Origin of the sequence: Streptomyces sp. NBC_01622, from assembly GCF_045209635.1 — a bacterium.
Taxonomy (GTDB): domain Bacteria; phylum Actinomycetota; class Actinomycetes; order Streptomycetales; family Streptomycetaceae; genus Streptomyces.
Window position 1 is genome coordinate 4,925,845 of the sequence record NZ_CP109293.1, and the last position, 57,671, is coordinate 4,983,515.

The 57,671-nt window shown below is 70.0% G+C and carries 44 protein-coding genes and 3 pseudogenes (2 of these 47 only partly in view); 18 read left to right on the top strand and 29 right to left on the bottom strand.

Going from position 1 to position 57,671, the window contains the following annotated elements; all coding sequences use genetic code 11:
* A protein-coding gene (locus OH768_RS22120) for a serine/threonine protein kinase (RefSeq protein ID WP_406456152.1) crosses the window boundary here: on the bottom strand, positions 1–1,263 show its 5' portion. 621 nt of this gene lie to the left of the window's left edge; 1,263 of the gene's 1,884 nt are visible here — the first part of the coding sequence; it begins with the start codon at positions 1,261–1,263; the stop codon falls past the left edge of the window.
* Positions 1,264–1,879: 616 nt separating this feature from the next.
* Here OH768_RS22120 and OH768_RS22125 point away from each other — a divergent pair.
* Together OH768_RS22125 and OH768_RS22130 are read left to right on the top strand one after the other, a co-directional pair.
* A complete protein-coding gene (locus OH768_RS22125) occupies positions 1,880–2,494 on the top strand; it encodes a hypothetical protein (protein WP_406456154.1) in 615 nt (204 codons plus the stop codon).
* A 20-nt stretch (positions 2,495–2,514) separates the two neighbouring features.
* Positions 2,515–3,378, top strand: coding sequence for a choice-of-anchor K domain-containing protein (locus OH768_RS22130; protein WP_406456156.1), 864 nt, complete (start codon positions 2,515–2,517; stop codon positions 3,376–3,378).
* Positions 3,379–3,761: 383 nt separating this feature from the next.
* Here the strand turns inward: OH768_RS22130 and OH768_RS22135 are convergent.
* Both OH768_RS22135 and OH768_RS22140 read right to left on the bottom strand, forming a co-directional pair.
* Positions 3,762–4,043, bottom strand: a pseudogene (locus OH768_RS22135) (transposase); the annotation flags it as partial.
* A 785-nt stretch (positions 4,044–4,828) separates the two neighbouring features.
* Positions 4,829–5,512 (bottom strand): alpha/beta fold hydrolase, encoded by a 684-nt coding sequence (locus tag OH768_RS22140; RefSeq protein ID WP_406456158.1) that lies wholly within the window; start codon positions 5,510–5,512, stop codon positions 4,829–4,831.
* A 143-nt stretch (positions 5,513–5,655) separates the two neighbouring features.
* On the opposite strand from OH768_RS22140, the gene OH768_RS22145 reads away from it, so the two are divergent.
* The gene (locus OH768_RS22145) at positions 5,656–8,388 is read left to right on the top strand and encodes an AAA family ATPase (RefSeq protein ID WP_406456160.1); all 2,733 of its coding nucleotides are present in this window, start codon (positions 5,656–5,658) and stop codon (positions 8,386–8,388) included.
* Between the two features lie 425 nt (positions 8,389–8,813).
* On the opposite strand, the gene OH768_RS22150 is transcribed toward OH768_RS22145, so the two are convergent.
* The 3 genes from OH768_RS22150 to OH768_RS22160 all read right to left on the bottom strand — a co-directional run bounded on the left by OH768_RS22150 (position 8,814) and on the right by OH768_RS22160 (position 12,800).
* On the bottom strand, positions 8,814–9,665 hold the full coding sequence (locus OH768_RS22150; RefSeq protein ID WP_406456162.1) for an alpha/beta fold hydrolase: 852 nt from the start codon (positions 9,663–9,665) through the stop codon (positions 8,814–8,816).
* Between the two features lie 553 nt (positions 9,666–10,218).
* A complete protein-coding gene (locus tag OH768_RS22155; protein ID WP_406456164.1) occupies positions 10,219–11,856 on the bottom strand; it encodes an ABC transporter permease in 1,638 nt (545 codons plus the stop codon).
* Positions 11,853–12,800, bottom strand: a complete 948-nt coding sequence (locus OH768_RS22160) for an ATP-binding cassette domain-containing protein (RefSeq protein WP_406456166.1) — start codon at positions 12,798–12,800, stop codon at positions 11,853–11,855. The genes OH768_RS22155 and OH768_RS22160 overlap by 4 nt, the downstream gene beginning before the upstream one ends.
* Positions 12,801–13,104: 304 nt before the next feature.
* Between OH768_RS22160 and OH768_RS22165 the strand changes: the two genes are divergently transcribed.
* On the top strand, positions 13,105–13,866 hold the full coding sequence (locus OH768_RS22165) for a DUF6544 family protein (RefSeq protein WP_406456168.1): 762 nt from the start codon (positions 13,105–13,107) through the stop codon (positions 13,864–13,866).
* Between the two features lie 300 nt (positions 13,867–14,166).
* On the opposite strand, the gene OH768_RS22170 is transcribed toward OH768_RS22165, so the two are convergent.
* From OH768_RS22170 to OH768_RS22200, 7 genes and pseudogenes are all read right to left on the bottom strand, one after another.
* Entirely contained in the window at positions 14,167–15,036 is an 870-nt protein-coding gene (locus OH768_RS22170) for a hypothetical protein (RefSeq protein ID WP_406456170.1), read from the bottom strand.
* A gap of 768 nt (positions 15,037–15,804) precedes the next feature.
* Positions 15,805–16,185: pseudogene (locus tag OH768_RS22175) on the bottom strand (hypothetical protein); the annotation flags it as partial.
* 546 nt (positions 16,186–16,731) lie between these two features.
* A pseudogene (locus tag OH768_RS22180) lies at positions 16,732–17,217 on the bottom strand (RNA polymerase sigma factor); the annotation flags it as partial.
* Positions 17,210–17,353 carry a hypothetical protein gene (locus OH768_RS22185; protein WP_406456172.1) on the bottom strand — a complete coding sequence of 48 codons (144 nt, stop codon included), beginning with the start codon at positions 17,351–17,353 and terminating at the stop codon, positions 17,210–17,212. The pseudogene OH768_RS22180 and the gene OH768_RS22185, both read right to left, overlap by 8 nt.
* Before the next feature lie 116 nt (positions 17,354–17,469).
* On the bottom strand, positions 17,470–18,585 hold the full coding sequence (locus tag OH768_RS22190) for a DUF475 domain-containing protein (RefSeq protein WP_406456174.1): 1,116 nt from the start codon (positions 18,583–18,585) through the stop codon (positions 17,470–17,472).
* 187 nt (positions 18,586–18,772) lie between these two features.
* Positions 18,773–19,903, bottom strand: coding sequence for a GNAT family N-acetyltransferase (locus OH768_RS22195; protein ID WP_406456176.1), 1,131 nt, complete (start codon positions 19,901–19,903; stop codon positions 18,773–18,775).
* 176 nt (positions 19,904–20,079) lie between these two features.
* Positions 20,080–21,267: an MFS transporter gene (locus OH768_RS22200; protein WP_406456178.1), complete on the bottom strand. Its 1,188-nt coding sequence runs from the start codon at positions 21,265–21,267 to the stop codon at positions 20,080–20,082.
* 71 nt (positions 21,268–21,338) lie between these two features.
* Here OH768_RS22200 and OH768_RS22205 point away from each other — a divergent pair, with 71 nt between their 5' ends.
* The 3 genes from OH768_RS22205 to OH768_RS22215 all read left to right on the top strand — a co-directional run bounded on the left by OH768_RS22205 (position 21,339) and on the right by OH768_RS22215 (position 23,826).
* Entirely contained in the window at positions 21,339–22,313 is a 975-nt protein-coding gene (locus OH768_RS22205; RefSeq protein WP_406456180.1) for an ArsR/SmtB family transcription factor, read from the top strand.
* Between the two features lie 58 nt (positions 22,314–22,371).
* The gene (locus OH768_RS22210; RefSeq protein ID WP_406456182.1) at positions 22,372–22,875 is read left to right on the top strand and encodes a glutathione peroxidase; all 504 of its coding nucleotides are present in this window, start codon (positions 22,372–22,374) and stop codon (positions 22,873–22,875) included.
* A 78-nt stretch (positions 22,876–22,953) separates the two neighbouring features.
* The gene (locus tag OH768_RS22215) at positions 22,954–23,826 is read left to right on the top strand and encodes a MerR family transcriptional regulator (RefSeq protein WP_406456184.1); all 873 of its coding nucleotides are present in this window, start codon (positions 22,954–22,956) and stop codon (positions 23,824–23,826) included.
* A 160-nt stretch (positions 23,827–23,986) separates the two neighbouring features.
* Here the strand turns inward: OH768_RS22215 and OH768_RS22220 are convergent, their stop codons facing one another.
* The 3 genes from OH768_RS22220 to OH768_RS22230 all read right to left on the bottom strand — a co-directional run bounded on the left by OH768_RS22220 (position 23,987) and on the right by OH768_RS22230 (position 26,403).
* The gene (locus OH768_RS22220) at positions 23,987–24,196 is read right to left on the bottom strand and encodes a DUF397 domain-containing protein (RefSeq protein ID WP_093628465.1); all 210 of its coding nucleotides are present in this window, start codon (positions 24,194–24,196) and stop codon (positions 23,987–23,989) included.
* Between the two features lie 241 nt (positions 24,197–24,437).
* The gene (locus OH768_RS22225) at positions 24,438–25,295 is read right to left on the bottom strand and encodes a helix-turn-helix transcriptional regulator (RefSeq protein WP_262062656.1); all 858 of its coding nucleotides are present in this window, start codon (positions 25,293–25,295) and stop codon (positions 24,438–24,440) included.
* A 355-nt stretch (positions 25,296–25,650) separates the two neighbouring features.
* Complete coding sequence (locus OH768_RS22230) at positions 25,651–26,403, bottom strand: GPP34 family phosphoprotein (RefSeq protein ID WP_026150485.1); 753 nt, start codon at positions 26,401–26,403, stop codon at positions 25,651–25,653.
* A 276-nt stretch (positions 26,404–26,679) separates the two neighbouring features.
* On the opposite strand from OH768_RS22230, the gene OH768_RS22235 reads away from it, so the two are divergent.
* Both OH768_RS22235 and OH768_RS22240 read left to right on the top strand, forming a co-directional pair.
* On the top strand, positions 26,680–29,739 hold the full coding sequence (locus tag OH768_RS22235) for a D-alanyl-D-alanine carboxypeptidase (protein WP_406456187.1): 3,060 nt from the start codon (positions 26,680–26,682) through the stop codon (positions 29,737–29,739).
* Between the two features lie 188 nt (positions 29,740–29,927).
* Positions 29,928–31,811, top strand: coding sequence for an MFS transporter (locus OH768_RS22240; RefSeq protein WP_406456189.1), 1,884 nt, complete (start codon positions 29,928–29,930; stop codon positions 31,809–31,811).
* A gap of 73 nt (positions 31,812–31,884) precedes the next feature.
* Here the strand turns inward: OH768_RS22240 and OH768_RS22245 are convergent, their stop codons facing one another.
* Positions 31,885–32,724 carry a hypothetical protein gene (locus OH768_RS22245; protein WP_406456191.1) on the bottom strand — a complete coding sequence of 280 codons (840 nt, stop codon included), beginning with the start codon at positions 32,722–32,724 and terminating at the stop codon, positions 31,885–31,887.
* Between the two features lie 81 nt (positions 32,725–32,805).
* On the opposite strand from OH768_RS22245, the gene OH768_RS22250 reads away from it, so the two are divergent.
* Both OH768_RS22250 and OH768_RS22255 read left to right on the top strand, forming a co-directional pair.
* Positions 32,806–33,594: an SDR family oxidoreductase gene (locus OH768_RS22250; protein WP_406456192.1), complete on the top strand. Its 789-nt coding sequence runs from the start codon at positions 32,806–32,808 to the stop codon at positions 33,592–33,594.
* Positions 33,595–33,729: 135 nt separating this feature from the next.
* Positions 33,730–35,310, top strand: a complete 1,581-nt coding sequence (locus OH768_RS22255) for a sodium:solute symporter family protein (protein WP_406456194.1) — start codon at positions 33,730–33,732, stop codon at positions 35,308–35,310.
* 3 nt (positions 35,311–35,313) lie between these two features.
* Here OH768_RS22255 and OH768_RS22260 read toward each other — a convergent pair whose 3' ends face one another.
* On the bottom strand, positions 35,314–36,450 hold the full coding sequence (locus tag OH768_RS22260; RefSeq protein WP_362971570.1) for an ADP-ribosylglycohydrolase family protein: 1,137 nt from the start codon (positions 36,448–36,450) through the stop codon (positions 35,314–35,316).
* A 932-nt stretch (positions 36,451–37,382) separates the two neighbouring features.
* Here OH768_RS22260 and OH768_RS22265 point away from each other — a divergent pair.
* Positions 37,383–37,454 carry a DUF2165 family protein gene (locus tag OH768_RS22265; protein WP_406465398.1) on the top strand — a complete coding sequence of 24 codons (72 nt, stop codon included), beginning with the start codon at positions 37,383–37,385 and terminating at the stop codon, positions 37,452–37,454.
* Between the two features lie 10 nt (positions 37,455–37,464).
* Here OH768_RS22265 and OH768_RS22270 read toward each other — a convergent pair whose 3' ends face one another.
* Together OH768_RS22270 and OH768_RS22275 are read right to left on the bottom strand one after the other, a co-directional pair.
* Positions 37,465–38,016, bottom strand: coding sequence for a hypothetical protein (locus tag OH768_RS22270; protein WP_406456196.1), 552 nt, complete (start codon positions 38,014–38,016; stop codon positions 37,465–37,467).
* A gap of 93 nt (positions 38,017–38,109) precedes the next feature.
* Positions 38,110–40,695, bottom strand: a complete 2,586-nt coding sequence (locus tag OH768_RS22275) for a bifunctional FO biosynthesis protein CofGH (protein WP_406456198.1) — start codon at positions 40,693–40,695, stop codon at positions 38,110–38,112.
* 240 nt (positions 40,696–40,935) lie between these two features.
* Here OH768_RS22275 and OH768_RS22280 point away from each other — a divergent pair, with 240 nt between their 5' ends.
* Positions 40,936–42,465, top strand: coding sequence for a CehA/McbA family metallohydrolase (locus tag OH768_RS22280; RefSeq protein WP_406456200.1), 1,530 nt, complete (start codon positions 40,936–40,938; stop codon positions 42,463–42,465).
* A gap of 196 nt (positions 42,466–42,661) precedes the next feature.
* On the opposite strand, the gene OH768_RS22285 is transcribed toward OH768_RS22280, so the two are convergent.
* Together OH768_RS22285 and OH768_RS22290 are read right to left on the bottom strand one after the other, a co-directional pair.
* Complete coding sequence (locus OH768_RS22285; protein WP_406456202.1) at positions 42,662–43,486, bottom strand: endonuclease/exonuclease/phosphatase family protein; 825 nt, start codon at positions 43,484–43,486, stop codon at positions 42,662–42,664.
* Positions 43,487–43,575: 89 nt separating this feature from the next.
* Positions 43,576–43,731 (bottom strand): zinc ribbon domain-containing protein, encoded by a 156-nt coding sequence (locus tag OH768_RS22290; protein ID WP_406465399.1) that lies wholly within the window; start codon positions 43,729–43,731, stop codon positions 43,576–43,578.
* 857 nt (positions 43,732–44,588) lie between these two features.
* Between OH768_RS22290 and tnpA the strand changes: the two genes are divergently transcribed.
* Together tnpA and OH768_RS22300 are read left to right on the top strand one after the other, a co-directional pair.
* Positions 44,589–45,017: an IS200/IS605 family transposase gene (gene tnpA / locus OH768_RS22295; RefSeq protein ID WP_406456204.1), complete on the top strand. Its 429-nt coding sequence runs from the start codon at positions 44,589–44,591 to the stop codon at positions 45,015–45,017.
* Positions 45,018–45,162: 145 nt separating this feature from the next.
* Positions 45,163–45,555 (top strand): nitroreductase/quinone reductase family protein, encoded by a 393-nt coding sequence (locus OH768_RS22300; RefSeq protein ID WP_406456206.1) that lies wholly within the window; start codon positions 45,163–45,165, stop codon positions 45,553–45,555.
* A gap of 42 nt (positions 45,556–45,597) precedes the next feature.
* Here the strand turns inward: OH768_RS22300 and OH768_RS22305 are convergent, their stop codons facing one another.
* The 4 genes from OH768_RS22305 to OH768_RS22320 form a co-directional block, all read right to left on the bottom strand.
* A complete protein-coding gene (locus OH768_RS22305) occupies positions 45,598–47,073 on the bottom strand; it encodes an aldehyde dehydrogenase family protein (protein WP_406456208.1) in 1,476 nt (491 codons plus the stop codon).
* The gene (locus tag OH768_RS22310) at positions 47,070–48,791 is read right to left on the bottom strand and encodes an amidohydrolase family protein (protein ID WP_406456210.1); all 1,722 of its coding nucleotides are present in this window, start codon (positions 48,789–48,791) and stop codon (positions 47,070–47,072) included. Before OH768_RS22310 ends, OH768_RS22305 begins: the two co-directional genes overlap by 4 nt.
* Positions 48,792–48,893: 102 nt before the next feature.
* The gene (locus OH768_RS22315; RefSeq protein ID WP_406456212.1) at positions 48,894–50,012 is read right to left on the bottom strand and encodes an LLM class flavin-dependent oxidoreductase; all 1,119 of its coding nucleotides are present in this window, start codon (positions 50,010–50,012) and stop codon (positions 48,894–48,896) included.
* A gap of 110 nt (positions 50,013–50,122) precedes the next feature.
* Positions 50,123–50,893 carry an SDR family NAD(P)-dependent oxidoreductase gene (locus tag OH768_RS22320; protein WP_406465400.1) on the bottom strand — a complete coding sequence of 257 codons (771 nt, stop codon included), beginning with the start codon at positions 50,891–50,893 and terminating at the stop codon, positions 50,123–50,125.
* A gap of 179 nt (positions 50,894–51,072) precedes the next feature.
* Here OH768_RS22320 and OH768_RS22325 point away from each other — a divergent pair, with 179 nt between their 5' ends.
* Together OH768_RS22325 and OH768_RS22330 are read left to right on the top strand one after the other, a co-directional pair.
* Positions 51,073–51,807, top strand: a complete 735-nt coding sequence (locus OH768_RS22325) for a hypothetical protein (protein ID WP_388102103.1) — start codon at positions 51,073–51,075, stop codon at positions 51,805–51,807.
* A 61-nt stretch (positions 51,808–51,868) separates the two neighbouring features.
* Positions 51,869–52,663, top strand: a complete 795-nt coding sequence (locus OH768_RS22330) for a hypothetical protein (RefSeq protein ID WP_406456214.1) — start codon at positions 51,869–51,871, stop codon at positions 52,661–52,663.
* A 21-nt stretch (positions 52,664–52,684) separates the two neighbouring features.
* On the opposite strand, the gene OH768_RS22335 is transcribed toward OH768_RS22330, so the two are convergent.
* The 3 genes from OH768_RS22335 to OH768_RS22345 form a co-directional block, all read right to left on the bottom strand.
* On the bottom strand, positions 52,685–53,335 hold the full coding sequence (locus OH768_RS22335; protein ID WP_406456216.1) for a response regulator transcription factor: 651 nt from the start codon (positions 53,333–53,335) through the stop codon (positions 52,685–52,687).
* A gap of 103 nt (positions 53,336–53,438) precedes the next feature.
* Positions 53,439–54,362, bottom strand: a complete 924-nt coding sequence (locus tag OH768_RS22340; protein ID WP_406456218.1) for an LLM class F420-dependent oxidoreductase — start codon at positions 54,360–54,362, stop codon at positions 53,439–53,441.
* The gene (locus OH768_RS22345) at positions 54,359–55,603 is read right to left on the bottom strand and encodes an amidohydrolase family protein (RefSeq protein WP_406456220.1); all 1,245 of its coding nucleotides are present in this window, start codon (positions 55,601–55,603) and stop codon (positions 54,359–54,361) included. The genes OH768_RS22340 and OH768_RS22345 overlap by 4 nt, the downstream gene beginning before the upstream one ends.
* A gap of 209 nt (positions 55,604–55,812) precedes the next feature.
* Between OH768_RS22345 and OH768_RS22350 the strand changes: the two genes are divergently transcribed.
* Positions 55,813–57,671: the 5' portion of a BTAD domain-containing putative transcriptional regulator gene (locus tag OH768_RS22350; protein WP_406456222.1), read on the top strand. It continues 1,093 nt past the right edge of the window; the window shows 1,859 of its 2,952 coding nt (coding positions 1–1,859); the start codon lies at positions 55,813–55,815; the stop codon falls past the right edge of the window.

A 57,671-nucleotide genomic window follows, 5' to 3' on the forward strand; every position in this document is an offset into this window, starting at 1 on the left:
CGGCTTCCGGTCCGGTTCCGGCTTCTCGTCCGGCTCCGGCTCCGGCTTCTCGTCCGGCTCCGACTCCGGCTTCCGGTCCGGCTCCGGCTCCGGCTCCAACTCCGGCTTCCGGTCCAGCTCCGACTCCGACTCCGACTCCGGCTCCGGCTCCGGCTCCGGCTCCGGCTCCGGCTTCTCGTCCGGTTCCGGCTCGGTGGCCTGGGCGGGGGCGGCGGTGAGGGGCAGAGCCGCGATGCGGTGGTGGAAGTTGTCCGCGACGAGCAGCCGCCCGGCCGGGTCCACGGCGAGACCGCACGGATAGGCCAGCGAGGCGCCGACGACGGTATCCGCCGTATCACCGATCTCGGCCGCCTCACCGGCCGCTGGATCCGGCCCCGCGACGACGCGAGCCGCTCCGTCGGCCAGCCTCCACACGCAGTGTCCGTTCATATCGGCGACGTAGACGGCTCCCTGGGCGTCGACCGCCACCGCGCACGGGGCACTCCAGTCGACCGCCGTGGCGCCGGCGCTCGCGTCCGGCGGTCCCGCCAACACCCGAAGAATCCCGTCCGAGCCCAGCAGCAGCAATCGACGGCCCACCGGGTCGGCGATGTACAACTGCCCCGCCGCGTCGGCCGCGAGACCGGCGGGCAGGAACGCCTCGCCGGCGTCGGCCGCACCGGAGCCCCCGGACCCTCTGGATGCCGCAACGACCGTGCTGATGACTCCGTCGCCGCCAATCCTGCGCACCCTGGGGCTGCCCGCTTCGCCGACGTACAGCGATCCGGCGCCGTCCACGGCCAGGGCGCACGGGGCGTCCAGCCGGGCGCGGTCGGCGGGGCCGCCATCGCCGTCGCCGCCGCGGGAGCCGTCTCCCGCGACGGTGTCGATGACGCCCGAGGGGTCGATCCGGCGGATCCGGTGATTCATCTCGTCGGCGATGAGCACAGCCCCGTCCGCGTCGACCGCGAGGGCGGCCGGAAAGCCCAGGCGGGCCCGCACCGCCTCCGTGCCGTCCCCGGCGAAGCCCCGCAGCCCGTCCCCGGCGACCGTCGTCACCACGTCGGAGCCGTCGATCCGGCGGACCCGGTGGTTGGCATGGTCGGCGATGAAGACAGCCCCCTGCCCCACGGCCACATCCGCGGGGAAGGCCAACTGCGCTTGCGGAGCCGGCCGCTCGTCGCCGGAGAATCCGGAGGTGCCGTTTCCCGCCACGGTGACCAGCAGGTCGCGCTCGTCCGGCGAGACCGTATCCCGCCTCCGAGCCGCGGCCTTCGCCGTCACGCCGTCACCATCCGGCATCGTCGCAGTGGGGCATCGGCGGCGTCCGTCACCTTCTGCTTCCACGGCCTCGTCTCCCGCATGTCCGTCTCCTTCCGAGCCGTCGTTGACATCCCCCTGCATACCGGCCGGGTCAGCCCCGCAGGAGCAGCGCACCGAGCGCTCCACCCACACGAGGGAGGACCCGCTGGAGACGGGCGGCGGGTCCGGCCGTGCAAACGGCCGCGGGCACCTACGGCTTCGGCGGGCGCGGGGCTGCTGTGCTCCGCATTCGTGCGCCCCCGCGTGCCTCAGCTCCACTCGAACAAGTGACGCGGAATCGATCCTGCATTCCAAACGGGGGAACGACGGCATACCGCTCGCGGGCCCGGGCTAACGATGAACGCGGATGACGGCCCGGTGCGTGCCGTCATGACTGCGCAGCGCCCCGGCCGAAGCCGCCGACGGCGTCCCGCGTTCTGTCTCTCGGACACCACTCTCATGGCGTCCCGTGCTCCGTGAGCAGCGCGGCGTGCCGTGCCGTGCCAGGCCCTGCCCGTCGCCTGCGGGCCGGGGTGATCCGCGCCAGGACGTCCCTTTTCACCGCATGCTTCGATCACAGCCCCAGGAGGACTCGGAGATGGCCACTGAAGTGCAGTCCGCGAAGAAGGAAGCCTACAAACGGGGAGAGGAACAGGGGCGGGCCGACGCGCTCGCCGGACGCCCGCACTCCGACCCGCCGCGCGACGGCACCCGCGGGGAGAAGGACCATTACGCGAACGGCTATGACTGGGGCTACGAACAGGGCCGTGCGCAGAAGCTGGACCTCGTGGTGTGGCAGGAAGGCGGAGTCGAGGACGCCCCCGGTGGCCTCGGCACCACCATCAACATCTGCGTCCGTACGCCGAACTGGAGCGAAACCGTCGACGCCGGTGAACGGGAGCACGTCTTCACCGCCCCCACCGGATTCCGCTGGAACGGCATGGTGGGCGCCCAGTACAAGCGCATGGACCAGACCACAGGCGGCAGCCTGCCGCCCGTCCAGGCCAAGGTGAGCGAGGACGGGCGCACGCTGACCTTCACCTACCACGTGCACTTGAACACGGCCGACCAGGACAAGGACTGCATCGTCTACACCTGCGGTCTCGAAGCCGTCGACGGCGCCAGGATCGGCCGCTTCACCGACGGCGTCGCCCAGATCGCCACCGCGCCTCCGGCCAAGCTCAAGGCCGAGGTCATCCAGGACGAGGACTGAGAGAGCAGGAGTCAGACACCATGACCACAGTCGTCACCTCCGGCGTCTTCCCGTCCACCACCCCGGCCATCTCCCCGGTCGACGGGCTCGGCACCGCCGACGTCAGGTGGGGCAGCAGCGGCTCCCAGAGCGGGTACCAGTTCCGCGGTTCGGCCGCGGACGTCCAGCTCGACGGCACCGAGTTCGTCGTCGGTACCTTCGTGCACCGCAATCTCCCCACCAACGTCAGCCCGAGCCAGTTCAACGTCATGCTCGCCGTCAACGTCATGTTCGAGGACGGCAGCACGACCGATCTGAACTTCGCCTTCCATCACAACGAGACACCCAACAGCACCGGCAGCAGTCCCGTGGACGACGACCTGGTCGACCTGCAGGAGTTCATCCACCCTCAGCCGGTCACGATCGACGGGAAGCAGTACAGGGCGGTCCTGAGCGGGTTCAAGCGGGGCGGCCAGATCGTCCGGCAGTTCCGCAGCCCCGAGGGCGGAGTCAACTTCGCCGAGGTCGTCTGCATGTTCGCCTTCGACGAGCCGGACGTGATCATCTCCGACTTGCGCTACCTGGGCAACGGCACGGGCCAGCCCGACGAATACATCGAGATCTTCAACAAGGGCGGCGCGCCCCAGGACCTGACCGGCTGGGTCGTGGAGTGCAAGCCCACCGGGCACGCCTACGCCTTCCCCCCGGGGACAATCATCCAGCCCGGTCAGCGCTACCGGGTCTACACCGACGAGGTCCGCCAGGAGTCCGGAGGATTCTCCTTCGGCTCCTCCGAGCAGGTCTGGCGTGATGAGGGCGGCATCGGCCGCCTGGTCCACGACGGCTTCGTCGTGGACCAGTACGCCTACCTCGACAAGGGCTTCAACAAGACCGCGGCGCCGTAGCGGGTCCCCGCCGACCCTGCAGTGACCGGTGAGGCCGAAGCCGGCCTCACCGGTCATCCGGTCGTGTACCGACTTGCCCGGCCGGTGACTTGCACGTGCGCAAGCACCAGCGCCGCGTCAGAGAGGCGCCGGGCAGAACGGATCCGGCACACATGACGCCGGGAAACCCCGTGAACACGTGAGAACTACGGAGGGATGTTTTCCCAGGCCAAGCGCACCACAGTCGGCATTTCCACAGGTCACAGCCCTGCCCTAGGGAAACCCCTAAAGCGGGTGTCGCAGGTTCGAATCCTGCCCGTCCGTCGCCACTGTCTGAGAACAGCCCGACGGTCGCGTCCGCCGAGGTGGTGTATTGACGGCCACTCGGTGATCTCGTTTTGAGGCTATGCGGTGAGTTCGGTCGGGACGACGGTCTCGTCGGTTTGTGACTCGATCGGGTGGAGGCGGGTCTTGGCGAGCAGGTCGAGGCCCATGTAGCGGCGGGCCTCGGTCCACTCGTCGTTCTGCTCGGCCAGCACCGCGCCGACCAGGCAGATCAGGGCGGTGCGGTCGGGGAAGATGCCGACCACGTCGGTGCGGCGGCGGATCTCCTTGTTGAGGCGTTCCTGCGGGTTGTTGGACCAGATCCGCCGCCAGATCTCGCGCGGGAACGCGGACAGACCGAGACCGCCCACGCCATTGGCCTGAGCGACCGGCAGACGATCAGGCCCATCGTGCTGCCCAAGATGATCCGCAACCTGCTGCCCGTCCTGGTGACCCAGCTCATCAGCAACCTGGAAGAGTCGGCCGGCACCGGCGGGCGGTGGGCATTGTCCAGACGCTGGGCAGGCGGAAGTGTCCATGGTCATGCCGGTACTGCGGGCCTCAGGTGAAGTGGAAGAAGCGGACTGCTGCGGTTCCGAGACCAGGTCCGCCCATTGACCGTGGGCTGATCGACCTCCGTCATGTCGACGCAGAGGCCGTCCTCACCATCGGCGACGGGTTTCTTGTAGGCGTCGCCGATGGCGAGAAGTTCGTGCGTCACGGTTGGCATCCTGCGGATGCGCGGCTACTTCGAAGCGTCTTCGACCGTCTCGAAGATGTCGGCGTCGGTCTCCTTCTGCCAGTCGGGCAGGTCGGCGACGTGGCCGGCTTGGGGTCTTCGAAGTGCTTGTACATACAAACCACGCACGTCGAAGGGCCCCACCGTGAACGGTGGGGCCCTTCGACATCGTGCCCGGTGAGGCACTGGCGGAGGATACGAGATTCGTACTCGTGGGGAGGTGCCCCCAATAGGCTTTCCACCTGTTCGTCCGGGAGGCCGGAGGGGTTCAGCACTGTCCTGACCTGCGGCGGAACATATCCAGTCGGCCCAAGTGGACCCGCGCGAACGCAGCCGAGTGCAGCCTGAACTGCAACCCTCCCGCTCCCCGTCCAACCTCTCTCGTCATCAGCCTCACGGCCGATCCGGTCATCCGATCGCTGCAGCGGCCTTCTTGATCAGGTCGGCGACGACGTCCGGCCGCGATACGTAGATCGCGTGGCTGCCGGGTGTCTCGGCGACGGTGGCGCCGATGCGCTGGGCCATCGAGGCCTGCGCGGCAGGCGGGATCATCCGGTCCTCGGTGACGTGCAGGTACCAGCTGGGCTTCGCGTGCCAGGCGGCCTTCGTCACCGTGCCGCCGAGCGCGTCCAGCCCCCAGGGCACCTGCGAGTCGGCCATGAACGCCGCCTCCTGTGCGGAGACGTCGGCGGCGAACGCTTCGGCGAACTTGGCGCGGTCGAGGAAGAGGTAGCCGTTGACCGGCGGCAGGATGGGCGGCTGCGGCCCGTCTGCCGGGAACGTGCCCAGGAGTGTGTTGACCGACTCGCCCTGGTCTGGCGCGAACGCCGTGACATAGACGAGCGCCGCGACCTTGTCGTGGTTGCCCGCCTCGGTGATCACTGCACCGCCGTACGAGTGACCGACGAGCACGACCGGGCCGGCGGCGCGGTCAAGGACGTCGAGGGTGACCGCGACGTCGTCGGCGAGCGACTTCGTCGGGTTCTGCACGATCTGCACGTTGAAGCCGTCGGTGGTCAGTGCGTCGTAGACTCCGCGCCATCCGGCGCCGTCGACAAAGCCGCCGTGCACCAGGACGATGGTTGCACTCATGATGTCTCCTTCCGGGTCTGGTGGACGACTGCGAACCTACGAACGTGAGGGACGCGGCGAATCAGTCAGATGACGGTCCTCGGCGGCCCGGACCGGTTCCCGCTCCGGGCCTTCGCCCGACGTCGGCGCTGTACAGTCTCAACATGCCGGGGTGGAGGTCGAGCAGACGGCTGGTGGGGCGTGCGCGCGAGGTGGGCATGCTGCAGGCCTTCGTCGACGCCGTGGCGACGGATGGCGGCTCGCTGCTCGTCGTCGGCGAGGCCGGCCTGGGCAAGACCTCACTCGTCGATGCCGCGGCTGCCCACGCCGCGGAGCTCGGCACCCGTGTCCTGCGCGCGTCCGGCGTCGAGTTCGAGGCCGAGGTGAGCTTCGCCGGGCTCCATCAGCTGGTCGCTCCGCTTGCCGCCGAACTGGCCGCGCTCCCACCCGGTTCCCGGCGCGCGATCGGCGTCGCCGTGGGCCTCCTGGAGGGGTCCGCGCCCGACCGGCTCACGCTGACGAACGCGCTGCTCACCCTGCTGGCCCGTGCCGCCGACGAGACCGCCTTGCTGATGGTGGTCGACGACCTGCAGTGGCTCGACCGGGCGAGCGCCACCCTGTTCGGCTCCCTCGCACGGCGGCTGGGCGGCACGGGTATCGGCCTGCTCGGCGTCGTACGGACAGGCGAGGGCAGCGTGTTCGAGGATGCCGGACTACCGGAGATCGCCATCGGACCGCTCGACGACGACGCCGCGACGGTCCTTCTCACCGAGGCGTTCCCCGAGCTGCCGCCACGGGCGGCCCGGCAGGTGCTGACCGAGGCCCAGGGCAACCCGCTGGCGCTGATCGAGCTTCCGGCGCACGTGGGCCCGAGCGCCGCCGAACCTCCGCTCGGCCGCACGCCCGTCGGCCGACGGCTGCAGCTCACCTTTGCCCGGCGGATCGACGCTCTCCCCGCCGGGACACGCGACCAACTGCTGCTCGCGGCACTCGACGGGACCGGCGAGCTGTTCCCGGCGATCTCGGTCGCCGAGCTCGAACCGGCCGAGCGCGCCCGGCTGATACGCATTCATCCGGTCACCCGCGGCGTCCGGTTCCGGCATCCGCTCACCCGTTCCGCAGTCGTCGCGCTGTCGACCGGGGAAGAGCGGCGCGAGGCGCATCGGCGGCTGGCGGGACGGCATCCGGTCGGCTCCGAGCGGCGCGCATGGCATCTCGCGGAGGCCGCGTCAGGGCCGGACGAGCAGACCGCGCAGCTGCTCGAAGAGGCGGCGCTGAAGACGAAGGGGCGCGGCGACCCGGTGGGCGCCATCGGTCTGTTGCTGCGCGCGGCCGAGCTGAGCCCGGGGCCCGACGAACATCACCGCCGCGTCATGTTCGCGACCTACCTCGGCGCCGACGTCACCGGGGATCTCACCGACCCGCGGGCCCGCGTCACCGAACGCGGTGGACACGGCCGAACGGTGGCAGCCGCCGTCGCCGCTGCGGCCTACCTGGTGAACAGCGGGGGCGACATCGACACCGTCCACCGGCTGCTGCTCGGTGCGCTGCGCAACGTCGGCCTGCCGATCACGGCGTGGGATGCGCCGCTCGGCGAGATCGTCTACGTCCTGCAGGCGAACTGCTCCTTCGGGTCCCGTGCCGAGTTGGCGGACGACTACTGGGCGGCCCTCGACCGGCTCGGCCCGGAGGCCCCGGAGATCCTGGCCCTGCTCGGCAACACCTTCTTCGAACCCGCGCGAAGGGCAGGGCCGTCGCTCCCGCTGCTCGACGAGGCGATCGCCGGCATCGACGAGCAGGCCGATCACGCCCACGCGGTGCGGCTGGGGATTGCGGCGCTGTACGTGGACCGGATCGCCGGATGCCGCAGCGCACTGTGGCGGGTGGTCGAGCACGGCCGCGGGGGCGGCGCGATCGCATCGGCGATCAAGGCGCTCGTGCTCCTGGGGTTCGACGGCGTGCTGAGCGGCGACTGGGACGGCGCCCTGGAGCTGGCCGACGAGGGGCTCGCCTTCACGACCCGGCATCACTACCGGCTGCTCGGCGGCTTCCTGCAGTACGACCGGGCGATGGTCGCCGCCGCCCGCGGCGATCGGGAGACCGTCCGGCGACTCACCGACGACCTGGTGGCCTGGGGCGCGCCGAACCGCATCGGCTTCGTGCTGCAGCTCGCCGCGCACGCGAGGGCCGTCGACGCGCTGGGCAACGGGGAGTTCGAGACCGCCTACCGTCACGCGGTCGAGATCTGCTCTCCAGAGACAGTGCCTGCCTACAAACCTGCGGCGCTATGGGTGCTGCTCGACCTCGTCGAGGCCGCCGTCCGGGCGGGGCGGACGGCACAGGGACGGGCGCACGTCGCCGACATCCAGCGATCAGGAGTCGCCGACCTCTCGCCCCGGCTCGCCCTGATCGTGGCGGGCGCGACGGGCATGACCGCCCCGGCTTCGTCATTCCGCGAGGCGTTCGACTCCGCCCTCGCGACCCCGGGAGCGAGCCGCTGGCCGTTCGCACAGGCACGGATCCGGCTCGCCTACGCCGAACGGCTCCGCAGGGCGAAGTTCACCACCGAGGCCAGACACCAGCTGACGAACGCACTGGACACGTTCGAGCGACTCGGCGCCGTCCCGTGGGCGGAGCGGGCGCGCGCCGAACTCCGGGCAAGCGGGATGCCCACCGCCCGTCCGGCCGTCAGGCCGAGCGTCCCGCTGACCCCCCAGGAGCGCGAGATCGCCGAGCTCGCCGCCGCCGGCCTCACGAACAAGCAGATCGGCGAACGGCTCTACCTCTCCCCACGGACCGTGAGCTCCCACCTGTACCACCTGTTCCCCAAGCTCGGCATCGGGTCGCGCGCAGCGCTGCGGGACGCGCTCGGACAACTGCCGTCCACGAGCGCCTGAGCAGGCGCCACAGCCCGCAGGGAAATGCCACGTGGCCCGGGCGGCCGGAGCAGCACCTCCGCCGGCGCGCGGGAACGGCGTCGGCCCCGGCGCCCGGATCCGGCGGCGACCTCCGCTGGCATCCTGCCGCAGCAGGTTCGGGTGGCTGCAGCCCTACGCACACACTTTCACAGATGCAAGGCCGCGGACCGGGGCGGTGGCGGCCGACCGGTGGTGTCGATGGCGTCCAGCAGCGGCCTGAAGGCCGTGGTCTCGTTGGTCTTCACGCCAGCCGCCCGTTGCCCGGGCACCGTTCCGGTGTCGTGGACGGGTGGACGTGCGCGTGGACGCCAATGCACATCGTGATCTCGTCAAATCAGTGAGTTCGGCTCGGTGCGGAGAGCGCCCCGGTCCGTGGTGGTGGACCGGGGCACTTGCCGCGAGCGTCAGCCGACCGCCTCGGCGGCATCCCGGATGAGATCGGCGACGATCCCGGGGTGACTGAGCATCACGACGTGGGACGAGTTCGGCACTTCGACGACCTTGCGCGCGTTGGCACGGCTGTACATCCAGCGCTCGCAGGCCGGCGGGATCGCCTTGTCCTGGCCGGCGACCAGCCCCCACACCGGGATCGTCTTCCAGGCCGCGGCCGTGGTCGGGTAGATGAAGGAATCGGCGTCGAACGGCCGCTGCGTGGCCTGCAGCACCCGGAAGTCGGCGGCGGAGATGTCGGCCGCGAAGGCCGTATGGCCGTCCTTGCTCAGATACAGATCGGTCCCGGTCGTGCCGTCGGCCTTCGTGTACGGCACCGGCACGCTCACCGGACCGACCTCGCTGCCCGGGAACTTGGTGATGAGCTCGCCCTGCGTCTCGCCGACGTCGGGCACGAACGCGGCGACGTAGACCAGCGCCTTGACGTTGCTCTTCCCGGCGGCGGCGTTCGTGATGACCGTCCCGCCCATGGAGTGCGCGACCAGCACGACCGGTCCGCTGACGGAGTCCAGCAGGCTCGCGATGTAGGGGGCGTCGGTCGGAATGCCCCGCAGCGGGTTCGACCCGGAGATCGTGGTGTAGCCCTTGTACTGCAGCTCCTTGATGGTGGCGTTCCAGCAGGAGGAATCGGCGTAACCGCCGTGCACCAACACGATCGTCGGCTTCACCTTCGGTCTCTCCTCACCGGTACCGGTTGCGGCCGCCGCCGCGTCGGCCGTTCCTTCTGAGCCGGCTATCAGCGCCGCCGACCCGGCCAGCGCCGCTCCGGCGGCCAGTATCTGACGGCGGGAAACCTCGGTACTCATGGGACTCCTCAAGCATTGGGGTTGGGGGAACGGGTCTGATGGAGACCTCGCCGCTGAGCTGCCACGCGAGGGCGGCGGCCTTATGGATCTTCCGGTCCGTTGGCGCGGGCCTTCGGGATGCTCGGCGCCTGCCGTCCCCCTTTGACCGAGGGCGGCGGGCGCCACCTGAACGGGGGGCCGTCAGGAGTTCGGCCCGGTCGGCTGGCTCAACCGCGCATGGCCGAATTTGATCGGTGCGGCATGCCATGGACCCTATGAACAGCGCTTTTGCCGTGGCATCAGTCATGTGACCTAGATTCCGGGGCCGGCGGCCCGGCAGCCGCCTTCAGCTCTTGACTTGAAGCTTGTGGACGTTCACGTATTACGTAATTCCCCAGCTCCGGGCGCCGGTGGCGTCTACTCGACCGGCGGTTCGGCGGGCTTGTAAGTGGGGTTCTTGGGGCGCTTCGGGCGGTAGCCGGAGCTCGGCAGCGACGAGGCCCGCATCCTCCTTCAGCCGCACCTCACGGAAGATCTGCGGCAGGCCCGCCAGAGTCCCCGACGCGTCGGGAGGTCAGGCCGGGAGGGCCAGGTTGCGGTGGCGGGATGTGACGATGCCGACCACCGCGAGGGCGGTGAAGGCCACGAGGAGGGTGAGGACGGGGGCCATGGTGATCGCGGCGGCCGGTGCCTTGGGGGTATGGGTGAACGGCGAGAGGTCCTGGGCCCACTGGGGCCATTTCAGGCTCGGGCCGAACAGCGGGCCCAGCAGGACGGACGCCATGACCACGGTCCAGGAGACCGGGCCGGCCCACCGGGGCAGCAGCCCGACCACCGCGACCACGACACCGCCCAGCACCAGGATCCCCGGCAGCTGCGCGAGCGCGGCCGTCGTCAGGTCGCCCAGCTGGGCGGCGACACCTCCGCCCAGCGTCCGGCCTGCCGTTACTCCCATGCCGACCGCGAAGAGCAGGAGGAGCCCGGCGGCGCCGAGTACGGCGTTCATGATGTGGCCCGTCACCCACCGTGCCCTGCTCACCGCGGTCGCCAGGACGGGCTCCAGATGGCCCTCGGTCTCCTCGGCATGCATACGCAGCAGGATCTGCACCGTGTAGATCGCGGCGGCCATGCCGGCCATCCCGATGATCGAGGTGCGGTAGGCGTCGACGATCCGGTCCGTGCCGCCCACACGCGTGTACCAGTCGCGGGCAGAGCCGTCCATGTCCGCGACCTCGCCGCCGATGGCGCCGAGGACCAGGCCGAAACCGAGCATGCCGACCGCCCAGGCGAGCAGCGCGCCGCGCTGCAGCCGCCAGACCAGCCCGAACGGGCTGAGCAGCCCGGGCGCGGCTTCGGTGCGGCCGCGCCGCTCGGTGAGCATGCCCCTGCCGACATCACGTCGGCGCACGAGCGCGCCGGCCACGGCGAGCAGGACGGTGAAAAGGACGGCGAACAGCGCGAGCGGCCACCAGTGGTCGCCGCCGAACGGCCGCATCTGCTGGCCCCAGCCGATCGGGGACCCCCAGGACGGCCAGGCACTGACCACCCGCAGCCCGCTCGCGTCGGCCCGGCCGAGCATGTTCCCGACGCCGCTGAGCAGGAAGGCGAGCCCGAGGACCGCCGAGGCGATACCACTCGCCCCGCGCGTGGTGGACAACAGCTGTACAGCGATCGCGGCAACACCGGCGAACACGATGCCCACTGCGCCGACCGACGCGCCGGCCGTGACCGAGCCCGCCATCGGCTGACCGTTCACGATCATCGTCAGGCCCAGCAGTGCCGACAGCGCGATGTTCGCCCCGACCGTGACGACGACTCCCGCGGCGAGCCCCGCGTACCGCCCCACGACTGTCGCGCCGAGCAGATCGGCGCGCCCGGTCTCCTCGTTCTGGCGGGTGTGCCGCACCACGGCGAATGTGCTCATCAGCGCCGTGAGCACCGCCAGCGTGAGATAGCCGCGGACCAGCGTGTAACCGCCGACACTGGCGCCGGAGGCCAGGCCGAGCATGCGCATCGCCGCGTTGCCCGCCATGAGCTCGGTCTGTTCGATCACGTCCTGACGCGTGGGGAGACCGCTGACGCTCATGGCCGTGATACCGGCCATGAAGGCGCTCAGCCCGAGAATCCAGGCAGAGAGGGTGAACCGGTCGCGCCGCAGCGCGAGCCGGGTGAGCGCGACCGTGCCGGTCAGCCCGGCCGCCCGCCCGGTCATCGCGGACTCCCCCGGCCCGCTTCGGAGTCCGAGAGGCCCGCTGCGGCGTCCGGGACGCGGGTGTCGTCCCCGTAGTGGTGCAGGAACAACTCCTCGAGCGTAGGTGGCGAGCTGGTCAGAGTACGGACGTCGAACGTCACCAAACGCCGCAGCACCTCACCCAGTTCACCGGGGTCCACACTGAACCGCGCACGGGTGTGGTCCCTGCTCAGGTCGTGCACCCCGGGCACCTGGCCCAGCGCGTCGATCGGCTCGGCGGTCTCGACGGTCACCGTCGTACGGGTCAGATGGCGCAGCTCGTCGAAGGTGCCCGACTCGGCGGTCCGGCCCGCGCGGATGATGGTGACGCGGTCGCACAGCGCCTCCACCTCGGACAGGATGTGGCTGGACAGCAGCACGCTCCGGCCGGCCCCGCGCAGTTCCCGGACCACCTCCTGGAAGACCGCCTCCATCAGCGGGTCGAGGCCGGAGGTCGGCTCGTCCAGGAGATACAGCTCGACATCGGAGGCGAGGGCCGCCACGAGGGCCACCTTCTGCCGGTTGCCCTTGGAGTAGGCGCGACACCGCTTACCCGGGTCGAGCTGGAACCGCTCCAGCAGGTCGGCCCGGCGCTTGCGGTCGAGGCCCCCGCGCAACGTGCCCAACAGGTCGATCACCTCGCCCCCGGTGAGGTTCGGCCACAGATTCACCTCCCCCGGCACGAACGCCAGCCGGCGGTGGAGCGAGACCGCGTCCCGCCACGGATCCCCGTCCAGCACGGAAACCGCCCCGGCGTCCCTGCGCAGCAGTCCCAGCAGGACCCGGAGCGTGGTGGTCTTGCCGGCGCCGTTCGGCCCCAGGAAGCCGTGCACCTCCCCGGTCCCAACCATCAGGTCGAGACCGTCGAGGGCCCGGGTCGCGCCGAACTCCTTGACCAGTCCGGAAACCGAGATCGTCGCATTCACGGCCGCTCACCTCATGGCGAGCATGCACACACAAAGCGGCCTCGGGGTAGGGCCGAACCGTCCCGGGTCCCGGGCCCATCGTCCTGAGTGGCGGGCAGGCGGCATGTGGGGACAACCGTCCCGAGCGGCAGGACTCACGGTACTTGTCCGCCAAGTCCCCCAAGGCGTCGCATGGAGGTGGTGCCGCGCACGGCGGCACCACGCCAGAGAGCCAGGGCCGATGATCAGTACACGCGCAGGAACAGGCCTCGGGAGTCCGGGCGAGAACCCGCCCCGGCCGAAAGACCGCCTCTACGACCGGCTGATGGCAGACGTCGCCGCCGCCGGCCTGCGGTCCGGTCGCCCCGAAGGTGTGGTGACCGACGCCGACCTGGCCGGGCTGCCGGACGCCGTGCAGCGCTACATGCGGTTCATGGGCGTCGTCGGCAGGCCCCGCGACTGGTCGTTCCTAGCCCGCTTCGTCGGCCGTTTCCGCATGCGGCCTGACGCCGACTGGGCAACGGCGGAGGCATGGCAGTACAACTCCGCCGTCGAGATCGCCCGCGTCTTCGTCCTGCGGATCCGCCTCGCACACCTGGTACCGGTCGTCGGCCGGGACACGTACGTCCACGGACGCGGGCGGATGCTCGTCAAGCTGATGAACCTCGTCCCCGTGGCCGACGGCAAGGGCGAGGAGTTCGACCACAGCGAGCTGATCACCTATCTCAACGACGCCATCCTGCTCGCACCGTCGATGCTCCTCGGCCCTGCCGCATCGTGGACAGCGGTCGACGACCGCGCGTTCGACGTAACACTCGCCGATGCGGCGCAGTCCGTGACAGCACGGGTGTTCCTCGACGAGCGCGGCGCTCCCGTCGACTTCCACGCCGACCGCTACGCCACGCTGCCAAGCGGCCTGACCCTGGCTCGCTGGAGGACCCCGGTCACGACCTGGGACACCGCCCCATCGCCGCGGCCACTGCCCGGCCCGGCCATGGCCATCTACGACCTGCCCGACGGGCCGTTCCCCTACATCGAGGGCCGGTTCGTGCCCGGCACGGTGGCCTACAACGTCGCACCCGGCTGAGGCGGCGGCCGCCCGCCGATAGGCCGACAGGGACCCGACGCTGCACCACGCCGTGCGGCAGCCCCGTGAGACGGAGCCCTACCTCCTCGGCCGGTGGGCCGCTCAGGACGTGAGGTGGTCAGCTGTGGATACGGCTCGCTCGTCGCCGCTCGCCAGGCGCGGCGGACGCGGCGCGGGTGTCGGGCGTCGAGGTCTCGCAGGACGTCGACGACGACGTCCACGAGCGCTTCGTCCTCGGCGGAGAGTGCCGCATGCCAGGCCCGGACCAGGTCCGCGACGGCGGATCCGACCGCCGACTTGTCATCCTCGGCCCGTACGGTCGCCCGCGTCGCGAGTGGGCCCCGGCAGCTCGTACGGCGCTGCCGTCGCCGCCCAGTAGCGCCGTTCGTGGTCGAGGACACGCAGCAGCGGATCGCGCCGGGCGGGCACGGTGTCCGGTGCGGCGTCCACTACGGCGTCCGGCACGGGCTCGTCGAGGAGTGCCGCCAGCGCCGCGGCGTGCACATCCAGCACCCGGTCGTACCGTGCCGAGCCGAGCGCGTCCGGCGCGGCGGTCACCGGTACGGGCCGCCCCAGCCGGGCCGCGAAGGCGTGCAGGGCCCGGCCGTACTCGGCGGGGCGGTCGTCCGGCGCGGCGACGACCGAGGGCAGCGGGTGCTCGGCCAGGTCGGTGAAGAGGAGCGAGACACGGTCGTCGCGGTGGCGGCGCAGCAGATGCGGCCACACCCCGGAGGACCGGGCGAGCAGCAGCAGCCGTGCCGGTCCCTGCTCGACGGGCCGGGCGATCAACTCCGAGGCGGCGGCGGCGATTTGCCCGGTGCGGCCTTCGGCGTAGTCGACGACGAGCAGGGGACCGCGGAACGCGTGAATGCGGTCGAGCACCGGCTCGGGCACCTGTTCGGCGAGCAGACCCGCCGTCCAGCCCTCCGCCCCGGCCTGTTCGACGAGCCGGATCGCCAGTCGGGTCTTGCCCTGGCCGCCCGGACCGGTCAGCAGCCGCGCGGCGAGATGGTCCGGCGCCGCCAACCAGTCGGCCAGGCGCGGCAGTTCGTCGTCGGCCCGCGCAAAGGGGACCACGCCGTAGTCGGCCTGCAGCAACATGCTGGGCAGCGGCTCGGCGGGCAACTCCCGCCGGGGAGGGAACAGATCGGGGAGCAGCAGCTCCGGCACCAGTTCGGTGATCCCGTCCGCCAGCCGCCGTACATCGTGCCCGAGGGCCCCGGTGGGTGATGTGCACCGCCTGGCAGTGCGCCAACCGTGCGATGTCCGGCGGGAGTTCGTCCGCTACGACGAGAGGAGCGCCGTCGAGCGCCACCTGCACCACGGGGATGTCCCATTCGAAGGAGCGGCGGATCTCCCGGCGTACCCAGTCGTCCTCCCGGTACACAAGCCGTAGGCCGCTGTCCGGGTCCTCGGCGAACCAGTCGGGCCCGATGAGCACCAGCACGATCCGGGTCTCCTCCAGGGCCTGCCGAATCGCCTGCGGGTAGAGCTCGCCGGGCCGCATCGACACACAGTCGCGGAAGACCCGCCCGGGACCGAAGGCGCGTGCCAGCGACTCGTAGCACGCCGCCGCTTCGTATCCGGTGTCGGCCGTACGGTAGTTGACGAAGACATCGACGGTGCCATGACTCACCGGGGTGCGACTCCGTTCGCGGAGAGGTCGAGGTCCGCCTGCTCGTGCAGTGTGCCCCATCGGCCGGGCCCGGAAGCGAGTCCGCTCAAGTCCTGCCCGGCAACGGTGTACTTGTTGTTCGGAAGTTGCCGGAGATGGCCCTGGCGGATCAGCAGCGACAGGGCTGATTCGTCGATCGTTCCGAACCTCCCCAGGGAGCGGGCGATCTGGGTCCGGGACACCACCCCGTGCGGTGCGTGTGTGACCACTTCGAGGATCTTCAGGGCTTCCCGGGTCGCGTCCGGGGCATAGGAGACCGGCCGGCCGGTGCCCACCAGGCCGCGCCGGTTGAGCATGAGGTCCATTCCCGTGAATTCGGTGAGGACGGCGGCTGTCCGTTCGGGCGCCCACGGCACTCCGTCGGGATGGTCCGCCGGGCTCCAGGAGCCGGTCCGTCCACGCGCCCTGCCGTGCCGGACCAGACCGAGGTCCTCGACGGTCACGACACGGCCGAGACGCTCGGTGAACAGGTCCGCCAGCACCCGTGGCACCGGATCGCGCGGAATCTCGCCCGAGTCGATCCAGCGCCGTACCCGCGAGGTGTCGGTCGACAGCTGGGGGCGTCCCATGGCCGCCGCCTGCCGGTTGACCAGCCGAGCGAGTTCGCCCTTGGACCAGCCGGCCAGACCGAAGAGGTCTTGCAGGCGGGTGTTCGCGCCGGGAGCGGCGTGCCGCGGGTCGGGCGGCTCCGGGCGCTCGGCCTGACCCCGTTCACGCTCGCCCTGGCCCCCCTTTCGCTCGCCGCGCGGAGAGCCCTGTTCCCTGCCCTTCAAATCCCCGGCCTCCGAAGCGACACCGGAAGTGGTGCCTCGCGTGGTGAACGACCGTACGAAGCGGCTCATCGCACGCGACCAGAACCGCGCCCTCCCGCAAGCGTCCAGCAGCCTCCTGAGACGCGCGCCGGAGCTGCCGTCCGGAGTGGGGCGGCAGACCCACCAGACGACCGCGCACCCGGTCAGGGAGGCCAGGGACGCCAGGAGCACGACCCCTGGCGAACGCTCGTACACCGCAACGAGCACGGCCCGTCCTTGGCGCCACCACCGTCCCGCCGACACCCCCGGCCCCCCACCGGGTTGCCCGGCGGGGTCGGTGCGCCGCAGCCGGCCACCTAGGCCGCCGCCCGCCGCCATGAATCCGATGGCGGCGACCACCGCCGCGGCGAGGGCCGCGCGCAGCAGCACCATGCCACGCGAGACATGCGTGGCGACGGTGCCCGGGGCTCTGTCCATGAGGGTCGCGGCCTCTGCCAGCGTGTGGTCCAGCGCCTTCGTCGTCCATACGGCGGTGCGCTGCGGGAGCGTCAGGCCGGCCAGGGCCTGTTCGACGGCCCGGCGGTTGCCGACCAGTGTGGTGAAGTCCGGGCAGCACGCGGGGTCGAAGCGCAGCGGGTCGGCCGTACGAAGGGTCTCCAGCCGACGGTGTTCGGCACACCGCCGGGCCTGGTTGGCCGCTTCGGTGCGGATCACGACCCGTAGGTAGCCGACCGGATGTTCGATGGCTGCCGGATCGCGCAGCGCCTTGGTGAAGGCGGTCTGCACGATGTCCTCCGGCGAGACGACCGACTCCGGTACGCCACGGGCACGGAGCGCCTGCCGGGCGGTCGCCGTCAGACTGGTCCGGTGGTTCCGGTACAGCGCGCCCAGTTCCTCGGCGGTCACCGGCTTCCGCTCAGTCATCGTCGTCCTCCCGCCGCGGGCGCGCGCCGCACGCGTCGCAGAGACCGCGGTTGCGACGGGCCACGCTGTCGAGCCAGCCCTTGACGGCGGGGGCCAGCGGGGCGAGCACGGACAACAGTGCAGCAGCGAGCTCCACTGCCCAACCTCCCTTGCGATGCGGGCCGTTGGCGCTCAGGGGGCGCGGTGGCCGTTCAGGGAGGAGAGGTGTGGGCCCGCCGTTCTCATGACGTGCCGTGCAAGATTTTTTCCCGGCTACGGCACCCTCGCCGCATCCGCGTCCTCAGCCGCCGCCGTCTCCCCCGCCTCCCCGAGCTCCCGGTTCCGGCGCACCGACGACCAGAACGACCAGCCGATCAGGAGGACGCCGACCAGGCCGGTGATGACCTCGTTGATCTGGTACTGGATGGTGATCATGAGGATCACGGCCAGGGCACCGATCGCGTAGTGGGCGCCGTGCTCCAGGTAGACGTAGTCGTCCAACGTGCCCTGGCGGACCAGGTACACCGTCAGCGAGCGGACGTACATCGCGCCGATACCGAGGCCGAGGGCCATCAGGACGATGTCGTTGGTGATGGCGAAGGCGCCGATCACACCGTCGAACGAGAACGACGCGTCCAGGACTTCGAGGTACAGGAACATGAAGAACGCGGCCTGGCCGGCGAGGACCACCGCCGAGCGGTCGCTCTCCCGCTCGCGTTCCTCCTCCGCCTCCAGGCGGTCTTCGAAGTAGCCCGAGAGGCCGCCGACGATCATGTACGTGATCAGGCCCGCGATGCCGGAGACGAGAACCGTCTGTGCCTTGTCCGCGTGGGCGCCGCCGTGCTGGTGGGCGTGCGTCGCGAAGGTGAAGGACGTGATCAGCAGGACGATCAGGGCGAGGCAGACCGAGAGCATGTCGACCTTGCCGAGCCTGGCGAGGGGGCGTTCCAGCCAGCCCAGCCACTTGATGTCCCGGTCCTCGAAGATGAAGTCCAGGAAGATCATCAGCAGGAACATGCCGCCGAAGGCCGCGATCGCCGGGTGGGCGTCGGTGACCAGCTGTTCGTAGCGGTCCTTGTCGGTCAGGGCGAGGTTGACCGCGTCGATCGGGTTCTTCTTCGCCGTGACGGCGACGATGACCACCGGGAACGCCAGCCGCATGCCGAACACCGCGATCAGGACGCCCACCGTGAGGAAGATCTTCTGCCAGAAGGCGGACATCTTCTTCAGGATCCCGGCGTTGACCACCGCGTTGTCGAAGGACAGCGAGATCTCCAGGACGGCCAGGATCGCGATGACGCCGAACGCCGTCCAGCCGCCGTACCAGACTCCCAGGGCCAGGCCGATCGCGGTGACCGCGAACGACCAGCGGAAGGTCTTCAGAAGCACGGGTTGCCCCCTCCTGTTGTCGCGCGGTCGCCCGCGGGCCGGGCATCCGTCAACAGCCCCGACCATCATCGGCGTTGTCTACCACGGCCGCCTGTCGTACGGGTGACGGGGCGGACCCCGGGCACGAAAAAGGGGCCCTCGACGTCAGCGGTCCAGGGCCCCTCCCGGAGTTGATGTCGCCGCGTCGTCACTTCTTGAGTGCCGCCCGGCCCGACGTGCGCAGCGCGCCCACCGTCTTCAGGAGGCGGTCCGCGGGGTCGCGCAGGGACTGGTGGGCCAGGACCGTGTTGCGCAGGCCGCGGACCGGGCGGCGCCACAGGCGGTGGGCCGTGGCCACCGGGTGGGGGCGGGTGGCGAAACCTTCCCCCACGCGCAGCTCGCGGGTCTTGAGCCAGTCCTTCCACTCCTTGTCGCCGCGCCCCAGGTCCATGAGCCGCACGCCGTGCCGGCCCGCCTCCTCAGCCATCCTGAGGTGCATGATCAACCCGGGCGAGTAGTAACGGAGTTCGGGGTCGTACGCCGTGAACCAGGCCGCGAACAGGGTGCGGGACGTCGGCCCGAAGTGGGCGGCGACCGGGCGGTCCCCGGCGTAGAGGACCGACAGGATGCCGGTGAAGTGCTCCTCGCGGACCCGGAAGAGATGGTCCACCAGGTCCACGATCCAGGGGCGGGCGAAGCGGTCCATACGGCCGGTCCTGCGGTACTGGGCGGACTTCCACCGCATCAGCGTGTGCAGCACCTCGGGGTCCCGGTCGTCGTAGACGAACCGCATCTCGCCGAGGTCGCGGCCGAGCCGGCGTTCCTTCTTCAGCGTCGTCTTGGCGATGCCGGGGTACGCGCCGCGCAGCCACTCGGCGTAGGGGACCTCGCCGTCGCCGTCCTTGAGGTCGATCACCGGGGAGGCGAAGGTGCCGGTGACATGGCGGCCGAACGGCTGCTGTTCCTCGACCAGATGGTCGAACTCGAAGACCGACAGGCCGCAGGCGCGCAGGAGTTGCTGGACGTCCCAGGTGACACCGGGCCGGTGCACCAGGGCCTGGCAGTCGGAGAGCCCGAGGCCGATGGCCCGGCCGACGCCGACGGGGTTGCGCTCGTACGGGAAGAAGCCGACCGGCTCCCCGCCCTCGTGCAGCACCGCCACCTGCGCACCGCCGCGGTGGCGGCCGACGCCGTCCGCGAACTCCGGTGCCAGGAAAGGGTTCGCGTAGTCCGGCGACTCGTCCATCGCCTTGTGCCAGGCCTGGCGGAGCGAGGTGCTCAACTCCTCCGGTCTGTGGATCGTGATGTCCGCCTTGCCATTGGATCGCATGGATCGCATGGGCGACCGTCCCCCCACATTTCCCCCACGACGCGTCGTCCGCGCCCTTGCCTACACGTCCCACGGTACGACGAGACACGAACAGTTCGGCAGGTCTCAAACGTCGCGAAACAGTACGGACGCTGTCAAGGATGCCTGTGGTCACGGAAAAGCACGGATCGCCCGCCCGGGAACGATCAGGACACGCCGGCGGAGGCGGTCACCGGCCGGTCCTGCCGGGCGCATGCCGCCAACCCCCCTGTCACCGCTGCCGATCCGGCCGCCATCAGGGTCATCGCCGTTCCAGGGGAGGTCAGTTGGGCCGCCGTGCCCGCGAGGGCCGCGCCTACGCCCTGCATGGTGAGCAGGCCCGCGGAGCGCAACCCGAGGGCGTGGCCCGCGAGTTCGTCGGGCGTGAGCTCCATCAGACGCTCCTGGAGGACCAGGCTCGCGCCGTAGCCGACGGAGCCGACGCATACGGCGATCGCCGCCCACGGCATGCCCGGCCGCAGCGCGAAGAACAGGTACGGCGCCGCCAGCAGGAGGCGCAGCGGGATGTCGAGGCGGGCGCGCAGGGCGGCCGGTACGAAGCGGCCGAGGGCCAGGTCGCCGGCGAACATGCCCAGCGCCGCGCTCGCGAACAGCGTGCCCGCGGACCCGGGGTCGTAGGGGACGTAGAGGGATTCGCAGCCGACCACCAGGCCGTTGGGGACCCACAGGCCCAGGTAGGTGAGGCGGCGGGGGCGGGAGGACCACAGGAGGGCGTTGGTGCGCCAGGTCGCCGTGACGGACGGGCGGCCCACGGCGCGGGGTGGGCGGGCGGTCAGGCAGAGGCGGGTGATGAGGGCCGTGGTGGCGTAGAGGGCCGCCGCCAGGAGCAGACAGACGCGCGGGGAGAGCAGGGCCAGCAGGGCGCCGCCCGTCGCGAAGCCGGTGACCTGCATCAGACCCGTGGCCATGTTGAACACCGAACGCCCCAGCAGGAAGCCGTTCTTGGGCAGGATCTCGTTCAGCAGGCCTCCGCTCACTCCCCCGCCCAGCGAGGCGATCAGGCCCTGCGCGAACACGATGCCGAAGGCCGCCCCGATCGGCAGGCCGGGCAGTGCCAGCAGTGCCGTGCAGACGGCGAAGGCGGAGTTGATGCCGGCCAGGGTGGCGCGCGGGGGCAGCCGGTCGGAGCCCGAGAGGAAGAAGGTCGCGCCGAGCATCTGGGCGAGCTGCGGCCCGAACATGCTCACCGCCGACAGCAGCGGCGAGTTCGTCGCCCGGTACACCAGCGTGGCGAGCGCCAGCCCGCTGATCGTCTGGGCCGCGTTCTGGACGGCGTAGGAGAGGAAGAACGGCGTGTACTCGGGGGTGCGGAAGAGCTCACGGTAGCTGCGCATGCGAGGAGTCTGCGAGGGTGCGCGCGGGGGTCGTATTCTTTCGCGCGGACGCGAAACACCGGGGGGTGCCGATGGGTTGGTGGCAGGTCAACGCCGACACCCTCGCCCGGAGCCGGTTCGTGCTGTCGTCGTTCACCGAGACCTTCGCCTCGCTGAGACTGCTGCACACCGGTATGGCCGCGCACCCCGGCGAGCAGGTGTGGCTGCGGGACCATCTGCCGGGCTACCGGCGGCTGTTGGCGGCCGAACCGGTCACCGGGCTGCTGGTGCGGGCGGGCCTCGGACGGGTCTGGACCGCCGACTTCCTCGCGCCCACGCCGAGGGACCGGGAGCCGTTCGAGGCGGCCGTCGCACGGGTACGTACGGCGCCTCCCGCCGCCGCACGGGCGAACCTCACGGTCTCCCTCGCCGGCCCGCTCCCCGCCGCCCTGGAGCGCGACGATCTGCCCGAGCGGGCGGCCCGGCTCCTGGAGTACGTCTGGGAGGAGACCGTACGGCCGTCCTGGGAGCGGCGCCGGCGCGTCCTGGAGGCCGATGTGATCGCGCGCACCGCGCAGGTGAGCCAGGGCGGCTGGGCGGCCGTACTGGACGCGCTGCGGCCCGGGCGGACGCGGTGGCTCGGGGAGAACCGGCTCCAGGTCAATCTGCACGAGTATCCGCCGCGCGAGATCTCCGGCGCGGAGCTGGTCTTCGTGCCGGTGACGTCGAACGGGTCGAACGGCGGGTGGGTGTCCTGGGAGGAGCCCGACCGGTACGCCATCGTCTACCCCTGCGCGGGCGCGCTCGCCGACCATCGCGGGCGGCCTGTGCCCGCGGCCCTCGGCGCGCTGCTGGGGACTGCCCGGGCCGGGGTGCTGGTGCTGCTCTCCTCGCCGATGAGCACCAGCCAGCTGACCGCCGTGACCGGCCAGGGGCTCGGCTCGGTGGGCCGGCATCTGAAGGTGCTGCTGGACGCGGGCCTGGTGGAGCGGCGGAGGGCGGGGCGCTCGGTGCTGTATTCGCGGACGGCGGCGGGAGAGGTCGTAGTGGAGGCTGCCGGTGTGTAGGTCCGGAGGCGCACGGGCCGCCGACGAGAACGACATTTACCGGAGTTAGCATCCGGTTATGACGACTACAGACAACACGGGTCCCCTCGCCGTCGAGATCGGGTCGCTCAAGGGCGGCTCGGCGGACCTCTCGCAGTACGCCGGCCAGGCCGTCCTCGTGGTGAACGTGGCCTCCAAGTGCGGGCTGACCCCCCAGTACACGGGCCTCGAACGGCTCCAGGAGCGGTACGCGGCACAGGGCTTCACCGTGCTCGGCGTGCCCTGCAACCAGTTCCTCGGGCAGGAGCCCGGCAGCGCCGAGGAGATCGCCGAGTTCTGCTCGGCGACCTACGGCGTGACCTTCCCGCTGACCGAGAAGGTCGAGGTCAACGGGGACGGCCGGCACGAGCTGTACGAGCGCCTCGTCGGCTTCGCGGACGCGGAGGGTCACACCGGCGACATCCGCTGGAACTTCGAGAAGTTCCTCATCGGCCGCGACGGCACGGTCGTCGCCCGCTTCTCCCCGCAGACCGAGCCGGAGTCGGCGGAGATCGTGGCGGCGGTGGAGGGTTCCCTCGCCTGAGAAGGTGTTGACCTTGCCCCTGGGGCAGGGCTGAGCGTCCTTGTCGCCGGGCGGACGGAAACCGCCCGGTGACGGAGGATGGCTGGGGTGGACGACGAACTGCTCACCATCGGCGCGTTCGCGGCCAAGGCACGGCTTTCGGCCAAAGCGCTGCGGCTGTACGACCGGCTCGGGCTGCTGTCCCCGGCCCGGGTCGACGAGGTCAGCGGCTACCGCTACTACCGCGCCGACCAGGTCGAGCGGGCCCGGCTCGTGGCGCTGCTACGGCAGTTGGACATGCCGCTGGCCCGGATCGCCGTGCTGGTCGAGGCGGACGGAACGGACGCGGCCGAACTCCTCGCCGCGTACTGGACGGATGTCGAGACCCGGATCGCCGGGCAGCGCACGCTCGCCGAGTACCTCCGTGCACGCCTTTCGGGGAGGAGCTCCGAGATGTACGGAAAGTTCGTGGTCGAGACGGTCGAGGTGCCGGAACAGGTGCTGATCACCGAGACCAGGCACACCCTCGCGGACGAGTTGCCGGCCTGGATCGGGGCCTCGCTGGGACGCCTGGAGGCGGCGGCGGAGGAATGCGGGGGCGTGAGTGCCGCGCCCTTCGTCGTCTACCACTCCGAGGTGTCGATGGAGAGCGACGGCCCTGCCGAGTCCTGCGTACCGGTCGCGGACGAGGCGGCGGCCCGGGCGTGGGCCGCGCGACAGGGCCGGACCCGGCAGACGGCGGTCCGGGTGGAACCGGCCCGGCGGCTGGCGTACACCCGCATCACCAAGTCGCAGGTGGCGCACCCGCAGATCATGGCCGCTTTCGAGGCGGTGGAGCAGTGGGTCGCCACGGAGGGGCTGCGGTACGCCGGTCCGTGCCGCGAGGTGTACTTCGCGGACTGGTCGGCTGCGGGGCCCGGGGACGCGGTGTGCGACGTGGCGTTTCCGGTGGAACGCGATCCGTCCCAGTAGCCGTTGCACGGGCTCAGCAGCCGTAGAACCGGCGCCCGTTGGCCGTGGCATGGGCTCGGCAGCCGTCGCCGCGTGGCCATGGCCGAGCCCCCTCGGCCGGGACGGCGGGCCAGTCGAGAGGGCTCTTTCGGTGTACCTATGAAATTGGAGTGATCATCCGTCACGCGAGGCCGACAGCCCCCCTGCCGACCTCGGCCACGAACGCGTTCCACGCGTCGACGGGGAACGCCAGCGTGGGGCCGTCGAGGGTCTTGGAGTCCCGTACGGCCAACGCCGCGAGAGCTGGGGACTTGACCTCGACACACGCGCCGTTTCCGGCCGAGTACGAGGACTTGATCCAGTTGTCGTTGGCGCCTTGCTGAATTGCCATTTTTGCTCCGGTTACGCCAGTTGATGAGTCGCTGTCACCGCGCGTCCCGTCCGGCCACGAACACTCCGGACGTACAACACGGTTTGCGCCAACGCCTGTTGCTCGATGGCGTGATCGACGCTACTCGCCAACATCGGTAGGCGAAGCGGCCATTCACTCGACCGGGTGGCATATTCCCCTGGTGCTTCCATCCTGGCTGGCGGAAGGTGTAAGGTGCGGCACCTTCCGCCGGACGGGCCACTCAGCGGGCGTACTCCTTCGCGATGTCCGCGATGAACTGGTGCGACTGGTCCACGTTCAGGGCCTGGGCGCGCAGATGCTCGTACATGACGCTGTACTTCTGTACGTCGGCCGCCTTCTCCAGGTACAGGTCGCTGGTGACACCCTCGATGTACACGACGCTGGAGTCCGCCGCGTCGGGGAACTCCAGGATGGCGTACTGGCCGTTGAGGCCGGGGTGCGCGCCCACCTCGTACGGCAGCACCTGCACGGTGACGTGCGGGAGTTGGGACATCTCGGCGAGATTCTCCAACTGCTCGCGCATCACCTGGCGGCCCCCGACGACCCGGCGCAGGGCCGCCTCGTCCAGCACCGTCCACAGGCGCAGCGGGGATTCCGCGGCGGAGACACGTTCCTGCCGGCGCAGCCGCACCTCCACCCGCTTCTGGATGTCGCTCGGCGAAGTCTCGGGCAGCGCACCCCGGATCAGCGCCTCGGCGTAGGGCCGGGTCTGCAACAGGCCCGGGATGATCTGGGGTTCGTAGGCCCGCAGTGACGCCGCGTCCGTCTCCAGGCCGATGTAGACGCTGTACGGGATGTCGCCGAAGGAGTGCCACCAGCCCTGCTGGCGCGAGTCCTTGGCCATCTGCATCAGCGAGTCGACGATCCGGACGTCCTCGACCTCGTAGACCCCGCACAGATCGCGGACGTCACGCTGACTGATGCTGCGCCGGCCGTTCTCCAGCCGGCTGATCTTCGACTGCGACACCAGCAGCCGCTCGGCGACCTCTTCGGCCGTCATGCCCTTGAGCTCTCGGAGCCGACGCAACTCCTGGCCCAACCGGCGTCGCCTGACGGTGGGATTGACACTTGACGCCACGGGAACGTGCACCTCCGGCTGCATGCCTCTGCTTGCCACTGCTTGCTGCTACTTGCCGCTACTTGCTGCTCACTGCTTGGCACTTTGCGTATCTGCTGTTGAGCAGACTGCCACCAAGGTGGTTTCTACCGCTGGGAAACGGTCGATATGCGGCAGGTACGAGCCAGGTTCCGGTTGCCCACGGCGTCCGTAGATGCGGCCGAGCGGGGTGGAGTGACGTTACGTCTACTCCACCCCGCTCGGACCAGCGGCTCCCGAACCGGGTCTTGGGGACTGACGGTGCGGCGGTACTGCGTGTACTGCGGTCGTGCGGTCCTGTCGTGACTGATGCGGGCGTGTGCCGTGGAACTGCGGCTCAGTGAGCCACGGCGCGCGCCATGGTGCCGCGGTGCGGCTGCATCGGAACACCACGAGCCGGTTCCGGTGGCCTTGATCCGGGCGCGGCCTGACGGCCGGCCGGGGCCGGGCTGCGGCGCGGCTGTGCGGCCACGCCGTTCTGGACGTCCATCACGGCGTGCGCCACGAGTCCGCCCATGGGGTCGTGCCTGATCAGGTCCCGCAGCCGGGAGCGGGACGAACGTCCCTCGTTACCCGGATACAGGTGCTTGCCCAGACCCACCGCGTGCGCCAGTGCGGCGAGCGCGGCGGTCCGCGGGTCCGGCGGTACGCCGGTGCGGATCGCGGAATCGAGTCGGCCCCTGATCTCACGGCTGATCTCGTTGTCCGTCGCCTGATAGCGAGTCGTGGGCAACACCCCGCACATCTGTCCCGCCACGGCATGCACCATGCCGCACCGCTCCAGATGCGAGAGGTAGGTCTGGCGAAGTCCCAGTCGGGGCCCGCCAATCCAGTTCACTGCACGCACGGGAGCGCCACGCCTTCGCAGCAACTCCAACGCGCAGTCCAAAGTCGGATCTCCGGTCGGCCGTGGTACCACCACGGCGATACGATCCCCGTCTGGGGCTATCCGTCCGGCCAGCGCCAGCTCCACTAGCTGCGCTCCGGCCAGACCGAGGTCGAGCGACTGCGGCTGTGCAGTGGTGCCCGTGGCCGGGTCCAATGCCAGCAGTAGAAGCTCTTCCGGAAGAGTTCTGCGGCTCCTGCCCATCCATGCCTCCCCGCGTGGATGAATGACAGGGTGACCCCTCTCACATTGGTCTGTCGAGGGTGCGTGACCGCTTCGTGATGGAACCGGCAGGTATGTCGTTCTCGTCTACCGCAGGGGTTAAGCCCGCACACAGGACACTGGTACATGGTTCGGACAACGGTGTTTGATGCGTTGTCCGGGCTGCGGGTAAGAGATTTACCAGCTGTTTTCAGCTGTTTTTGTGGCTGTCTCGGCTATCTCGGTCGGTTCGGTTGACGCACGGTGGGCGTGCGTCTCATGGAGGAGGCATCGGTGGCGGGCGAGTCCCCCGACAGGTCGAAGCAGCGCGAGTCGTCGGCAGAACCGACGCCGGGGAGCGCGAGTCCGGTTCCCGAGGCGAGGTCCGAACGCGACCCGCGCCTGGCGGTGGCCCGGGAGGCCACGGCGACGTCGCCCCAGCGCGGGGGTGTGGACACCGCGACGAAGATCTTCTCGATCCGGGAACTGCGGCCGGGGGCGGCTGAGGACGGGGGGACGGGCGAGGCGTCGGGGACGTCCGGCTCGGGCGGCGGTTCCGGCAGTGCGGGAAGTGCGTCCGGTGCGGGAAGTGGCTCGGGCAGTGCGTCCGGCTCGGGCGGTGGCTCGGATGCGGCCGGTGGCTCAGGCGAGGCCGACGGCTCAGGCGAGGCCGGTGGGTCGGGCACGGCCGACGGGGCAGGTGGAACCGGCAAGTCGGGTGGGGCCGGCGGGTCGAATGACGCCGGTGAGGCCGACGAGTCTGGTGATGCTGGTGAGTCCGGCGGGGCGCGTGAGGCGGCTGGCGTCGGCGAAGCCGGTGGCTCCGGTGGTACCGGGTCCGCCGAGGGTGGCGAGGGTTCCGAGGACGTCGAGTCCGCCGAGGGCGCCGAAGTCTCCGAGGACGTTGAGGGCGCGGAATCCGCCGGAGCCGTCGATGCGCAGAACCCTTCCGCCAAGGGCGGCCCGGCGGGCGATGCCCGGCTGCGGGCGGCTGTGGCGGCTTGGGTGGTGGGGTCGGACGAGCCCGAGGGCTCGGACGGTTCCGACGGTTCGGAGGGTTCGGAGGGTTCGGACGGCCGGGAACCTGCCGGGGTCGAGGTGACCGACGACGCGGCCGACGACGCGGGCGAGGCTTCTACGGCCGAGGACGCGGCGAAGTCCGCCGAGAGCGCGGAGACCGTGGTCGTGGCGGCTCGCCCCGCGAAGGGGCGCCCCGAGGACGCGGAGAGCGCTGGGGAGGCCGAAGAGGGCTCCGTGAGTGCCGTAGCGGCCGAGGCGGCCAACGCTGGGCAGGATGCCGAGTCCGAGGACGGTCCTCAGGACGCGGTTCCTGAGACCGCCGAAGCCGACGAGGCCGAGGTCGACGACGAGATCACGGACGCCCGCCCGGAGGCCACCGGCACTCCCGAGGACGCGGTTCCCGACCCGGACGAGACTCCGGAGGCCGACGGGGACGCGGGCGAGGAACCACGGGACGCCGCCCCCAACGCGTCCGAGGACGAGCCGGAGGACACCGCACCCGACTCCTCCGCAGCCGAACCGGAAGACACCACACCCGGCGCAGCCGAAGCCGAACCGGAAGACGCAGTACCCGGCGCATCCAAAGCTGAGCCGGAGGACGCGGCACCCCGCACATCCGAAGCCGAACCGGAAGACGCTTCAGCCGAGCCGCAAGACGCCCCTCCGGCCCCCGAAACCCCCACCAGCCCCGAGCCGGAAGCCGCCGACGGCGCTGCCGCACCACAGGCTCCACCCGCACCCGACGACGCGACCCGCACGGGTGGTGCGGGTGGGAAAACCAAGGCGGACGACGGCGCAGCCGAGGCGGTGGATCAGCCCACCGCCATCTTCAAGGCCGTACGGCCGCCCAAGCCCGCGGTGGACCAGCCGACGACCACCCTCAAGGCCCCGCCCGCCCCCGAGGCCCCCGCCGAGCGCACCAGCAAGTTCGTCGCGCTGAAGCCCCTCGACGAGCCCCGGGCGCCCCGCACGCCCCGCCCGGACGCCACCCGCCCCGTCGCCCAGGTCGGCCCCGAGCGCACCACCCAGCAGCCGCTTCCCCCGAAGCCCCCGCTGGACCTCCTCGCCGAGCTGACCAACACTCCGCCACCCCCGGAGACCCCGGTCCGCACGGCGATCCGCAGGGTCAAGATCTGGACCCCGCTGGTCATCCTCCTGGCGATCGTGTTTGCAGTAGTGCAGGCCCTGAGGCCGCTGCCGACGCCCTCCCTCACGCTCACCGCCGACGACTCGTACACCTTCGACGGCAGCAAGTTGAACCTCCCGTGGCCGAGCGAGGGCCAGGGCTGGATGGACGTCAACGGCATCGGCACCATGGGCAGCTTCGGCAAGCAGACGCCGGTCGCCATCGGCTCGGTGGCCAAGGCGATGACGGCGTACATCGTCCTCAAGGACCACCCGCTGAAGGCGGGCGCGGAGGGCGAGAAGATCACCGTGGACGCGACCGCCGAGAAGGAGGGCGGCTACGACAAGGACGGCGAGTCCACCCTCAACACCGTCAAGGCGGGCGACGTCCTCACCGAGAAGCAGGCGCTGTCGGCGATCATGATTCCGTCGGCGAACAACATCGCGCGGCTGCTGGCCCGTTGGGACGCGGGCTCCGAGGCGGCGTTCATCAAGAAGATGAACGACACCGCCAAGTCCCTGGGGATGACGAACACGACGTACACCGACGCCTCGGGCCTGAAGGAGACCACGGTCTCCACCGCCGAGGACCAGGTGAAGCTGGGCAACCAACTGGTAAAGATCCAGGCCCTGATGGACATCACCAAGCTGCCGAGCTGGGTCGACCCGTCCGGCAAGAAGTGGACCAACTACAACCGTCTGGTGCCGTACAACAACTCGCTCGGCATCAAGACCGGCACCACCACCGCGGCCGGCGGCAACCTGCTCTTCGCCGCCACCAAGGAGGTCGGCGGCGAGACGGCCGTCGTCGTCGGCGCGATCCTCGGCCAGCACACCGCGCCGATCATCGACACCGTCAACGCGGTCAGCAAGACGGCGATGCTCGCGGCGCAGGACGCCATGACCTCGGCGAAGATCCTCAAGAAGGGTGACGTCGTCGGGTACGTCGACGACCAGCTCGGCGGTCACACCCCGGTCGTCGTCACCAAGGACGTCGCCGCGGTCGGCTGGGCCGGACTCAAGGTGAAGCTGTCCTTCGCCCCCGACTCCGTACCGCACACCGCGAAGGCCGGCACCACGGTGGGCACGCTCACCGTGGGCGACGGTTCGGGCGGCGCGGTCAAGGTGCCGGTCGCCCTGCAGAAGGATCTCGCGGAACCGGCCCTGACCGCGAAGCTGACGCGTCTCGGCTGACCCACGAGGCGTTGTACGTCACCGCACCTCGCCGGCCGGCCACCCGCACGGGAGCCGACCGGCGGGGTGCGTGCTAGCGTCGCGAATCGGGGCACGTCGCCGGTCGATCCGGACGCGGCGTCGAACAGGCCGGGAACGGGACGGGACGCGGCCGGGAACAGAAGACGGGACACGGGGAGTGCCTTCAGGTGGCCACAGCGGAGCCGACACGCGCCGACGATGCCGATCCGGGCCCGGGAGCCGGCCCGCGAATACACCCGCCCGCGCACCACACGGACCACGACGGGACACGTAGCGGAAGCACCCGGTGGGCGGCCCTGATCGACCGCCTCCGCGCCCCCTTCCTCCGCCACCCGGTGATCGGCTTCACGCTGCTCTCCGGGGTCCTGCACATCATCTGGTTCTTCACGTTCGCGAACAGTGGCGGCGATCTCGCGGCGCAGGACGCCTGGGCGGAGTTCGTCGGCCGGCACCCGGACTCGGCGTACAACCTCGCCTGGTACGGCGGCATGCACCCCGTGTCGTACAGCGTGGTCTCGCCGTATCTGATGTCGGTCCTCGGTGTCCGTACGACGATGATGATCGCCGGGACGATCTCGGCGGGCCTGCTCACCCTGATCCTGATCCGCAGCCGCCCCCACTCTCGACTTCGCTCGAGCGGGGGGACCCCCATGGTGAAGAACCCCCTGTGGGCCTCGCTCGCGGGTGTCTTCGCGCTGCTGTGCAACGCGGCGTCGGGCCGGGTGACGTACGGCCTGGGCATGGTGTTCGGGCTCGGGGCGGTGGCCGTCGTCTTCTGCTGGCCCTACCGCTGGCGCTACAAACGCTGGGCGAAGGCCCTGTGCGCGGCCCCGCTGGCCGCGCTCGCGACGATGTCCTCACCGGTGGCCGGACTGTTCGTGGGCCTGGTCGCCGTAGCCCTCTTCCTCCAGAAGCGGCGGCCCGGCGCCTGGGCGCTCGGGCTCGCGCCCGCGGCCGTCGTGGCGGTGTCGGCGTGGCTGTTCCCGTTCTCCGGCACCCAGCCGATGCTGTTCGGCTCGATGATCCTGCCGCTGGTGTCCGGGGTCCTCGTCTACTTCCTGGTGCCGCACGAGTGGACGACCGTGCGGATCACGGCGGCCGTGTACAGCGTCGGCGTCATCCTGGTCTGGCTGGTCAGTTCGCAGATCGGCTCGAACATCAGCCGGCTGTCGATGCTGTTCGCCGGTGTGGCCCTGATCTCCGCGCTGCCGTTCGCGGTGCCGCGCTCGCGCAAGTGGTACGCGATCGTGCTGGCCTTCGTCGGCTTCACCGGCTGGATCGGCTTCAAGTCGGTCGACGACGTCGTCAACACCGCCCCCGCCGCGTCCTGGTCACACGAACTCGCGCCCCTGGTCAACGAGCTCCAGGAGGTCGGCGCCGAACGCGGCCGCGTCGAGGTCGTCCCGGCCCGCTCCCACATCGAGGCCTCCGCGCTCGCGCCGTACGTCAACCTGGCCCGCGGCTGGAACCGCCAGGCCGACATGGAGCGCAACCCCCTCTTCTACGACGACACCCTCAACTCGGCGAACTACCACGAGTGGCTCCAGCGCTGGGCCGTCCACTACGTCGTCCTGCCGAAGGACAAGCCGGACGGCGACGGCGGCGAGCGCGAACGGGCCCTGGTCCAGCGCGGGATGCCGTATCTGAAGCAGGTCTGGGGCGACACGAACTGGCAGCTGTTCCAGGTCACCGACCCGACGCCGCTCGCCGAGCCGAACGCGGTCGTCGACCGGGCCGAGCAGGGCGAGCTGACCATCGAGGTGAAGAAGAAGGGCCGGATCCTCATCCGGATCCCGTACTCGCCGTGGCTGAGCGTCGTCGACGCGAAGGGCAAGAGCCTCAAGCCACCGCAGGAGACCGAGGCGTCCAAGCATCGGGCCGAGGGCACCCCGAAGACGTACGACAACCTCAACGGCTGCCTGATGGAGACCGAGGAGGACTCCAAGGGCGACAAGTGGACCGTGCTCCTCGCTCCGCGGGCCGGCACGTATCGACTCGCGGCGCCATACCAGTTGCCCCGAGGTACTCCATGCCCGGACGAGTTGAAGTGAGCCGTTTGTCGGCCTGAACGGCCTCGTCCTCAAACGCCGGACGGGCTGATGGATGCACGCCGGAGTTGAGTAGTTACCGAAGCCGGTCCACGTATCTGTCGGTGCCCGGCACCGTCGGAATGAACGGCGCCACCAACTCCACCCTCCCCAGGCCCGATTCGGCCACGGCCGTGTCCAGCCCCGTGAAGTACTCCTCCCAGCAGTCCCGCGGGTCGGCCTCCAGGAACCACAGGAGGGTGAGCCTCGTATCCACGCCCTCGACCTGCTTGACGTAGGTCATACGGTCGCCCGGCAGCGGGGTCGGGCGGAACACGGTCACCATCGCGGCCGGGGAGCCCGCGAGCCGCTTCGGGAGGTGCCGGGAGCGCAGCCACTCCAGCAACTCGGCGCGCTGCTCGGCCGATTCACTGTCGACGACCTCCAACACCAGCCCGGCGTAAGGGTGGTCGAGGGCGTGGAAGTCCCTCGGTCCGGCCGCGCCGTCGCGGTACACGGTCGCCTCGTGGTCCTGGAACGCGGTGAAGACGTGCGTACGGTCCTGGTAGACCCGGCCGTCGCGATTGAGCCGTTTGTTGATGCCGACGGTCCACTTCATGTGGTCGTCGTAGCGGCCCTCGGTGACCCAGTACGTGGAGAGGTAGCAGCCCGCGGTGACGGGCTGGGCGATCGCCGACTTCTCTGGATGGCGCAGGAGTTGGAGGTCTCGGGTGGCGACCCAGCGGCGGCCCGCGTACATCCAGGGCATGGCCATCGCGCCGGCGTAGTAGTGGTCGTCCTCGTACCACCGGTTGTACGCGTACTCGTGGCCGGGATGCGGTTCGACCATGGTGATGAGCGCGTGGCCGGGCCGGACTCCGTACGGTCCTACGGCGGCCAGTTCGGCGTACACGTCGCTCCGGGTGTCCTCGCTCACGTCGCTCCCCTTCCGTCCTCCGCCGGTCGCCCATACTCTGACGCCCCGTCAGATAAACCGCCAGACCCCGGGAGGGATCGGATGTCGCTGCTCGCGGGCAAGACCGTCGTCGTCTCGGGGGTCGGGGCCGGACTCGGCCATCAGGTCGCCGCGGCCGTCGTACGGGACGGAGGGAACGCCGTGCTCGGCGCGCGCACGGAGTCGCATCTCGCCAAGTCGGCCGCCGAGATCGATCCGGACGGGTCGCACACGGCGTACCGGTCGACCGACATCACGGACGAGGGACAGTGCGAGGCGCTCGCGGAGGCGGCGCGGGAGCGGTTCGGGCGGATCGACGCGGTGGTCCATGTGGCCGCGTGGGACAGCTACTTCGGCGGGCTGGAGGACGCGGACTTCGCCACCTGGCAGTCGGTGCTCGACGTGAACCTGCTGGGGACGCTGCGGATGACCCGGGCATGCCTGCCGGCCCTGAAGGAGGCGGGCGGCGGTTCGGTCGTCATCATCGGGACGCAGTCGGCGGTGGCCGCTCCCTCGCAGGTGCGGCAGGCGGCGTACGCGGCGTCGAAGGGCGCGCTGACGAGCGCGATGTACTCGCTGGCAAGGGAGTTGGGGCCGTACCGGATCCGGGTGAACACCGTGCTGCCGGGGTGGATGTGGGGGCCGCCGGTGGAGGCGTACGTGCAGTTCACCGCACACACCGAGAAGGTCCCGGAGGCGGAGGTGCTCAAACGGCTGTCCGACCGGATGGCGCTGCCCGAGCTCGCGACGGACGGGGATGTGGCGGACGCGGCGGTGTTCCTGGCGTCGGAACGGGCACGGGCGATCACGGGTCAGTCGTTGCTGGTCAACGCCGGGGAGCTGATGCGGTGAGTTCATGTAGGTGAACGCGGAACATCAATCCGAACGATTTTACTCCCCCTTGACCGTGCGCTTACTTGTCGTGCTCACGCGCGACCGCCCACGATGAGCCCCGGGCTGAACCGGCTCAATCGTGGGAGGGCGCATATGAACGGGCTCGACTGGGCCGTGCTCATCGGCTATTTCGGCGTGATGGTGGCCATCGGCGTGTGGTCGCACAAGCGCGTCGACAACGTGAGCGACTTCTTCACCGCCGGCGGCAAGATGCCCTGGTGGCTCTCCGGCATCTCGCACCACATGTCGGGCTACAGCGCGGTCATGTTCACCGGCTACGCGGGCATCGCCTACACCTACGGCGTCACGTCCTTCATCACCTGGTCGTTCCCGATCGCGCTGGGCATCGCCGTCGGCTCCAAGCTGTTCGCGCCACGCATCAACCGGCTGCGCTCCCGGCTCCATGTGGCGTCCCCCCTCGAGTACTTGAAGAACCGCTACAACCTGCGGACCCAACAGGCGCTCGCCTGGTCCGGGATGCTGCTGAAGATCGTGGACGTGGCCGCGAAGTGGGCCGCGATCGCGACCCTGCTCTCCGTGTTCACAGGTGTGTCCCTGAACCAGGGCATCCTCATCACCGGCGCGATCACGGCGGTCTACTGCACGATCGGCGGCCTGTGGGCCGACGCGCTGACCGAACTCGGCCAGTTCGTCATCCAGTTGCTCGCCGGCGTCTCCATGTTCGTGGCCGTCGTACTGAAGTTGAACGACAAGGGCATCGGATTCCTCGGCGCCTGGGACGAACCGGCGCTCCAGGGCCACGGCAAACCCCTCGTCGGCCCCTACGGCACGGTGTTCCTCCTCGCCTTCCTCTTCATCAAGCTCTTCGAGTACAACGGCGGCATGCTCAACCAGGCCCAGCGCTACATGGCCACCAAGAGCCCCTACGAGGCCGAGCGTTCGGCCCGGCTGTCGGCGGCACTGTGGCTGATCTGGCCGACGGTCCTGTTCTTCCCCATGTGGATGTCACCGCTGCTCGTCCACGCACAGAAGCCGGACGGCTCCGACTCCTACGGTCTGATGACCGAACAGCTGCTCCCCCACGGCCTGTTGGGCCTGGTCGTCGTCGGCTTCTTCTCCCACACGATGGCGATGTGCTCCTCCGACGCGAACGCCATCGCCGCCGTCTTCACCAGGGACGTGGCACCGGTCGTATCGGCCAAGGCCCGCGCCTGGAACGACCGTTCGGGCCTGATCGCGGCCCGCGTGACCACGGTCGTCTTCCTCGGCCTGTCGATGGCGGTGGCGACGCAGGTCAACTCGCCCACGTTCAAGGACATCATCACCGTCGTCATCAAATGGGTCGCGGGCTTGATGGGCCCGATCGCGATCCCGATGATGCTCGGCCTGCTCCGCCCCTTCCGCAAGTCCGGCCCCACGGCGGCCCTGACGAGCTGGGCGGCGGGCCTGTTCGCCTTCTGGCTGGTCAACTACCCGATCAACTGGCAGGTCGACGGCGGGGTCCCACTCCAGTACCAGGTGTCGATACCCCTCGCGGTCTCCCTGATCCTCTACATCCTCATCGGCTACGTGAAGCCCGAGGACACCCCGGAGCGGGACGCACTGATCGAACGGATCAACGGCGGCGGGGACGACGACGGGGACGCGGTCGCAGTGGCCGTACCGGCACAGACAGGAGCGGGGGACGACGTGGTGGGCAGCAGCAAGCCGTAGCGGCTACACCCCTCTCGGATACCGGGCGATCCAGCCCGGAGAGGCCCCGGCGGGCCCGTGCAACGCGGGCCCCTGGGTCATCTCCACGGCGAAGTCGTCCGCGAGCACGAGCAGCGTGGGACGGCCCTCCAACTCGGCCAGCCAGGCCGGCGGGAGGGCCGTCTCGCCGTACAACGCCCCGAGCAGCCCACCGGTGAGCGCCCCGGCCACCCCGGACGGCCCACCGTGATTCACGGCAAGACACAACGCGTGCCGTACGTCCTCCCCGACGAGCGCGCAGTAAACAGCCCCCGAGAGCACCCCCTCCGCGCTCCCCTCCCCCACGAGCTCCTCGACCCGCCCCGAGGTCGGCATCCCCTGCCGTACGGCACCAAGGGCACGCTGCAGCCCATCGGAGACAGCCTGATGCCCGGGCCGAGCGGCCAGCAGCGCAAGCGCCCGCTGCACAGCCGCATCGAGACTCTCCCCCCGCGCGAGCCCATGCACGACGACGGCATAAGCACCGGCCGCCAGATACCCGACCGGATGCCCATGGGTCTGCGCCGCACACTCCACCGCAAGCTGCATCACGAGCTGCGGCTCCCACCCGACGAGCAACCCGAAGGGCGCGGAACGGGCAGCCGCCTCGCCCCCCACCTCACCAGGATTCTTGGGCGCGTCGAGCGTCCCCATCCGCTCGTCCCCAAACCCCAGCAAACAGGCCCGAGTTGGATCCCGCCGAGCGTAGAGCCACTCCTCCCGCGCGAGCCACCCGTCATCCTTACGACGTTCATCAGGCCCCCAGTCGTGCTGGGTGGCGGCCCACCGCAGATACGCCCGGTGCAGATCGGTCGGCGGATGCCAGGCCCCGGTGTCACGCCTCACCTGCGCCCGGATAAGCCCGTCGACGGTGAACAGGCTGAGCTGCGTGAGATGTGTGACGGCACCGCGCCGCCCGTACCCGAACGCGAGATCTACGAGGCCCTCCGCACCGTAGGCCTCCCGGATCTCGTCCATCGCCAACAGATCGACGGGCGAACCGAGCGCGTCCCCCACGGCGGCCCCCAGCAACGTCCCTCGCACCCGGCTCCGAAAGTCCTGCTGCTCCCCCCGCCCCCAGACGGCCCCGGCTGCGGTTGCGGTTGCGGTTGCGGCACTCACCAAGACCTCCTCAGGCGCCGTCCGTACGTACGAGTCAGCTCAGCACTGTAATCGAACGGGGACGGTGAGTTGAGGGGGCTGATCGGTATACGGGGAGTTGAACCGGCCTGCGATGACAGAGTGATCGTTGGGCCACTCGCTTCTCTGCCAGTGTCGGGCTTCCACGGACCGAGTAAAGGGCGCTCCCTGCGGTCGCGTCGGCTTCGCCGATGACCCTGCGGGCCACCCTTGACTCGCTCCGCTCCAACCCGTTTCAGAAGCGAGCGAGCGGCCCGGAAGAATGGGGGGCCGAGGTCCGCCAACCCCTCACGCCAGCTACGCCCGCAACCGGCGGAGCGGGACGCGCATCCGCGTCTCGCCAGCACGCCACGCCGGCTCAGCGGCCAACCCTGAGCGGGGGGACCCCTTCATGTTCATGTCGGGGGGGCAGGCTGCGCACGCCGGGTCTCCAGGACGTCGCGGATCAGACGGCTTCAAGCAGGCAGGAGTGGCGGGCGAGGCACGACCGCCCGTGGGGGGTGGGGTAGGGGTCCCAAAAAAGTGTGTCACTTTCCGCCGGAAGTGTCACACTTTTTCAGACCCACCCCCACCCCCCCACACCCCTCCTCCTTCTCCCCACCGGCGGTTGGCCGCTAAGCACACCCGGCGTGCCGGCGAGACGCCGACGCGCCCCGTAGTACCGGCCCGCAACGCAGCACAGGCAAGGGGCTGGTATGCCTCGGCCCCCCATTCCTCCCGGCCGCTCGCTCGCTTCTCAAACGGGCTGGAGCGGAGCGAGTCAAGGGTGGAGCGCAGCGGAATCGCCGAAGGCGACGCGACCGCAGGGAGCGCCCTTTACTCGCTCCGCGGAAGCCCGACACTGACAAAGAAGCGAGTGGCCCAACGATCACCACCCAGAAACCTCATGACCAACACCCCAACTCGCCTTCTACATCACGGTCGACGGTGAGTGGTTCCCGATGTGGCAGCCGAAGGACTGGAACGGGCTGGAGGGGGCCACTTGAAACCGCACGACTACTTGACCACGATCACCTTCGTGCTCGTCGTCCCGAACGTCCACAGTGCCGCGCCGTCCGCCTTGCCCATGCGTACGCCGCCCGTTTCCTTGCCCGCGGCCGGTGGCGGGGACGAGCCGTCGACGGCGTTGGAGAAGGCGATGTTGAGGCCGGACTTCGTGGCGAAGTAGACGATGTTCTCGATCTGGACGCCGTCGGAGCCGGTCGTGGCGTCCTTACGGACCGACACCGTGTAGGTGCCGGGGTCGGGGCTGACCGTGCCGGGCCAGACCGGGAACGTACGGCCGGCCTTGTCGCTCGCGTCGACCAGCCAGACCCGTTTCTGGCCGACGGAGTAGACGATGCGCCGCCCGGTGCCGGAGGAGGCGGGTACCGCGGCGGCCGTGACGTGCGGCGTGGGGGACTTGGACGCGTGCGCGGACGCCGAGGCGCTGGGGCGGGCGGCGGACGCCTTCGGGTGCGGCCCCTTGTCGGCCTGCACGGCCAGGACCGTGACCGCGGCGATCGCTCCCACCGTCAGACCGGTCACCCAGACCTTCGAGGCAGGCACGGGCACGCATCTCCTCAGCTACTCACAGCCCCCGCATCCCGATCGAACAGGGGTCGGATCATCGTACCGGCCCCCGTCCGACCACCCAGACGCTCAGTCCAGCACCGGCAGCAGCTCCGGCAGGTGCCCGTCCGAGGCGGACGCGGCCCGCTGCCGCTCCTCCGGCACCTCCCCGTACAGCGTGGTGCGCGGTCGCGCCGGCCGGCCCGCCAGTTCCGCTACGGCGACCAGATCACGTACCGACTTGTACGAGCCGTACGACGAACCCGCCATCCGCGAGATCGTCTCCTCCATCAGCGTGCCGCCGAGGTCGTTCGCCCCGGAGCGCAGCATCTCCGCGGCGCCCTCCGAACCCAGCTTCACCCAGCTCGTCTGGATGTTGGGGATCCAGGGGTGGAGCAGCAGTCTCGCCATCGCCACCACCGCCCTGTTGTCCCGCATCGTCGGTCCCGGGCGCGCGATGCCCGCCAGGTACACCGGCGCGTTGGTGTGGATGAACGGGAGCGTCACGAACTCCGTGAAGCCGCCCGTGCGTTGCTGGATTCCGGCCAGGGTCCGCAGGTGACCCAGCCAGTGCCTGGGCTGGTCCACATGGCCGTACATCATCGTGGAGCTGGACCGGATGCCCAACTCGTGTGCCGTCGTGACGACTTCGATCCAAGTCGCCGTCGGCAGCTTGCCCTTCGTCAGGACCCAGCGGACCTCGTCGTCGAGGATCTCCGCCGCCGTACCGGGGATCGTGTCGAGTCCCGCTTCCTTGGCTGCCGTCAGCCATTCGCGGATCGAAAGGCCGGTGCGTGTCGCGCCGTTGACGACCTCCATGGGGGAGAAGGCGTGGACGTGCATGCCGGGGACGCGTTCCTTGACCGCCTTCGCGATGTCGAAGTACGCCGTGCCGGGCAGGTCGGGGTGGATGCCGCCCTGCATGCAGACCTCGACCGCCCCCACTTCCCAGGCCTGTTGGGCGCGGTCCGCCACCTGGTCCAGCGACAAGGTGTACGCGTCCGCGTCCGTGCGGCGTTGCGCGAAGGCGCAGAAGCGGCAGCCCGTGTAGCAGACGTTCGTGAAGTTGATGTTCCGCGTGACGATGTAGGTCACCTCGTCACCGACCACCGACTTCCGCACGTCGTCCGCGATCCGCGTCAGCGCGTCCAGCGCCGGGCCGTCCGCGTGCAGCAGGGCGAGCGCCTCCGCGTCGGTGAGCCGGGTGGGGTCGTCGGCCGCCGTCGCCAGTGCCTGCCGTACGTCGGTGTCGATGCGCTCGGGCACCATGCCGGGCGCCGCGGCCTCGCGCAGGGCGGCCCAGTCGCCGTAGACCTCGTCGAAGTCGTCACGGCGGTCGGACGTACGGCCCTGCGTGTCGATCGACACGTGCAGATCCGTACGGCCGGAGGACACGAACGCCTCCTCGGGCTCCTGCCAGGCGTGGCCCTCCACGACGGCGTCGGGAAGGGCCAGTCCCGTCTCCGGGTCCGCCAGTGCCCGTACGTGCGGCAGCAGGCGCGGGTCCAGCCAGGGTTCGCCGCGGCCTACGAACTCGGGGTAGACGCAGAGCCGTTCGCGGAGTTCGAAGCCCGCCTCCGCCGACTGTTCACGCAGCAACTCGATCTGCGGCCAGGGGCGTTCGGGGTTCACGTGGTCGATCGTCAGGGGCGAGACCCCGCCCCAGTCGTCGATGCCGGCGCCGATCAGGCGCTTGTACTCGGAGTCGACGAGGTTGGGCGGCGCCTGGAGGCAGGCGGAGGGGCCCATGATGTGGCGCGCGACCGCGACGGTCGCCACCAGTTCGTCGAGTTCCGCGTCCGGCATGCCGCGCATCGCCGTGTCCGGCTTGGCACGGAAGTTCTGGATGATGAGTTCCTGGATGCCGTGGTAGGCCCTCGACACCTTCCGCAGCGCGAACAGGGATTCCGCGCGTTCCTCGTAGGTCTCGCCGATGCCGATCAGGATGCCGGAGGTGAAGGGGACGGAGGAGCGGCCCGCGTCCTCCAACACCCGTAGGCGTACGGCGGGTTCCTTGTCCGGGGAGCCGTAGTGCGGGGCGCCGGGCTCGGACCAGAGGCGGGTCGCCGTGGTTTCGAGCATCATGCCCATGCTCGGGGCGACCGGCTTGAGGCGCTGGAAGTCCGTCCAGGTCATCACGCCGGGGTTGAGGTGGGGCAGCAGGCCCGTCTCCTCCAGGATGCGGATGGAGATGGCGCGGACGTAGGCGATCGTGTCGTCGTAGCCGTGCGCGTCGAGCCACTCGCGCGCCTCCGGCCAGCGGTCCTCGGGCTTGTCGCCGAGGGTGATGAGGGCTTCCTTGCAGCCGAGGGCCGCGCCCTTGCGGGCGATGTCGAGGACCTCGTCCGGGGACATGAACATGCCGTGGCCGGCGCGGCGGAGCTTGCCGGGGACGGTGACGAAGGTGCAGTAGTGGCACTTGTCGCGGCACAGGCGGGTGAGGGGGATGAAGACGCTCTTCGAGTACGTGATCACGCCGGGGCGGCCGGCCGCCGCGAGGCCCGCGTCGCGCACCCGGGCGGCGGACGCGGTGAGGTCGCCCAGGGCCTCGCCGCGGGCCTGGAGCAGCACCGCCGCTTCCGTCACGTCGAGGGCGACGCCGTCACGGGCGCGTTTGAGGGCGCGACGCATGGAGTTCTCGGTCGGGCCGGTTCCGGAGCTCGCGGGTGTCGTCATCCTTCGAGCATACGATCGGTCTGATCAGGCCAAAGAGGGGCGCCCGATTCGTTCCGGCCGGGCAGGTCGTTACACGGTGTCACTGGCAGTGGGAGCACTCCGCCCTCCCCCGTACCGGCTCCGGTTTCCCGACACCCGCCGATTCCCTTTCCTTGCACGGGAGTTCACAGCCGACTATCAGAGTCGTACGGGTCACCTCCGCACCGTCCCTGTCACCGACGACACCCCGGGAGCAGCAGCATGTGCGACGACGATCATGGAAACGGCTTCGACCGGCGCGCGCTGTTCGTGACGGGCGCCGCCGCCGCGCTTACGTTGGGAAGCGTGAGCTTCGCGAGCGGCGCCGAGGCCGCGGCAGACGGCGACCAGGAGAGCCGGACGGTACGGGGCGTCCTCCCGACCGGCTCGCCCGACTACGTGTACGTCCCCGTCGAGGTCCCGTCGGGGGTCCGCGAGTTCAAGGTGGCGTACACCTACGACAGACCGTCCGTCCCGGTCGGCACCCAGGGCAACGCCCTCGACATCGGCGTCTTCGACCAGCACGGCACCGGCCTCGGCGGCCGGGGCTTCCGGGGCTGGTCGGGCGGGGCGCGCACGGAGTTCTTCATCCGCGCCGACGACGCGACGCCCGGCTACCTCCCCGGCCCGGTGCACGCCGGCACCTGGCACATCGCGCTGGGCCCCTACACGGTGTCCCCGCAGGGACTGTCGTACGAGCTCACGATCACACTCGGCTACGGCGAACCGGGCGCCGCCCCGCGACCGGTGTATCCGCCGGAGCGGGCGAAGGGGCGGGGCCGGGACTGGTACCGGGGTGACTGCCATCTGCACTCCTGGTACTCGGACGGGCGCCGCACCCCCGCCGAGATCGCGGCGCTGGCGCGGGCGGCGGGCCTGGACTTCATCAACACGTCAGAGCACAACACCCATTCCTCGCATCCCCATTGGGCCTCGGAGGCGGGCGACGACCTGCTCGTCCTGCTCGGCGAGGAGGTCACGACCCGCAACGGTCACGTGGTCGCCCTCGGCACCGAGCCCGGCACGTTCGTCGACTGGCGGTACCGGGCCCGCGACAACCGTTTCGGCCGGTTCGCCCGCGAGATCCGCCGCTCCGGCGGCCTGGTCGTACCCGCGCATCCGCACGCCACCTGCATCGGCTGCGCCTGGAAGTTCGGCTTCGGGGAGGCGGACGCGGTCGAGGTGTGGAACGGCCCCTACACGCCCGACGACGAGCTGGCCCTGGCCTCCTGGGACGCGACCCTCGTGGCCTCCGTCCGGGAGAACCGGGAGTGGCTCCCGGCGATGGGCAACAGCGACGCCCACCGCGCCCCGGACGCGGTCGGCCTGCCCCAGACCGTCGTTCTGGCCGACGACTTGACGAGGGAGGCGATCCAGGACGGTATTCGGGCGGGGCGTTCCTATGTCGCCGAGTCGAAGAACGTCTCGCTGGCCTTCACTGCGACGGGGACGAAGGGCGAACACGCCGGTATCGGCGAGCGGTTGGAGGTGGCCGCCGAAACCCCGGTCACGGTACGGCTGGAAGTCACCGGCGCCCCACGCTGCACCGTCCGCCTCGTGACCGACCAAGGCGTGCTGTTCACCAGCGATCCACTGCCGGTCGCGGGCGCGGGCACCGTGGAATGGCGGACGACTCCGGCCTACGCGGCTTACGTACGGGCCGAGTTGAGGCATGAGACGGCGGCGGGGGTGGTACCGGGGGCGCTGGCGGCGTTCACGAATCCGATCTTCCTGGGCGACGCCGGACAGTGAGCCAGGGGCTCAGCGAGCGGGCGGCTCCTGGTCCGGTGGTCGGCTGAGGAGCCGCCTGGACAGCCGACTCGTCGCTCCGGGTCTCGGCACACGGGGGACGAGCGCGACCCAGGCCATGCCGACGATCTCGGATCGGCGGAGTCGGGCCACGAACGCCAGGTGCCGGCGGTGTCGTACCCGTGCGCCTGGCTGATCCTCACGAGGTGAGCCGGTCGCTCAGGTCGACGACAACGGCCGCGTGATCCGTCGGCCACACCCCGTCGACCGGCCCGTCCCCCGCCCGCCGTACGCCCCGCACATGCCCGGGCCCGCCCTTCCCCGTCGGCACCACGAAGACGTAGTCGATACGGACGCTGGGCCCGAACGTGCCCGCCACGTAGGGATTCGCGAGGTCCCAGGTGGCGGAGGGAGCACCCGGCTCCGCGAAGTCCCAGGCGTCGATGAGGACTTGGCCGGGCACGGGCGGTGCCGCCCTGTAGCCGCCGAAGAGGCGGACCTCGTCGGAGTCCGGCCAGGCGTTGAAGTCGCCGGTGACGACGGGCGGGAACGGGCCGTCGCCGGTGTGCGCGGCGACGAACTCGGCGAGTGCGGTGACCTGTCGGCACCGTACGGCCGAGGCCTCGGTGGCGGAGGAGAGATGGACGGTGAAGAAGGGCACGCGGTGGCCCGGCGCGTCCAGTGCCGCGTACAGCGCGAGCCGGCCGCCGTCCCCGTCGCCCGGCGGCAGCGGCAGTACGGCCCGCTCGGCGACGGGCCAGCGGCTGAGGATCGCGTTGCCGATGCCGACGGTGGGGTCGCCGAGGCGCCGCTGCCAGAACCCGGGGTCGTGAGAGGCTCCCCAGGTCCAGTGCATACCGAGCTCACCGGCGAGCCACGCGGCGAGATTCGTACCCTCGGCGTCCCACACCTCCTGCAACCCGACGACATCGGGCCGCAGTTCACGCAACACGGCGAGAATCGCCTTCTGCCGGGCCTCCCAGGGCCCGTACCGCCACCACAGATTCCATGTCACCACGCGCACGGGATCAGTCAACTTGACCTGGCCCTGAAGAGCCAGGCTTGGAGGCAGTGCCCAACTGGCTGCTGGGTTGGCTCCTCCGTCCAGACACCCTATGGGGTGGCAGGGACGCGTGACTCACGCCCCGCGTTCCACACGATCTCGCCGCGTTGGCCGATTACGTGGGAAGCATTCCGGTCGGCGTGGGCAACGACCCCGCACCTCCGGCAGACAAAGAGGGCCTGGTCGACCCGGTTCTTCTTCTCGATGTGATGGCACTCAGCGCATTCCTGGACGAGGTGCGTTCAGCCTCGGTCACGATCTTCTTCGAGATAATGTGGTTGACGTTCGAAGCGTGCCGCTGTTCCTTGCGGCGCCGGTTCTTGAGCCGCCTTTTGGCGGACTTGGTGCCCTTGGCCTGGAGTTTGCGGCGCAGATCACGGTGTCGCTTGCGGCGCCTGTTCAGATCCCGCCCGGCCGCTCGGTAGCCGGTGCTGGTGGTGGCGATGTTGGCAATACCGAGGTCCACGCCGATAAAACCATCAGGCTCATACCGCTCGGCCTCGGGTACCTCGCAGGTGGCGATCAGCAACCACACGCCGTTACGGTGGACGAGATCACTCTCGCCCTTGCGGTGCTCGGCGATGAGCTTGAGGGCCTGGCCGGAGCAGGCGAACCGCACACCCCGGATACGTCCGGCGGTGGTCCAGATGCTTACGGTCTGCTCGTCGATCTGCCAGCTGAGACAGCGATCGTCGTACGGCTGCCCCGCATCCGGTCGGAAGGTGACGGGCTTCGATCCGGCCTTGTGGCGGCGCTTGGAGCCTTCCTTGCCAAGGTTCCCGTTGCGGATGTTCGCCTTCAACGTCGTATAGGCGTCGGCGACCTTCCGCACCACATGGAGCGCCGGTTGCGCCGACAGTCCCCGGCCTTTCAGGTCCCGGTAGGCAAAGCCCTGCAACGCCTTGCGCGAGGTCTCACCCCGCTCGTGGGCCTGGCCGGAGAGCCAGTTCGCCGCGTCGTTGCAGGCGTGCAGGGTGCACCCCAGTGCCGACGCCACTTCCGGCGTCGGCAGGAGGCGAACCTGCACGACGATCTTCACACAAGCCACCATAGCATCGTGTCTATGTCACCACGATGGGAACCAAACCCTGATATCCGCAGGGGCCGTAGCGTCATCTACACCCTCCACGTGCATCTGGTCTTCGTACCGAAACACCGGAGTGGCATCTTCACCGCTGAGATCCTGACGCGCTGCGAGGAGATCATGCGGGAGGTCTGCGCCAAGGCGAACGCCGAGCTGCGCGAGTTCAACGGCGAACGCGATCACGTGCACCTACTCATCCACTACCCGCCGCAGGTCAAACTGTCCGCCCTGGTCGGCTCACTCAAAGGCGTCTCCGCGCACTACCTGCGCAAGGAGTACGCCGATCACATCCGCAAGTACCTGTGGGGCGCGCACTTCTGGTCACCCTCGTACTTCGCAGCGTCTGCCGGCGGCGCACCCCTCGCTGTGGTGAAGGAGTACATCGAGAGCCAGAAGCGCCCCGATTGACGCAGACAGTGCGGACCCGTACCTCCAGCACGGGTCAGAGCCGCCGAGACAAGCCATTCCTCCCGAGCCCTGGCAGGCCGGGATTCCTGGCTAGATCATGTTGAAGTCCACGGACACAGCCAGCCGACAGGAGATCCGGAAACCGATGCCGAGCACCCCCGAGTCCAAGTACCGCAATATCACGAGATTCCAGCGCCTGCTGAACTCCCTCACCCGCCGTCTCCCCACCCAGACCGTCCTGGAGACCACCGGTCGCGTCTCCGGCCAGCCGCGCCGCACCCCGCTCGGCGGCCGCCGCATCGGCGACACGTTCTGGCTGGTATCGGAGTTCGGCGAGCTCTCCCAGTACGTCCGCAACATCAAGGCGAACCCGGAGGTCCGGGTCCGCATCATGGGCCGCTGGCACACCGGCACGGCCCACCTCCTCCCCGCCGACGACCCCCAGGCCCGCCTGCGCAGCCTGCCCCGCTTCAACAGCGCGGCGGTGAAGGCGATGGGGTCGAGTCTGCTGACGGTGCGGGTGGATCTGGACAGGTGACAGTGGGCGGGGGATTCGGCCCGGCGGGCGGGGGGCCTGGCGTCACCCCGGCCACACGATCGCCTGTACCTCGCTGTACGCGTGCAGCGCGTACGAGCCGACGTCCCGGCCGACGCCGCTCTTCTTGAAGCCTCCGAACGGTGCCTCCATGTTGCGGCCGACCGTGTTGACGCCCACCCCGCCGGCCCGCAGCAGCCGCGCCACCCGGAACGCCCGGGCCACGTCCCCCGACCACACATAGTCGATGAGGCCGTAGTCGCTGTCGTTGGCGAGGGCGATCCCTTCCTCCTCGGAGTCGAAGGGGACGACCACGACGACCGGGCCGAAGATCTCCTCGCGGACCACTCTCATCTCGGGCCCGCAGTCGGCCAGGACGGTGGGGGCGACCAGGAATCCCGGTCCGGTGGACGGGCGTTCGCCGCCCGCGACGACCACCGCGCCTTCCTTGCGGCCCAGTTCGACGTACGACTCGACGCGCTCCCGATGCGCCGCCGAGATCACCGGTCCGACCACCGTGTCCGGCGAGCGCGGGTCCCCGACCTTCAACCGACCCGCGTAAGCAGCCAGTTGCTCAACAACCCTGTCGTACACGCCCCGTTGGGCCAGCACCCGTGTCGGCGCCGTACAGATCTGCCCGCTGTAGAAGGAGAAGGTCGTGCCGATACCGGAGACGGCGGAGGCGAGGTCGGCGTCGTCGAAGACGACCGCCGCGCCCTTGCCCCCCAGCTCCATCAACTGCCGCTTCATGCCCCGCCCGCACACCTCGGCGATCCGCTGCCCGACCGCCGTGGAACCAGTGAAGCTGACCATGTCGACGTCACCGGACTCGACCGCGGCCTCCCCCACCTCCACCGACTGCCCGTTGACGACGTTCACGACCCCGCGCGGCACCCCGGCCGCCTCCAGCGCCTCGGCCATCCGGTAAACGGACAAGGGGTCCTGCGGCGCCGGTTTCACGACGACCGTGTTGCCCATGGCGAGAGCGGGGGCGATCTTCCCGGCAGGGTTGGCCCACGGATTGTTGTACGACGTGATGCAGGCAACAACACCCACCGGCTGCCGCACGGCGAGCGCGCCCATGACAGCCGCCCGTCCGAACGGCCCCGCCTCGTTGACCTGCGGCGCGATCGCCCACTCGGCCGGCTCCACGGTCGCGTACCGCCGGAACCGGGCGGCGGCCACCCCCACCTGCATGCCCCGCGCGGTCCCGGTCGTGGCGCCGGTCTCCGCCTGGGCGAGTTCGGCGTACGACACGAGCCCGCCCCGGATGATGTCCGCGGCCCGCCCGAGAATCGCCGCACGCTCCCCGGCCGGCGTACGCGACCACGGCCCGAAGGCTTCCCGGGCAGCGGCGGCAGCGGCGAACACCTGCCCCCGCGAGGCCTCGGGCGCCCACCCCACGGTCTCCTCGGTGGCCGGATCGACCACGGCGTAATGCCCGCCGTCCGGCTCGACCCACTCCCCCCCGACGAACAACCGCTGCCCGTCGGCGACTTGAGAACCGGCTTCGGAACTCACTTGGTGCTCACCGTCCTGGTGTCCCGCCCCGACCGCAGGACCCGCCCCGGCACGTTCCCGCTCACCACCTCGTCCCGGATGGCCTCAACTCCGTTGACCCACACGGCCCGTATCCCGATCGCCTTGGAGTCGAGACGCGGACTGTCGCCCGGCAGGTCGTGCACCAGGGTGGCCTTGCCGGCGTCGATCCGTTCCGGGTCGAAGAGCACCAGGTCCGCATGCCAGCCCTCCCGCACCTGCCCCCGCTCCCGCAGCCCGAACAACCGAGCCGGATCATCGGTGAGCATCTTCACCGCCTGCTCCAGCCCCACCAGCTTCCGCCCCCGCACACAGTCCCCGATGAACCGGGTCGTGTACGGCGCCCCGCACATCCGATCCAGATGCGCCCCGGCATCGGACCCACCGAGCAACACGTCCTCGTGCTGCCAGGTCTCGGCGCGCAGGGCCCAGGAGGCCGGGTCGTTGTCGGAGGGCATCGGCCACAACACGGTCCGCAGCTCGTCGGCCGCACAGATCTCGACCAGACACTCGAAGGGCTCCTGCCCCCGTTCCGCGGCGATGTCCTTGACCACCCGCCCGGTCAGCCCCTCGTTGGCCTCGCTGTACGTGTCCCCGATCACATACCGTCCGAAGTTCGCGAGCCGCCGGAAGACCCCGGCCTCCTTGCTGTTCGCCCGCAGCAACATCTGGGCCCGTACGCCGGGTTCGCGCAGCGTGGCGATCCGCTCCGGCACGGGCAGGCTCAGGATCGGCCCCCACCCGGGTATCAGGTTCAGCGCGCAGAAGGTGCCGAGGGACATGTTCATCGGCGTGAGGATCGGCATCGTCAAGGCGACGACCCGCCCCCCGGCCTTCCGAGCCCGCTCACTCGCGAACAACTGCCGTGGCACCCGCTCGGGCACTGCCGCGTCCACGGTCAGCACGTTCCAGTTCAGCGGCCGTCCCGCCACCGCGCTCATCTCGACGAACAGATCGATCTCCGCGTCACTGAACTGATCCAGACACCCGGCGACGATCGCCTCGATCTGCGTCCCCTCGTGCTCCCCGACGGCCCGTGAGAGGGCCAGCAGTTCCTCCGGGCGGGCGTGCCGGGAGGCGACCGGCTGTCCGTCGCCGTCCGAGTGGGTAGTGGACTGGGTGGTGGAGAAACCCCAGGCGCCCGCGTCCATGGCCTCGTGCAACAGCCGTACGATCTCGGCGAGTTGCTCCTCACTGGGCTGCCCGCCGACCGCGTCCGGCCCCATCACGTACCGGCGCAGGGCGCAATGCCCCACCATGAACCCGGCGTTGACCGCGATCCGCCCTTCGAGCGCGTCCAGATACTCCCCGAACCCACGCCAGCTCCAGGGCGCCCCCTCCTCCAGCGCGACCAGCGACATCCCCTCGACCTTGGACATCATGCGGCGCGTGTAGTCGGCGTCCTCCGGTTTCAGTGGCGCGAGGGTGAACCCGCAGTTCCCGGCGGCGACCGTCGTCACCCCATGGTTGAGGGAGGGCGTCGCGTACGGGTCCCAGAAGAGCTGGGCGTCGTAGTGGGTGTGGGGGTCGACGAAGCCGGGTGCGAGCACGAGACCGTACGCGTCCTCGGCGGTACGGGACTCCTCGGTGATCGTGCCGATCGCAGCGATACAACCGTCACGTATCCCGACGTCGGCGACGAATGCGGGCGAGCCGGTCCCGTCAACAACCGTCGCCCCTTTGATGACGTGATCGAGCACAGCCTTGCCTCCTCAAGCATGCGATGCGCTGACCGACCTGCTTTTAGGGGCGCAGGGAACTGCGCGACCAGGCACAACGCACCCGCACCCCGCAACGAGACCTCAAGCCGCCTGACGGAACCGCGTAGTCCGGTGAACAGGATCCGTATCGATCTTCGGAATCACGTGCTCCCCGATCAACCGAATCGTCTGCAACGTCTCCTCCTTCGGCACCCCCACCGGCAACCCGAAGCTCAACTGATCCGCCCCGGCCTGCTCCCACCGCTTGCACTGCGTGAGCACCTCGTCCGGGTCACCGCAGATCAACAGCTCCTCCTCCACGAGGAGTTCGACGAACTCCGGCGTGTACTCCGGCAACGTCTCCGGCCACACAGGGAACCCCTCGGGCCGAGGGAACGTGTCGTGGTACCGGAACACCAGCGAGGGCAGATAGTGCAACCCCCCACTCGTGGCGATCCGGATCGCCTCGTCGTGCGTGGGCGCACAGATCGCCGTAGTCGTCACCATCACGTTGTCGTTGACGAACGCCCCTACCGGCTCGGCGTTCACGATCGCCGTCTTGTACTGCTCCAGCACCCACTCCATGTCGGAGACCTTCTGGATGCTGAACCCGAGGACGCCCAGCCCCTTCCGCGCGGCCATGGCGTACGACGGAGGCGACCCGGCGGCGTACCACATCGCGGGATGCGCCTTCCCGTACGGCTTGGGGAGGATCTTGCGCGGCGGCAGCTGCCAGTGCTTGCCCTGGAAGCCGACGTACTCGTCCTGGAGCCACATCTTGGGGAACTCGGCGATGGTCTCTTCCCAGATCTCCTTGGTGTAGTTCATGTCGGTTACACCAGGTATGAACCCGAGAATCTCATGGCTGCCCGCACCCCGCCCGCTGCCGAACTCGAAGCGGTTGTTGGAGAGATGGTCGAGCATGGCGACCTTCTCGGCGACCTTCACCGGGTGGTTGACCTGGGCGAGAGGGTTGAAGATCCCCGACCCCAGGTGGATGCGTTCCGTCGCGTGGGCGAGGTAGCCGAGGAAGACGTCGTTCGCCGAGAGGTGCGAGTACTCCTCCAGGAAGTGGTGCTCGGACGCCCAGGCGTACTTGAAACCGGACTTGTCCGCCTGGATGACGTACTCGGTCTCCTCCATCAGCGCCTTGTGCTCGGCCAGCGGGTCCGTTTCGGCACGCTTGCCCACGTATCCCTGTACAAAGAGCCCGAATTCCAAGGAGGTTCACCGTCCCAAGTCCAGGTGGTCCCTATGAGTGCTACGACTTTCTGACGTAGCGTCAGATTCGTCAATAGATGACGCCCCGTCAGATACCTCGGATGCTGCCGTCAGATGACACTGACCCCCGCCAGCCAGCCCCCGTCGATCACGAACGGCTGCCCGGTGATGTACGACGAGTCGTCCGATGTCAGAAACAGCGCGAGGCGGGCGACCTCCGCCGGCTTCCCGATCCGGCCGAGCGGCACGAGCTTGCGGTACAGCTCGTCGAGGGCCCGGGACATCTCCTCCGCGTCGGCGTCCGGGTCGAGTTGGGCCGGGTTGGACATCGCGGTGTCGATGGCGCCGGGACACATCGCGTTGACCCGTATCCGCCGGCTCGCCAACTCCAGCGCGGCAACCCGGGTGAGCCCGAGGATCGCGTGCTTGGTCGCCGCGTACGTCCCCACTGCCGCCATCCCCGTCACCGCCGTGTACGAGGCCGTGTTGACGATCGTGCCGCCGTCCTCCATCGCCGCCGCCACGGTCTTGATCCCGAGGAAGCAGCCCACCTGATTGACCCGCACGACCTGCATGAACTCCTCAAGCGGCGTGTCCACAAGGGAGTTGAACCGCAGGATCCCCGCGTTGTTGACCAGCCCGTCGATCCGCCCGTACGCCTCTTTCGCGGCCCCCACGGCGGCCCCCCAGTCCGCCTCCTCGCCGACATCGAGATGCACATAGGACGCGCCCAACTCCTTCGCCAGCGCCTCCCCTTGCTCATCCAGCACATCCGCTACGACGACGCTCGCACCCTCCGCCGCGAACAGCCGCGCCTCCTGCTCCCCCTGCCCGCGCGCCGCTCCGGTGACCAGAACGACACGCCCGTCCAGCTTGCCCATGCGGGCCTCCTCGGGATCGGTGGATGCGGGCATCGTAGCGCCGTATCTGACGAAGCGTCAGATGGAGGGAAGGGCGCCTTGCACAACAGAGTGGCCTTGCACAAGCACACTTGAAGTGACCGCGGAGTAGGGACATTTGACCCTGGCCATACCTCGGCTTGACTCCAACAATTCCGGGTATGGCAAAGCGGAGATTGCGCAACAGGAAAGTCAGGTATGTCGCGATCGGCGCGGCACTCGCCACCGGCGGAGTGGTCGTCGCCCTGCTTCCGTCGGCGAACGCGGCCGACGCGAAGACACCGGACCAGATCATGACCATGTGCGAGAGGTCGGCGGTGGTCAACGGCGAGAAACGGTCGGTGGAGGATTTCGGCGGCGCCTTCGCGGACGGTTTCCAGGCCGACAACTGCGATTACGTCGAGACGAACTTCGAGACCTTCGACGGACCCACCGAAAAGGCGTCCATCGACTTCCCGAACTGCGAGCCGAACGCCACCGATCCGGCCAAGGTCTCCATCACCTGGTCGTCGACATCGGCTCAGGGCCAGGGCAAGTACGTCTCCACCCAACAGGGCGCAGCGGGCGGCCTCTTCGGATTCCTCAGCGGGTCCTGGAGCAAGCACAAAGGCACCCTCGACATGACGGTGAAGTCGGCGACGGCCGGTGACACGGAGGCGCGGGACGTGCCGGTCGGCAAGGTGCTCCACATGGAGTTCACGCCGAAGCTGCAGCGCATGACCGGCGAATGGCGGGTGCGCATCGACGCCCGGGAACAGACCACCGTCCTGCCCGCCAGCCCGGAGCAGAACTTCGTGGCACCGGACGTCGTCGAGGGACCGGTCATCCTGCCGGGCGCCGCAGGAGCGCCCGGGGTCGTGGACGGCACCTCCAAGGCGGTCCTGGAGGACTGCTGAGCCACCGGCCGACCCTCACGAACCCGCAGCTCAACTCCCTTACACCCCACAGGAGATACCCATGTCCCGGACCGGCCGCAGCAGAAGCCACCGGAGCAAGAAGAAGCGCGTCACCCTGATGCTGGCCCCGGTGGCGGCGCTCGCGGTGATCGTCCCGCTGATGAACCAGGCGAACGCCGCCACTCCGTCCGAAGTGACCGCCGACTGTTCCGCGGACTCCGACAAGCTGGCCGACTGCCAGTTCGTCGACGTCCAGTTCAAGGCGAACAGCCTCGGACCCAACGAACGCGTCTCCCCGGTGAGCGACAACTGCGGTTCCACGAGCACCGCGACGAAGACCTTCAACGTCAGCACGTCGGTGACGCGCACCCTCCAGGTGGAGGAGGGAACCGTCACCGAGGCCGGCACGAAACTCGGGAACTCGCTCTTCGAAATCGGCCTGGAATTCAGCACGTCGACCATCAACATCACGCGTGACGACAAGACGACCACGCTGGCGTTCAGCCGGACCGACACCGTGCAGGCGGACAGCACCGCCTTCTTCATGTGGTCCGCCAAACGCACCGATGTCAGCGGATTCCTGAAGGCCACGTACAAGGAGGCGCAGGACGGCCAGACGGTGTTCTTCGCGCCGAGCGAGGGCGCCGCGACCGTGCACGTCTTCTATCCGCAGATCCTGAACAACGGAACGCCCGACGGGCGGCTCTGGCTGCGGAACGTGAAATGCGGCACCGCCGAGGCCGACAGCGCGCTGAATTCGACGAAGGCCCTCCAGGACGAGGAACCCGGATTCGGTGAGGGCGGCGCCAATGTCACCGACGTGGAAATACCGCTGACGGAGGTCCCGGCACCCTGATCCGGCGCCTCCGGATGGTTCTCAGGTGCGAAGCACGGGCGTGGCTCCCAGCCACCGCAGGACCGCGTCCGTGCCGCTCCTGGCGTCCAACTTGGCATAGATGTTGCTGAGGTTGTTGCGCACGGTCTTCTCGCTCAGCCGTAATCGCTGCCCGATCTGCTGTGCGCCCAGGCCGGTCGACAACAGCTCCATGATCTGCTGCTCGCGCGGTGAGAGCAGCGCCCGAAGCCGCTCCATGGCGTCGTCGGTCGCGGCCATCCGCCGGGCGCCCTCGCGCAGGGCGGCGGTCGCCGACGGAGAGAGGTAGGTGTGCCCGACGGTGGCCGCCACCATCGCCGAGGACATCATCTCGGGGCAGTGGTCGCCCTCGACCAGATAGCCCGCTCCGGCCCGGAACACCTCGACCACCGCTTCGGTGTCCTGGCGCGGACTGACCACGAGCGCCGGGACACTCCGGGTGCGGAGAACCTCCAGCAGCCCCGGAAAGGACGCCGCCGGGTCCTCGCAGTGCAGCACGACGACGTCCGCCGCGGTCTCCGCCAGCCCGTGGAAAGGCGGGGCGACATGCACCACACGGTCCACGTACGGATCGTCCGGGGCCGGCCAGTCCTCGTGCGGCCAGGTGACCCCCGCTGAGGCCACGGCAACTACGAGTCGCTCGGAGGATCGCACTTCGGGGGTCCTTCCGCCGGAGCCATGACGTCCGTACGTCCATACATACGCGGCTCGGCGTGACCGTGTTCAAACAGGTTGTGATCACAGGGACAGGCCGTGGTCAGAGCAGGGGCCCCACCTCGGTGCCGAACTCCGTTATCTGGTCGGTGAGTTCGGCGCGGTCGCGGCAGCGGAACCGGACCTGGATCCGGTCCACGCCCATCGCCCGGTAGGCGCGCAGCGACTCGGCGAGCGCTTCGGGGGTTCCGGTGAGCGTGCGCCGCCCGACCTCCCACCCCGGATCGCCGACGTACAGCGGCTCGGTGATGGCCCCGAACATGAACGGCCCCTGGAGGGCGGCCTCTTCGCGCAGTCGCCGTATCCGCTCGATCTGCGCGGGCAGCCGGTCGCGCGGATCGCCCTGCGGCAGCCAGCCGTCCGCCTTGAGGGCGGCCCGGCGTACGGCGGCGGGTGAGGAGCCGCCGACCCAGAGGGGGATGTGTTCCTGGGCCGGGCGGGGCCGCTGTCCCAGCCCCTCGAAGTCGTACAACTTGCCGTGGTGCTCGGGGAATTCGTCCGGGCCGAGAGCGGCGCGCAAGGCGTCGATCGACTCGTCGAGGACGGGCCCGCGCCGGTCGAAGTCGACGCCCAGCGCCTCGAACTCCTCCCGTACGTGCCCGGCGCCGACCCCGAGGAGCAGCCGGCCGCCGCTGAGGTGGTCGAGGGTGGCGTACTGCTTGGCGGTGATCAGCGGGTGCCGCAGACCGACGACCGCCACGTGGCTGAGCAGTTGGACCCGCTCGGTCACGCCCGCCAGGAAGGCGAGGGTGGCGACGGGGTCGTACCAGATGGTGCTCATGGCGGCGGCGAGGCGGCGCGGGACGCCGACGTGGTCGCAGCCCGCGATGTAGTCGAAGCCGGAGCGGTCGGCGGCGCGGGCGATCTCGACGAGGTCGGCGGGGCCGGCGTCGGCCTCCCAGGGTTCGGCGTAGATGGTGCTCTGGGACTGGACGGGCAGCTGGATGCCGTAGGCGAGGCCGCTCATTGGGGCCCGCCCCACAGACCGTCCGGCGTCAGGCCCAGCAGGTCGATCGCGTTGCCCCGGACGATCCGCTCGACCACGTCGGGTGCCAGGTGCCCCATCTGTGCCTCGCCGACCTCGCGGGACTTGGGCCAAGTGGAGTCGGAGTGGGGGTAGTCGGTCTCGTACAGCACATTCCCGACGCCTATGGAGTCGAGGTTCTTCAGGCCGAAGGCGTCGTCGAAGAAGCAGCCGTAGACGTGCTCGGTGAAGAGTTCGGACGGCGGGCGGTGGACCTTGTCGGCGACGCCGCCCCAGGCGCGGTTCTCCTCCCAGACCACGTCGGCGCGCTCCAGGATGTAGGGGATCCAGCCGATCTGGCCCTCGGCGTACATGACCTTGAGGTCGGGGAAGCGTTCGAACTTGCCGCTCATCAGCCAATCCACCATGGAGTAGCAGCAGTTGGCGAAGGTGATGGTGGAGCCGACGGCCGGCGGGGCGTCGGCGGAGGTGGAGGGCATACGGCTGCTGGAGCCGATGTGCATGGCGATGACCGTGCGGGTCTCGGCGCAGGCCTGGAGGAACGGGTCCCAGTCGTCGGTGTGGATCGAGGGCAGGCCGAGGTGCGGGGGTATCTCGGAGAAGGCGACGGCGTGGACGCCGCGGGCCGCGTTGCGGCGGACCTCGGCGGCGGCCAACTCCGGGTCCCAGAGCGGGATCAGAGGGAGGGGGATCAAGCGGCCCTGCGCCGCCGGGCCGCACCACTCCTCCACCATCCAGTCGTTGTAGGCGCGGACGCAGAGCAGTCCCAGCTCGCGGTCGGCCGCCTCGGTGAACGTCTGGCCGCAGAAGCGCGGGAAGGTGGGGAAACACAGCGCGGACTGGACGTGGTTGACGTCCATGTCGGCGAGCCGGGACGGCACGTCGTAGGAGCCGGGACGCATCTGCTCGTAAGTGATGACTTCGAGCTTGATCTCGTCCCTGCTGTAGCCGACGGCGGTGTCGAGGCGGGTGAGCGGGCGGTGCAGATCCTCGTACACCCACCAGTCGCCGATCGGTCCGTCGTCGCCCGGTTCGCCCATGACGGGCTTGAACCGGCCGCCGAGGAACGTCATTTCCTTCAGCGGCGCGCGGACTACGCGCGGGCCGGTGTCCAGGTACTTCTTGGGCAGCCGGTGCTGCCAGACGTCGGCGGGCTCCACGGTGTGGTCGTCGACGGAGATGATCAGAGGGAGGGTCGCCTGGTCGGTGTTCTGGGTGTCCATGGCGCCACGGTAGCGCCGATCTGACGACCCGTCAGCTAGCTGGATCCGGGTTCGGGGTGCTCGGTTCTGTGCGGAACTGTGCGTGAGCCGTGTGAGGGCCTTGTGATATCCCGCGCGGCGACCTGTGAGCGCTGTCTCCGAGTGCTGACGCGACCGCCGCCGACAAGGCAAACTGTCGTAGTTATCAGGCATGCCTAGGGGGAACGGCGATGGACGGTGGACCGCGAGTACCGGAGCAGCGGCGCCCCGACTCCGACTCGGAAGAGTCGACGGCGCTGCGCTTCAGCGTGCTCGGTCCGGTACGTGCCTGGCGGGGCCCCGATTCCCTCGCCACCGGCTCGCCGCAGCAACGCGCCCTGCTGGCCGCGCTGTTGCTGCGCGAGGGCCGGACGGCGACCGCCGCCGAGCTGATCGACGCCCTGTGGGGGGAGGAACCGCCCTCGCAGGCGCTGGCCGCGGTGCGTACGTACGCGTCCCGGCTGCGCAAGGCGCTGGACGCCGGGGTGCTGGTCAGCGAGTCGGGCGGGTACGCCGTACGGGGCCTGCCCGAGGGCGCGTTGGACGCGGCGGTGGCGCAGGACCTGGCGACGGAGGCGGAGAAGGCGAAGTCGGCGGGCGACCTGTGCCACGCACGGGACCTGCTGGGCCGCGCGCTCGCCCTGTGGGACGGGGAGGCGCTGGCCGGCGTACCCGGCCCCTACGCGGAGGCGCAGCGCGTCCGGTTGGAGGAGTGGCGCCTCCAACTCCTCGAATCCCGGCTGGACATGGACCTGGAGCAGGGCTGCCACGCGGAGGCGGTCAGCGAGCTGACGGCCCTCACGGCGGCCCACCCGCTGCGCGAACGCCTCCGTGAGCTGCTGATGCTCGCGCTGTACCGCTCCGGCCGCCAGGCCGAGGCCCTCGCGGTGTACGCCGACACCCGGCGCCTGCTCGCCGACGAACTGGGCGTGGACCCGCGTCCCGGCCTGCGCGAACTACAGCAGCGCATTCTTCAGGCCGACCCCGGCCTCGCGGAACCGTCCGCACCGGCGGCGGAGACCGCGCCCGCACCGGTCCGCCCGCACCAACTCCCGGCGACGGTCCCTGACTTCACCGGCCGCGCCGCCTTCGTATCCGAACTGAGCGAGGTCCTGGCCTCGGCCGAGGGCCGCGTCATGGCGGTCTCGGCGCTGGCCGGTATCGGCGGCGTCGGCAAGACGACCCTCGCGGTGCACGTCGCCCACCAGGCCCGATCCGCCTTCCCCGACGGCCAGTTGTACGTCGACCTCCAGGGAGCGCGCTCCCGCTCCGCCGAACCGGAGACCGTACTCGGCGCGTTCCTGCGGGCGTTGGGCACCGCGGACTCCGCGATACCGGACTCGCTGGAGGAACGGTCGGCGCTGTACCGGTCGGTGCTGGACGGCCGCCGGGTGCTGGTGCTGCTGGACAACGCGCGGGACGCGGCCCAGGTGAGGCCGTTGCTGCCGGGGACGGAGGGCTGCGCGGCGCTGGTGACTTCGCGGGTACGGATGGTGGACCTGGCGGGTGCCCATCTCATCGACCTCGATGTGATGTCCCCCGAGGAGGCGTTGCAGCTCTTCACGAAGATCGTGGGCAGTGAACGGGTCGCGGCCGAGCGGGAATCGGCCCTTGACGTGGTCGCGGCGTGCGGCTTCCTGCCGCTGGCGATCCGCATCGCGGCCTCCCGGCTCGCGGCCCGCCGCACCTGGACGGTCTCGGTCCTCGCGGCAAAACTCGCCGACGAGCGGCGGAGGTTGGACGAACTCCAGGCCGGCGACCTCGCCGTGAAGGCCACCTTCGAGCTGGGCTACGGCCAGTTGGAGCCGGCGCAGGCGCGGGCGTTCCGCCTGCTGGGCCTCGCCGACGGCCCCGACATCTCCCTCGCCGCGGCAGCGGCCGTACTGGACCTGCCCGTCGAGGCGACCGAGGACCTGCTGGAGTCCCTCGTCGACACGTCGCTGGTGGAGTCGGCGGCTCCGGGGCGATACCGGTACCACGACCTGGTGCGGCTCTACGCGCGTGCGTGCGCCGAGCGGGACGAGTGGCCGCCCAGCGAGCGGGATGCGGC

Coding starts and splice junctions, on each gene's coding strand:
- OH768_RS22230 (WP_026150485.1), bottom strand. CDS start 26,403: ATGGGCAGGAGCCGCAGAACTCTTCCGGAAGAGCTTCTACTGCTGGCA.
- OH768_RS22150 (WP_406456162.1), bottom strand. CDS start 9,665: ATGAGTACCGAGGTTTCCCGCCGTCAGATACTGGCCGCCGGAGCGGCG.
- OH768_RS22250 (WP_406456192.1), top strand. CDS start 32,806: ATGTCGCTGCTCGCGGGCAAGACCGTCGTCGTCTCGGGGGTCGGGGCC.
- OH768_RS22165 (WP_406456168.1), top strand. CDS start 13,105: ATGGCAGACGTCGCCGCCGCCGGCCTGCGGTCCGGTCGCCCCGAAGGT.
- OH768_RS22275 (WP_406456198.1), bottom strand. CDS start 40,695: ATGACGACACCCGCGAGCTCCGGAACCGGCCCGACCGAGAACTCCATG.
- OH768_RS22300 (WP_406456206.1), top strand. CDS start 45,163: ATGCCGAGCACCCCCGAGTCCAAGTACCGCAATATCACGAGATTCCAG.
- OH768_RS22255 (WP_406456194.1), top strand. CDS start 33,730: ATGAACGGGCTCGACTGGGCCGTGCTCATCGGCTATTTCGGCGTGATG.
- OH768_RS22215 (WP_406456184.1), top strand. CDS start 22,954: ATGGCTGGGGTGGACGACGAACTGCTCACCATCGGCGCGTTCGCGGCC.
- OH768_RS22125 (WP_406456154.1), top strand. CDS start 1,880: ATGGCCACTGAAGTGCAGTCCGCGAAGAAGGAAGCCTACAAACGGGGA.
- OH768_RS22140 (WP_406456158.1), bottom strand. CDS start 5,512: ATGAGTGCAACCATCGTCCTGGTGCACGGCGGCTTTGTCGACGGCGCC.
- OH768_RS22200 (WP_406456178.1), bottom strand. CDS start 21,267: ATGCGCAGCTACCGTGAGCTCTTCCGCACCCCCGAGTACACGCCGTTC.
- tnpA (WP_406456204.1), top strand. CDS start 44,589: ATGTCACCACGATGGGAACCAAACCCTGATATCCGCAGGGGCCGTAGC.
- OH768_RS22345 (WP_406456220.1), bottom strand. CDS start 55,603: ATGGACACCCAGAACACCGACCAGGCGACCCTCCCTCTGATCATCTCC.
- OH768_RS22220 (WP_093628465.1), bottom strand. CDS start 24,196: ATGGCAATTCAGCAAGGCGCCAACGACAACTGGATCAAGTCCTCGTAC.
- OH768_RS22280 (WP_406456200.1), top strand. CDS start 40,936: ATGTGCGACGACGATCATGGAAACGGCTTCGACCGGCGCGCGCTGTTC.
- OH768_RS22155 (WP_406456164.1), bottom strand. CDS start 11,856: ATGACCGGGCGGGCGGCCGGGCTGACCGGCACGGTCGCGCTCACCCGG.
- OH768_RS22340 (WP_406456218.1), bottom strand. CDS start 54,362: ATGAGCGGCCTCGCCTACGGCATCCAGCTGCCCGTCCAGTCCCAGAGC.
- OH768_RS22210 (WP_406456182.1), top strand. CDS start 22,372: ATGACGACTACAGACAACACGGGTCCCCTCGCCGTCGAGATCGGGTCG.
- OH768_RS22195 (WP_406456176.1), bottom strand. CDS start 19,903: ATGCGATCCATGCGATCCAATGGCAAGGCGGACATCACGATCCACAGA.
- OH768_RS22325 (WP_388102103.1), top strand. CDS start 51,073: ATGGCAAAGCGGAGATTGCGCAACAGGAAAGTCAGGTATGTCGCGATC.
- OH768_RS22320 (WP_406465400.1), bottom strand. CDS start 50,893: ATGGGCAAGCTGGACGGGCGTGTCGTTCTGGTCACCGGAGCGGCGCGC.
- OH768_RS22145 (WP_406456160.1), top strand. CDS start 5,656: ATGCCGGGGTGGAGGTCGAGCAGACGGCTGGTGGGGCGTGCGCGCGAG.
- OH768_RS22330 (WP_406456214.1), top strand. CDS start 51,869: ATGTCCCGGACCGGCCGCAGCAGAAGCCACCGGAGCAAGAAGAAGCGC.
- OH768_RS22130 (WP_406456156.1), top strand. CDS start 2,515: ATGACCACAGTCGTCACCTCCGGCGTCTTCCCGTCCACCACCCCGGCC.
- OH768_RS22205 (WP_406456180.1), top strand. CDS start 21,339: ATGGGTTGGTGGCAGGTCAACGCCGACACCCTCGCCCGGAGCCGGTTC.
- OH768_RS22235 (WP_406456187.1), top strand. CDS start 26,680: ATGGAGGAGGCATCGGTGGCGGGCGAGTCCCCCGACAGGTCGAAGCAG.